Here is a 55,482-nt window from a genome sequence, read left to right on the forward strand (position 1 = left end):
GATTTATCGTGCGGCTGTGGGGGCGGATGCGCGGCAATATGGCTGGTGGGGCGATATGAGCTTTGGCCGCCATTTGCTGGAGACATTGAGCGCACCAAAGCATGGATCGGTCACGATCCGTTATCATGCGCCTGTGCGGGTGGCTGACTTCAAGGACCGGAAGGTTTTGGCGCGGCATCTCGAAGCCGAGGTGCGGCGCGGCTTTGAGGAAGCGGGGCTTTTGGAAGCCGAGTAGAGGCGCGGTTGCGAATTCGCTATGCGGAACGCGCGGCGGGCCGTAAGCTCAGCCGATGACAGGCATCGAACACCAAAAAGGCAGCATCGTACGCGGCGGGATCGCGTCTGCGGTGTTTTTGTTGGGCTTGCCCATCGTATCGGCGCGGGTCGCCTTCGGACGGATGGACAGGGATGCGGCCTGCGCGGCCATTGCCGCACATTTTGGCCGGTTTCTGAAGCTATGCGGGGCGGAAGTTGTCGTTGAAGGCGATCTTCCGCAGGGGAATGGCGGCTATGTGCTGTGTTACAATGAAAGTTCGTTCGTGGATGTCGCCGCGTTTTGCGATGTGATGTGGCCCCATATCGACCGCGCGGCAGCGGCGGACCTTTATGCCTATATCCCGTTTGGCCGCAGAATGGCGCGGAAGGCGGCGATCGAAATGGTGCCGCGCGGCAATCGGGCTGGAACAGAGCGGCTGCTGGCGGAGGTCGTTGCGCGGGTGCGCGCTGGTGAGCGGCAGGCATGGGGTGGCGAGGGAAGGATTGCGGGGATTGACGGGGTTGGTCGGTTCAAGGTCGGGGCGAGCCTGTTGGCCATTCGCGCACAGGTGCCGGTGATTCCCGTGACGTTTTATGGTGGACATCAGATCATGCCGCTGGGCAGCTTGCGCGCGCGGGCGGGGCAAGTGCGTGTGCATTTTGGTGCGCCGATCGCCCCTGAGGGACTGACCGAGGAGGATGCGCGCGCGTTTGCCGACCGGCTACAAGCGGCGATAGCAGCGCGATACGCTGAAATGAAGGCCAGCGCCGCTGTTGTTGCTGTGGACGTTCCTGCGGTTCCGGCCTAGCCCATCGCCGCGACAAGGCGGGAGAGGGCAGCGGCGGGGTTGTCCTGATCCCAGATGCCTTCGCCCAAGCCAAAGAAATCCGTCACCGGAGTGAATTCGGCGATCAGCGCTTCGGTCAGCGGGCCTTCGGCGACGCAGGGCACTTCGATCATCATCGACCACCAGTCGAACAGTTCTTTTTCTGCCACTTCGCCCGTGCCGAGGGCGGTGGCGGCGATGGGGCCGAAGCTGATGTAATCGGCGCCCAATTCGCCTGCTGTCATGCCGTCATGCCGGGAGTTGCCGCAGAAGGCACCGACAATAGCATCCTGACCGAGCGTTTTGCGAGTTTTGCCAACCGAGCGCGAGCCATCGGTGAGGTGCACACCGTCAAGGCCGAGGCGCTCGACGAGCTGCACATGGTTTTCGATCACCAGTGCGACATCGCGGGCATGGGTCACTTCGCGGATCGCGTCGGCGGCTTTGGCGATGCGGTCCTCGTCGCGGGTGGCAAGGCCGAGGCGCACGCAAGCGATCTCGGTCGAATCGAGGCAGGCGGACAGATCGGGAAGGAAATGCGACAGCTCCAGTTCGGGCGGAGAAACCAGATAAATCTGCGGTTTTTCGACACTGTCCTGCGGCATGATCTCGTCTTTCCTTTGGGCCGTTTGAGGCGGCGTATAGCGGGGAATTTCGGGCTTGGCTATGCCTTCGGCGGTAGGCTGCGAGCATAGGCGAGCGCCATGGTCAACCATGCGGCGCGGCGGTCGTCATCGACCAGCGCGTCATCGCTGACATCGATAAAGCCGCCCATGCGCCTGCCGGTAAACATCATCGGGCCTGCCCCCTCGATGGCGAGGGCATCGGCCTCAGCCTCCTTGCCGATGCGGAACATGCCGCCGCCCTGATGCACCCCACAGACCATGTGGCCGTCGAGCATGAAAGCGATACCGCCGAACATCTTCTTCTCGGAAATGCCGGCGACATCTGCGAGATCTTCGCGCATCAGTTCCGCCAGACCGGGATCATAGGCCATATCTGTTGCTCCTTGCCTGTGGTGCTTGTGCAGCGTATCACGCGGCCGGTTTCATGTGAGGAAAAAGATGCCAACCGGACAGCCGCAGCCAGCTTTTGTTTTGATCCGCCCGCAAATGGGTGAGAATATCGGTGCCGCCGCGCGGGGGATGTGGAATTTCGGGTTGGACCGGATGCGGATCACCAGCCCGCGTGACGGTTGGCCGAACCCGAAGGCGGTGGCGATGGCGAGCGGTGCGGGGCGGCTCTTGGACGAGGCGCAGCTGTTCGAAACAACGGCGGATGCGGTGGCGGAGTGCCATTACGTTTATGCAACGACCGCGCGGCCGCGCGGGCTGACCAAGCCGGTAATGAGCCCAGAAGCCGCGATGCGCGATGCCGCCGCGCGGATCGGACGGGGTGAGAAGGTCGCGGTGATGTTTGGGCCGGAGCGCGCAGGCATGGAAAACGACGACATCGCGCGGGCCAATGCGATTATCTCGGTGCCGGTGAACCCTGAGTTTGCCTCGCTCAACCTTGCGCAATGTGTGCTGCTGACGGCCTATGAGTGGCGGCGGGCGAGCGCCGAGATTACGCATGAGCGGGTCGATATGGCGAGCGAATGGGCCGAGCAGATCGAGATCGAGAAACTGGCCGAACATTACGAAGGCACGCTTGAGGCGGCGGGCTTTTTCTTCCCTGAAACAAAAGCCGCCGGAATGAAGCAAAATCTGCGCAACCTGTGGAGCCGGATGCCGCTGACCCGCGCCGATGTGCAGATGCTGCATGGGGTGATGCGTCAGATGGTCCGCTGGAAGGGGCGCGACTGACGCTTGCCGCGACAGGGGGAGCGACATAGGTTCCCGACAAACATAGTTTAGGAGCAGGTTTGATGGCCCAGACACCGCGCAAGCTGTTTGAGGATGTTGGTGACCAACCAAAAGCGCAAGCCGCGCCGGGTGGTATTGACCGTGCGCCGCGTGGCGCGCGCGGAGCGATCCGGCTCTGGCTGATGGGCATTTTCGCACTTGTGGCGGTGATGATCGCTGTGGGCGGCATGACGCGGCTGACCGATTCTGGCCTGTCGATCACCGAATGGGCGCCAGTGACGGGCGCGTTGCCGCCGCTGAGCGAGGCAGCATGGCAGGTCGAGTTCGACAAATACCGGCAGATCCCTGAATACCAGCTTCAGAATAAGGGGATGAGCCTCTCGGAGTTCCAATTCATTTACTGGTGGGAATGGGGCCATCGCCAGTTGGGCCGTGTGATCGGGCTGGTTTGGGGCGCTGGTTTCCTGTTTTTCTGGGCGACGAAGCGCATTCCGGCTGGCTGGACGCCGCGCCTTTTGTTGCTGGGTGGCTTGGGCGGATTGCAAGGCGCTATTGGCTGGTGGATGGTTTCCAGTGGGTTGCGCGAGGGGATGCTTGATGTGGCCTCCTACCGGCTGGCAACGCATTTGGGGCTGGCGTTTGTGATCTTTGGCTTCCTCGCGTGGTACATGTTCCTGCTTGGGCGGAGCGAGGCGGACTTGATGCAGGCGCGGCGAGCGGCAGAACCGAAGCTCTTTGGCATGGGAACGGGGCTGATGCATTTCGCCTTTCTGCAAATCCTGCTGGGTGCTTTGGTGGCAGGGATTGATGCGGGCCGTGCCTTCCCCACATGGCCGTTGATGGGCGATGGGTTCTTACCGCCTGATCCGTTCATGATCACGCCGATCTGGCGCAATTTCTTTGAGGATGCGGGGCTGGTGCAGTTCATCCACCGGATGTCGGGCTATCTCCTGTTTATCTTTGCGATCGTGGTTTGGCTGCGCTCGCGCCGCTCGCCCAATACGCAGACGCGCTTTGCGTTTAACGTGGTGCTGGGGGTGATGTTCCTGCAGATGGTGATCGGCATCATGACGGTGCTCTATTCCGCTCCCGTTCACATCGCGATCGTGCATCAGATTGGCGCGGTGGTGCTGTGGGTGGTGATCCTGCGGGCGCGGTATCTGGCGCGCTATCCGCTGGCGCAATCCATTCGGGGAAGCGCCGCATGAGCAATGTAGCCTATGCCGAACTGATGGCGCATCAGCGTGAAACCGAGGCGCTGGCGCAGGTCGCAGGGCGGCTTGGCTGGGATCAGGAAACGATGATGCCGCGCGGTGCCGCAGACCAGCGGGCAGAGGAAATGGCCGCGATGGAGGGGGTGCTGCATGCGCGGCGCACCGATCCGCGCGTCGGTGACTGGCTTGAGGCGGCGGAGGCTGCCGACGAGACGCAAGAGGCGATGCTGCGGGAGATCCGCCACAGCTATGCCCGCAGTTGCCGTGTGCCCGCTGCGCTGGCGCAGGAGATGGCGCGGGTTACGTCGCGGGCGCAGGGGATCTGGGCAGAGGCGCGGGGCAATGAGGATGTTGCGGCCTTTCTGCCGGTGCTGGACGAGGTGGTTCGGCTGAGCCGTGAAACGGCTGCGGCTTTGGCCGTGGACGGACAATCGCATTACGACGCGCTGTTGGACGATTACGAGCCGGGTGCGAAGGCCGAAACGCTGGACGCGATGTTTGCTGCATTGCGGCCGGAGCTGGTCGCGCTGCGGGGGGAAATTCTTGAAAAACCGGAGCCAGCGGCGCTGACGGGCGCATTTGACCCCGATGTGCAGGTGGCGCTCGCGGAGGAAGTCGCTGTGGCCTTTGGCTATGACATGGCGCGCGGGCGGATCGATAAGGCGGTGCATCCGTTTTGCAGTGGCTCGGGGCAGGATGTGCGGATCACCATGCGCACCGATCCGGCGGACCCGTTCAATTGCCTTTATTCGACGATCCATGAAACGGGCCATGCCTGCTATGAACAAGCGGTGGATGCAGAATACGGGCTGACGCCGCTGGGGCAGGGTGCCTCGATGGGGGTGCATGAGAGCCAGAGCCGCCTGTATGAAAACCAGATTGGCCGCTCGGCGGCGTTTACCGGCTGGCTGCACGGGAAGATGGTGGCGCGGTTTGGTGCTGATGCGCTGCCGGATGCCGAAGGCTTCTACAAGGCGGTGAACCGTGTGCAGCGCGGGTATATCCGTACCGAGGCCGATGAGGTGCAGTATAACATGCATGTGTTGCTGCGCTACGATCTGGAGCGGGCGCTGGTGGCGGGTGATTTGGCGGTGGGTGATTTGGAGGCGGCTTGGAATGATCGCTTTGAGGCGGATTTCGGCTACGCGGTGGACAAGCCCTCAAACGGGGTGTTGCAGGATGTGCATTGGTCGGTGGGGCTGTTTGGCTATTTCCCGACCTATACGCTGGGCAATGTCTATGCGGGCTGCCTTAATGAAGCGTTGCGCACGGCGGTGCCGGATCTCGATGCATCGGTGGCGCAGGGGGATATGTCGCCCGCGACTGACTGGCTGCGCGAAAACTTGCAACGCTATGGCAAGCGCTACCTGCCGCGCGATGTGATAGCGCGGGCAACGGGTGCGGAGCCGAGCGAGGCGCCGCTGGTGGCCTATCTACGCGCTAAGTTTGGCGCGCTTTACGATCTGTAGCGGAGCAGGCAATGGCATTGGCGATGGATAAGGCCGCTTTGATGGCGTTTCTCGAGAGCGACTTCCCGCAGGCCAAGGATGGCTTCGTTGTGGAAGAAGTGGCCGACGGACGGCTGACCATGCGGCTGAAAGTGACCGAGGCGCATTTGCGGCCCGGTGGGACCGTTTCAGGTCCGGCGATGTTTGCGCTGGCTGACGTCGGGGTCTACCTTGCGATCCTCGCGATGATTGGCCCGAAGGCGCTGGCGGTGACGACCAATGCGAGCCTCGATTTCATGCGTAAACCAGCGGCGGGCAAGGATATGCTCTGCGAGGTGCGGGTGCTGAAGCTGGGCCGTGCGCTGGCGGTATGTGACGCCCTCCTCTACAGCGAGGGGCAGGTGGAGCCGGTTGCGCGGGCGAATATGACCTATTCGATCCCGAAAGATATGGGGTAAAATAATACCTATTTTGCAAGATATTGTTTTTACTATATTATTTCAGTAAACATGCGCTTGACTGCGCTTGGAACTCCCGTATAACCCGCCCATCCCAAGACCGGCGGTGCGCCGCCCATAGATAAACATTGGTGAACCATGAAAACCTTTTCTGCTACTCCGGCAGACATCGAGAAAAAATGGATCCTGATCGACGCTGAAGGCGTTGTTCTGGGCCGTCTTGCCTCGATCGTTGCCATGCGGCTGCGTGGCAAGCACAAGCCGTCTTTCACCCCCCATATGGACATGGGTGACAACGTCATCGTGATCAACGCCGACAAAATCCAACTGACCGGCAAGAAGCGCGAGAAGCCGAACTACTGGCACACTGGCCACCCGGGCGGCATCAAATCCCGCACCACCGGCCAGATCCTTGAAGGGGCGCATCCTGAGCGCGTCGTCATGCAGGCCGTCAAGCGCATGCTGCCGGGCAACCGCCTGAGCCGCAAGCAGATGACCAACCTGCGCGTCTTTGCCGGTGCCGAGCACGGCATGGAGGCACAGAAGCCCGAAGTTCTCGACGTTAAGTCGATGAACAAAAAGAACACGCGGAGCGCATAATCATGGCTGATCAGATCAACTCCCTCGAAGAGCTGGGCACTGTCGCCACTGGCGAAGAAGCTGTCGTCGAAGTCGCTGCGCCCCGCGAGCCGGTCCGTGACGAGCTGGGCCGTTCCTACGCCACTGGCAAGCGTAAAGACGCTGTAGCCCGTGTCTGGATCAAGCCGGGTTCTGGCAAAGTTACCGTGAATGGCAAGGACCAAGGCGTTTACTTTGCGCGTCCGGTTTTGCAGATGATCCTGCGCCAGCCGTTTCAGGTTGCTGGTGTCGACGGTCAGTTTGACGTGATGGCAACCGTTAAAGGCGGTGGTCTTTCCGGTCAGGCTGGTGCGGTCAAGCACGGCATCTCCAAGGCGCTCCAGCTTTACGATCCCTCGCTGCGCAACGCTCTGAAAGCCGCTGGCTTCCTGACCCGCGACAGCCGCGTCGTTGAGCGTAAGAAGTACGGTAAGCGCAAAGCACGCCGGAGCTTCCAGTTCTCAAAGCGTTAATTCGCGAGACAGTGGAATTATGGAAAGGGCGCCTTCGGGCGCCCTTTTTTGTGCCTACTGATCCGGCGGGAGGAGGCCTAAGCCTCTGAGATAGACGCCGATGCCGGATTCTAGGAGATCTTCTGGCGGGAAGGGCGATTTGGTGCCGGGGTTGCCGCGGGCGAAGAGCTCGACCACGCCGTGGCTCATGGCCCAGATATGGGCGGAGAACATTTGTGGCGGCGGGCGCTTCTCTGGCGGGATCTGGAGGGAGAGTTGTTCAGCGGCTGTTTCCAGAACGCCCATTGCCTGTGTCGCGGCGGCGTATAGCTCTGGTGTGCGCTGGATCGAAATGCCGCTTTCGAACATCGCGACGTAATGACCGGGATATTTGCGAGCGAAGGCGAGATAGGCGCGGCCTGTGGCCTCGAACGCGGCGAGCGCGGAGGGTGTGCCATCGCCGTAGGCGCGGGACATCAGGCCGCCGAAAATCTCGTAGCCTTGAAGTGCGGCCGCTGCGATGATGTCGTCACGGCCCTCGAAGTGGCGGTAGACGGCGGCAGGGGTAACGCCTGCCTCGCGCGCGGCCTCGGAGAGAGAGAAGCCGGTTGGGCCTTTCTCTTCGATCAGGCGCAGACAGCCCGCAATCAAGGCCTCGCGTAGATTGCCGTGATGATAGCCCTGTTTGGCCATTGGGGACCGCTCCGCTCGCTTTGCTGGTGAATGTTAATACGTTTTATATGGGGTCGGAAAGCGGTTATGGCAAATCCGCGCGGGCGGCTGCGCGGTCGATTGCCGCAATCACCTCATCGGGTGCGGCGTGATGCGGCATATGGCCGACCTCACTGAGGACGGTGAGGTGGGCATTGGGGATCTGTTGGGCCAAGGGGCGGGAATGGATGGTGAGAGGAACGATTGTATCTGCATCTCCGTGCACGATCTCTACGGGCAGATCGAGTGCGGGGTAGTGTTCAACCATTTTGACAACTTCGGGCCGTAACCAATTGACTTGGCGTGCATTTGCGCGAATCGCATCGGTGCGGAGGGCGAGCGCTGCGCCGACGTCATGGCCGTAATTCTGGGGTACCGAATTAGGATCAAAGATCGCGCCGATGGTGCTTTCGACATAGGAGGTCGGGACGAAGGCGGCGATCAGCGGCGCGATAAGGCCGCCGCCCACTGACGAGCCGACGATCTGATAGAGCGGACCAAGTGATCCGGGCCAGGGGTTTGAGACGCCGGAAATATCGACGAGGGCAGAAAGTGTCTCGGGCCGATCGATGGCCCATGCGAGGGCAACAGCAGCGCCATAGGAGTGGCCGAGGACAATGGGGCGCTCTGCGCCGAGTTGTGCGGCAGCGGTTTGCAGGAGGCGGGCCTGTTCCAGAGGCGTTTCTACGGCGGTGGCGAAAGCGCGGGCGTAGGCAGGGGATACTTGGTCGGTGTAGCCGAGGCCGGGGCGGTCGAACATGATGACGCGGTAGCGGGTGGCGAGGCGGTCGCCCAAAGCGAGATCCATATCGCGGGCGTTGCCGTTGGCGCCGTGGATGAGCACGAGATCAGGGCCGCTGCCCTTGATGATGGCGTGGACGGTGCGGCCATCGACCTCGATCATCCGGCCAATTGGGGGGGTGTCGCGAGTTATGGTGGCACTATGATAACGGGCGAAGCCGAGAACCGCCAAAATGGCCGTGGCGAGAAGAACCAGCAGGATTATCAGTGTGTTACCGGCCAATTTCATTGATATCATAAGGGGTGGACTGGTAAATTTCGTTCACCCAGTTGCCATAGAGCAGGTGCGCGTGGCTACGCCAGCGGTTCTGCGGGGGCTGCGATGGGTCGTCATCCGGGTAGTAGTTGACGGGCACATTGATCGGCGTGCCGGCGGCAACGTCGCGATCATATTCTTCCTTCAGCGTGCCACTGTCATATTCGAAATGATTGAAGATGTAGATCGCGCGGTGTGCGGGATCCTGTACAAGGCAGGGGCCGGTTTCAGAACTGTCGATGAGGATGTCGAGCCCGCCTGCGGCTTCGATCTCCGTGCGGCGCATCTCTGTCCAGCGGCTGACAGGAATGACCATATCATCCGAGAACCCCCGCAGAAACGGCGAGGCAGGAGCGCAGTTGCGGTGGCGGATACAGCCGAATGCCTTGTGATCGAGCATATGTTTCTGCACGCCATGGAAATGGTAGATCATCGCCATGCCGCCCCAGCAGACGCCGAAGGTGGATTGGACGTGGCTTTGGGTCCAGTCCATGACGTCGCGCAGCTCGTCCCAATATGTGACCTCCTCAAAGGGGAGGTGCTCAATCGGGGCGCCGGTGATGACGAGACCGTCGAACTTCTCGCCGGAGGCCGCGACATCGGCAAATGGGCGGTAAAACTCCTCCATATGCGCGGCGGCGGTGTTCTTGGTCTGGTGCTCGGTCATGCGGATCAGCGACAGCTCGACCTGTAGCGGCGTCGCGCCGATCAGACGGGCGAACTGGTTCTCCGTCTGGATTTTCTTGGGCATCAAGTTGAGGAGGCCGATGCGCAGCGGGCGAATGTCCTGCCGCGCGGCCCGATCATCGGACATGACCATAACGCCCTCTTTGGAGAGAACGTCATAGGCAGGCAGATTTTCGGGCAGTTTGATCGGCATGGGGTATCCTCTGTTCGAGGCAAACAGATAGGGCTATTGGCCGTGGGCCTCAAGGGTGCGGGCCACCAGTTCCTCGAAATCGGCGGCGCTGGCAACGGCGGCGATTTCCTCTGCCGTTACCGTGATCCCCCAACGCGCGGCCATCTTCTCGTAGCGGGGCTGGCGATGCGCGAGGGCCTTGGCATAAGTCCAGCGGATGAAGCTGTCAGGATTGACCTCGTCTTCGGAGCAGTCGTGTTCGGCCAGATAGGCGGCCCAGCTTTCGGCAAGGAATTGGGGCTGGTAGGCCATCGGCTTCGGCGCGCGGTCGAAGCGGCGGATCAGTTCCTGAGTATGTTCTTCGCTGCCTTTGATCCAAATCATCAAGGTTTCGGCGGCGAGGGCCTCCATGATCGGGTTGTTGGTATCGTCGGGATCAACCCATTCGCAGATTGAGCCGCCCGTATCGCAGACAAAATGTGGATAGTTATAGAGATCTTGCGAACGGCGGATGAAATGGCCGGTATCCATGAGTGCGGCAAGCTCGGCGCGGCGGAACTGGTCCTGCCGGCGGCGGTATTCATCCATTGGCAGGCCGCCCAGCGCGGGATCGCCCGGTTTGCCGAGATAGGCGGAGACGGGGGCAAGATTGTTAAACGTGATATTGGTGCCGATATAGATCGAGTCTGACAACAGGAGGTCGCGCAGGAACGGAACCTGCATCGCCTGTTTCTTGGCGTTATCGGCGATCAGCTCGCCCATGTAGCGGGTGCCTATGCGGTAATCAATTGAGTAGTGGAACCACGCACCGCTGGCGCGAAGCAGGTTGGAAACATGGGTTTTGCCCAGTCCGGACATTGCGAACAGGAGGACACGTTTCTGCGGCGCGGCGCGCCATTCGTCGGCGGAAGCATAGATCATGCACGATGCCTAGCCGCAGGTGGCGCGTTGTTCCAGTGAAAATTGCGGGACGGGGCGGAGAGGAAAGAAAGGCTATTTCGCCAGACGGAGGCGCTTGCGAAGTTTGCGCGCCCGCTTGCGAAGTGTCGCAAGCTCCTGTCGTATTGCCGAAATGATCGGGTTTGGTGGCTTGGCGATGGCTTTACGGTGGGACAGGTCGCGGAGCTTCGCGCCATCGGGTGTGAGGCTCTCTGGCTCTTTGCTTGCGAGCGCTGTGAAAGTGTATGACGCAAGCTCCCGTTCGGCAATCATGTTGCGGTTCGTTTTTACGAAGAGCGATTCCAGCGGGGAAAGGGTGCGGCCGTAGAAGGCATTGGCAAAGAGCGGATCGCCGTCCTCTAATGTCCCCAGATATGGCGGCTCTGCGTTTGTGCCGGAGAAGCGCGTATAGGTTGGCAAGAGCGCAGCGATTTCAAAGCCTCCTTGCAGGAGGAGTTGCGACAGAAGAATTTCATATCGGGAAACAACGTCGTGCTTTCCGAGGTGCTGCGGCTCGCTGAAGAAACCTTTATCGTAAAGGTAACGGGCGCCCTTACCAGACAACGCATAGGCAGTGGTTTGCACATGGGTAAACGGTGGTGTGATGCCGTAGTCCTGCGCGAAAAGTGCTGAATGTGGCGCGTCAGAGGGCAGGTGATTGATTGAACTGCCGACGAGGGCGACTTTATCCGTCAAGCGCGCGGTATAGGGCGCGTACCACCGATCCTGATGGTAGGTCGGCAGGAAGGGGCCGCGCATGCTGCTGTTAACGAAGATATAGGCGTCGTAGCCCTTCGAGCGTGGATCATTGAAGAACGCGACAACACCGCCAAAATCGTTGTTCTTGTTTTCGATCTTTTTATAATGCAGGTTCGGGCGCTTGGGGAGGTTTGCGCTGCATGTGCCTGAAATATATATGAAATAGTGAACATCTTCATGAAGGGCTGCGCTCAGAAAGAAGACAAGGTTATCTTTGTAGATCTCGTCTTTTTCATAGTAGTGATAAATGACGGCGAGCTTCATTGGGTGCAATTGATCCGGACAGTTCTGCCTCAGGCTATATCAGTCTGAAGGTGCGGAATACCTTAAATCCTGTCTTATGGTGCCGTTGCCGCTGCCCAGCGACACCAAAAAGGCGCCGAGGAACCCTCAGCGCCTTTGGTATGAGATCAGATCCTGCGGGACCGAAACCGTGGGATTACTCCCACTCGATGGTTCCCGGGGGTTTGGAGGTCACGTCATAGGTGACGCGGTTGATGCCTTTGACCTCGTTGATGATGCGGGTCGCGGTTTCACCGAGGAATTCATGGCTGAAAGGGTAGTAATCAGCCGTCATGCCATCCACGCTGGTGACCGCGCGAAGGGCGCAGGCGTAATCGTAGGTGCGGCCATCGCCCATGACGCCGACAGTGCGGACGGGCAGGATCGCAACGAAGGCCTGCCAGATTTCATCGTAAAGGCCATGCCTGCGAATTTGGTCGATGTAGACGGCATCTGCCTTGCGCAGGATTTCCAGCTTTTCGCGGGTGATCTCGCCGGGGCAGCGGATGGCGAGGCCCGGGCCGGGGAAGGGATGCCGGCCGATGAAGCTGTCGGGCAGGCCAAGCTCGCGGCCCAGCGCGCGCACTTCGTCCTTGAACAGCTCGCGCAGTGGCTCGACGAGCTTAAGGCCCATCTTTTCAGGGAGGCCACCAACGTTGTGATGGCTTTTGATGGTCACAGATGGGCCGCCGGAGAAGCTGACCGACTCGATTACATCAGGGTAGAGCGTGCCTTGGGCGAGGAATTCGGCGCCTTCGATCTGATTGGCGTATTTCTGGAACACGTCAATGAACAAACGGCCGATGGTTTTGCGCTTGGTTTCGGGGTCACTTTCGCCGTCCAGCTCGCCAAGGAACAATTCCGACTCGTCAGCATGGATCAGCGGGATGTTATAGTTGTCGCGGAACATGGTGAGGACTTCTTCCGCCTCGCCCTGTCGCAGAAGGCCGTGATCGACGAAAACACAGGTGAGCTGATCGCCGATGGCTTCGTGAATCAGAACCGCGGCAACGGAGGAATCGACGCCGCCGGAGAGGCCGCAGATGACCTTTTTGTCACCGACCTGTTCGCGGATTTTGCGGATTGCCTCATCGCGATATGCGCCCATTGTCCAGTCGCCGGTAAACCCTGCGATACGCAGGAAATTTTCCAGCATCGTCTTGCCGTTGGGCGTATGGTGCACCTCGGGGTGGAACTGCACGGCGTAGAAGCGACGGGCCTCATCTGCGATCATTGCGAAGGGGGCGTTGGGGGAGGTGCCGATGACCTTGAACCCTGGTGCGAGGGTGGTGACGCGGTCGCCGTGGCTCATCCAGACCTCTTCGCGGCCAGACGTGAAGAGGCCGGAGAAGATACCGTCGCCACGATGGCCCTCAGCCGGGCTGACATAAGCGCGGCCAAATTCTGCGTGGTGGCCGCTTTCGACAAGGCCGCCAAGCTGGGTCATCATCACTTGCTGGCCGTAGCAGATGCCGAAAACCGGCAGGCCCATTTCGAACAGTTCCTGCGGCGCGCGGGGGCTGTTTTCCTCGGTCACGGAGGCAGGGCCACCGGAGAGGATCACGGCCTTCGGCGCCATCGCGCGGATGCTTTCGGCGCTGACGTTTTGGAAGGGATGGATTTCGCAGTAAACGTTCAGCTCGCGCAGGCGTCGCGCGATGAGCTGGGTGACCTGCGAACCGAAATCGATGATAAGAAGGCGATCATGCTGTGTCATGCAGGCGCAATAGGGCGGGCGGCAACGACTCGCAAGTCTTATGTGGGATTCGCGATCTTCAACGCGCCACGCGACGTGCAATGCGCGGCTGGTGTCGCTTTCGGAAGGAAAGGGGCGCAATTCCGTCACAGGCATTTCAGGTGCGGGGGTATCAGCATGCCAAACACCTAAGGAGGGCTTTGGGCATGTCGGATGTTGCAGCACGGGCAGGACGTCGCGGGCGCGGGGGCGGCGGTGCCGCGCGGAGGGCCGAACGCACGGCCGTAAGCGTGGAAACCGCAAAATTCATCGAACGTAACATACCGAACTTCGAGATCCTCAATGAAGAGGCGCTCGAGATCATCGAGTACAACGCCGAGACAATTCTTGAAGAGGTCGGTGTTAACTTTGTTGATAATCCTGACGCATTGGAGCGCTGGAAGGACGCGGGCGCCACTGTTGAGGGCGAACGGGTACGCATCCCGCGCGGGCTGGCACGCGAGCTGTGCAAGACTGCGCCGAGCGAATTCACGCAATATGCGCGTAATCCGGAGCGCTCTGTGGTTATTGGCGGGCGCAACCTTGTGCTGGCGCCTGTTTATGGCCCGCCCTTTGTCCGCGACGCTGACGGTGGCCGCCGCTATGCGACGATGGAAGATTTCCGCAAATTCGTGAAGCTCGGCTATATGTCGAAGTGGCTGCACCATTCGGGCGGCACGGTTTGCGAACCGACCGATATTCCGGTCAATAAGCGCCATCTTGATATGCTGCTTGCGCATATGACGCTTTCGGACAAGCCCTTCATGGGATCGGTGACAGAGCCAAGCCGTGCGCAGGATTCGGTTGATATGGCGGGCATTCTGTTTGGCGAAGAGTTCGTTCAGCAAAACACGGTCATGACCTCGCTGATCAACATCAACTCGCCGTTGACCTTTGACAGCATCATGATGGGCGCGCTGGAAGTTTATGCGCGGAACAATCAGGCCGCGATCATTTCGCCGTTCATCGTCGGTGGCGCGATGGCGCCGGTTTCGGTGGCGGGTACGTTGACGCAGGTTCTGGCGGAAGTTCTGGCAGGTGTTGCGTATAGCCAAATCATCCGTAAGGGCGCGCCGGTGATTGCGGGAACCTTCGTGACCTCGATCGACATGAACTCTGGCGCGCCGACCTTCGGCACACCTGAAGCGGCGCATATCACCTATGGCTGCGGGCAGCTGTTCCGCCGCCTTGGCCTGCCATATCGCTCGGCCGGTTCGTTCAACGGTTCGAAATTGCCTGACGCACAGGCGGCCTACGAGACGGCAAACAGCCTGAATGCGGGCCTGATGGCCGGCGTGAACTTCATGCTCCACTCCTGTGGCTGGCTGGAAGGTGGCCTTGTTTCGTCCTTCGAGAAGTTCGTGATGGATGCGGATCAGTTGGGCGTTTTGCACCATCTGGCAAAGGGTGTCTCGGTCGATGAGAACGGGCAGGCGATGGATGCGATCCGCGAGGTTGGCCCGGGTGGGCATTACCTTGGATGTGCGCACACGCAGGCGAACTTCAAATCGGCGTTCTGGCGCAGTGATCTTCTCGACTACAAGCCCTTCGAGACTTGGGACGAGGAAGGAGCGCGGGATACGCAGGCGCTGGCCAGCATTCGGGTGCAGAAACTGCTCGACACCTATCAGAAGCCAGCCATGGATCCTGCGATCGAAGAGGCGCTCAACGCCTATGTGATCAACAAGAAAGCAGCGGAGCCGGATAGCTTTATGTAATCTGGCTTCGGGATGCGGGGGCAAGGGCCGCCGCTTCGCCCATAATCGCCGTCAGAAGGCCGATGTGATGTTTAACATCATATTCCGGCGACTTCTGGCGGCGTTTTTGATTCAGGCTGTCCTCAAGATCGAAAAGCTTCGCTAAGGCGTCATCCGCCCGCAAACCGGGGTGGGATAGGATCGTTTGCGCCGCGGCGCCGGTACGGTAACGCGCCAGACCGGCGCGCGCGGTTTCGATCAGCAGGCGTGGGCGGCGCAGGGCGGTGAGTTTGTGGATTGTGTCGCTCATTTGGCGTTCCTCCTTTTGTACAGTGGGAAAGCCTACACCCGGTTACAGGGGCGTTGCGCGGGTCGGGAGGAACCGTGCGATGGGCTTAGAATTGTTTATCTTTTGGAAACAATTCTGAAGAGAGTGACCATGTGCCTTAACGCTTGGGTAAGAAACTCCCTTCAGTTTGGTTAACGGTGAGGCGGGTGCGCGGGCACTGCCGTGGGAAATCGAACCAAAGGAGCTACGATGGCTACCATCCACAGTGATGGGTGCGACATCACTTTTCCTGACTGGGTGCCGGTCGCAGCACAAAATTATATCGCTCATACGGAGCGGGGACTGTCGATCCGTGCGCTGGCGCGGGCGCGTCAATGCCACGCTTCGACCGTCTTGCGACAAGTGCGCCGTTTCGAGAGCCGTCGCGATGATCCGCTGGTGGATGACGCTCTGCGGCAGTTGTCATCGGGGGTTGTTGGGGCTGGAAACAAACAGGAGTACTGCGAGATGAAACATGTGAGTTTTGGTTGTTCTCCTGCGCAGGGTCGCGCCGCGCTGGATGTTTCGGAAAGGGAGGTTCTGCGGCTTGGCGGGGGCGTTTTGGAAGCGCTTGCGGTGCCTTCGGCGGTGCTGGTGGCGGGTCGCCAGCTAGAGACGGCGGTGGTTATTCGTAATGCGCCGGATGGCACCACTGAAACGCTCGAAAGAGTATCGCGTGATATCGTGCAAGCGATGGCGCTGCGGGAATGGATCGTTAGCGCAGGCGGTGACGCGCCTGTGATGCGCTACAAGATCACTAACGCGGGACGGACCGCGCTGAACGGGATCAATGCCGGAAAGCCGAAGAAATCGCTTCGTTATCGTGCTGTCGGATATGATGACGGTCAAGGACTGCGGGAGGCACCGGCTGGATATGCTCTGGATGGGGATTGGGAGCCTGTGGCGCATGAAGCGGTCTGGAAGGATCGGCAGGCGCGGATTGCAGCGGGCGAAACGCCGCTATTGGGTCTGGCGCGGCGGCGCGACAAGGGCGGCCAGCGGTTTCTTACCCGCGAAATGGTCGATGCTGGTGAGCGGTTGCGGCAGGATTACGAGTTGGCGGAGCGGGCAAGCACTGCGGAGATTGACTGGGAAGCTTGTTTGCAAGGAGCGCCATTTGGGGATTGGGTTAGCGGCAGCCAAGCCCGCGCGGCCGGAGAGCGGGTGGCGGCAGGGTTGGCGGATTTGGGCATGGGGTTGGGCGAGGTTGCACTGCGATGTTGCTGTTATCTGGATGGGCTTGAGCAGGCGGAACGGGAATTGGGATGGGCGGCGCGCTCGGGAAAGATCGTTTTGCGCATCGCACTGGACCGGCTTCACCGTCATTATGAGGCGCAGTACGGGCGGTTTGGGCCGTTGATTGGCTAGGACAGGACGCTTGCAAGCGGCGCAATCCTGCCATGCACCGAAGCAACAGCGTTGGACAACTGGCCACCAGAGCGATAGATGAAAGCCAGCCAGCAGGAGGAAAGGCATATCGATGGCGTCGCGCGATCTGAAAATCCCCGAACAGCGTCACCCCGAAAAGGCCCATCGGCCCGACAACGCCCAGCCGCGAAAGCCGGACTGGATACGCGTGAAGGCGCCGACATCCGCCGGATATAAGGCCACGCGGGACATTATGCGGGACAATAAGCTTGTCACCGTGTGCGAGGAAGCGGGCTGCCCGAATGTGGGCGAATGCTGGTCGCAGGGTCATGCCACGATGATGATCATGGGGGAGATCTGCACCCGTGGCTGTACCTTCTGCAATGTGGCGACCGGACGCCCGCAGGCGCTTGATGCGTTCGAGCCGGGGCGGGTCGCCGATGCGGTCAAGAAACTTGGGCTGAAACATGTGGTCATCACATCAGTTGATCGTGACGACGTTGATGACGGCGGGGCGGAACATTTCGCCCAGACGATCCGCGCGGTGCGTCACCAGAGCCCCGAGACGACCATCGAAATCCTGACGCCGGACTTTTTGAAATGTGATCCGTCGGTGCTTGAAACCGTGGTCGCGGCAAAGCCGGACGTATTTAACCACAATCTTGAGACGGTTCCGGGTCTTTACCCAGAAGTACGCCCTGGCGCACGGTATTTCCATTCATTGCGGCTATTGCAGCGGGTCAAGGAGATCGACCCGACGATGTTCACCAAATCCGGCATCATGGTCGGATTGGGTGAGGACAGGCAAGGCGTGACACAGGTGATGGACGACATGCGTGCGGCCGATGTGGATTTTCTGACCATCGGGCAATATTTGCAGCCGACGTCGAAGCATCACAGGGTTGATCGCTTTGTGACGCCAGATGAGTTCAAAGCCTATGAGAAAGCTGCCTATGGTAAAGGTTTCCTCATGGTTTCGGCCACGCCGCTGACGCGCTCCAGCTATCACGCGGGCGATGATTTTGCCCGGTTGCGGGAGGCGCGGCTGGCAAAGATGGCTGCGAATTAATCTTTACTCCACCGGCGGTACGGCTTTGAGGTATCGGGCGATGGCCATGCGGTCATCGTCGCTCAGGCGTGATGTATTGGCGATAACCTCTATCATCTTACCGCCAGCAACATCGAATTCCGGCGTGAAGCCCGATTGCAGATAGGCTGCGATTTCTTCGATGCTCCAGTTCAGGCTGGCGCTGGTGATATTGGGAATGCGCCCTTCGCCGGAGGGATGGGGCGCGCCGCCGAGCCATGCGGTGCGTTTAAGGCCGCCGAGCGCGTTGCGGGGGGTATGGCATTCACCACAATGACCTAGGGCCTCGACCAGATAGCGGCCACGGGCGATGTCATCAGGTAGTGGATCGGGTAAGACGGGCGCGGGGTTGGTGAACAGTGCCTTCCAGAAGGCCAGCGTCCGGCGGATATTGAATGGGAAACCTACCTCATGCGGCGGTGGCGTGGAGGAGACAGCGGGCAGGGTGCGCAGATAGGCGATCAGGTCCGCTATATCGCTCGACGCGGCGCGCTGGAAGCTGGCATAGGGGAAGGCGGGGTAATAATGGCTGCCTTCAGGCGACGCGCCAAGCGTGATGGCGCGGACAATGTCGCGATCGCTCCACGCCCCGATGCCGGCAGTTGTGTCTGTTGAGATGTTGGGTGCGATGAAGGTTCCGAACGGCGAAGGGAAACGCCGCCCGCCCGGCAAGGCGGGGAGGCTGCCAGCGGCCCAATCGGCCTCGGGCGCGAGGTGGCAGGACGCGCAGCCCGCAGCCGCAAAGATATATTCGCCGCGCTTGGCGTCGCCTTGCAAGCCGGCGAGATACCCCGCCGGCAGCTCACGCGCATTTGTCAAAGCAGCGAACCCGCTGACAATCATGAGCGCAAGGACGAAAAACCCTGCAATGAAGGCTCTTTGCGGCGTCATTGCGCTAGTTGGACTGGCGATATGCCCTGTGACATGCGCCGCAAGCACCGCCAACAGCGCCGAGTGCGCTTTGAAGCGAGGCCAGATCGGTGCCCGCATTCGCGGCCAAGCCTTCGGCAGCGGCAGTGAGGGCCTCGGCTTTTTCTATGACATCGGGGATGTTGGCCCAGATCGCAGGCAAGGCGCGGGTGCCTTCGACGGAAGCGTTATCGGAGCCTGGTGCCCAGTAGCTGCCTTGCATCAGCTGGCTAAGTGCCAAGATATTTGATGCGGCGGCGCTGGCGCGTTCTGCGTCATATTCCGCGTTGCCCTGTGCCATTGCGCCGACAATGCCGAGGTTATGCGCGTAGAGACGCATATGGGACTGGCGCGCGGTGATCGCGCCCTGAATCGCGGGATCGATATGGCTTTCCGCCACAGCGACACCGGCAGGAGCAGCAAGCGCGAGCGCCAAACAAAGATTTCTGAGAACTTTGGCCATTGTCATACCTCCTGAATTTCTCATGTGACAAAGGTGAGCTGTGAGCATATTAAAAGGAAGTCACCATTATTGCACGAAGGCTCCTAAATTATGCACAAGCTGAATTGGGATGACTTGCGCTTTGTGCTCGCCGTGGTGGATGCAGGATCGGTCAGCGCGGCAGCAAAACTCATGGGGGTCAACCATGCGACCGTGCTGCGGCGGGTCGGTGCGGTGGAGGAGGCTGCGGGGCAAATCCTCTTTGACCGGACAGCACAGGGTTACAGGATCATCCCTGATCAACTTGCCATTATTGACGCCATGCGTGAGGCCGAGGGCGCCATTGGCGCGGTCAATGCGCTACTGAAGGGGCATGAGGCGCGGCTAACGGGGCGGGTGCGCGTGACCTCGACCGATACGTTCTGCCAATATGTGCTGCCCGAGGTGATCGCGGAGATCACCGCACGGGAACCGGAGTTGAGCGTCGATCTGCAATCCAACAACCTGCATATCGACCTTTCGCGAATGCATGCGGATATCAGTGTGCGCCCGACGATAAAACTAGGAGAGAACCTGATCGGAGAGCCTGCGGGGCAGATGGCTTTTGCAGTTTATGAAGCATGCGAGAGAGCGCGGGAGGTCTGGCTTGCGCCGACGGGGGCGTTGACCCGCTCGGCGGTTTCCGGATGGATCGAAGCGCGCGACGATGGCTTGCCGGTGCGCTCTGGTGCGGACAGTTTTATCGTCATGCGGGAAATGGCGGCGGCAGGGATGGGCCGCGTTGTGCTGCCGGCAATCCTTGGGGAGGGCGATGCGCGATTGCGGCAGATGGATATGGCGGGAGCTGCGTCGTTGCCAAAAGTGCCGATTTGGGTGATCAGTCATCAGGAGCTTGCGCACGCGCCACGACTGCGCCGCTTGCGGCGGCAGATTGCGGAAGGGTTGCTGGCGCGGGCCGAGCTGTTTGATCCACAAATTGGGTGAATGAGGTAAGGTGGTGGTTTTCACCACGCGCACGTCTATGTATAGCCTGCAGCGAAACAGACCAACACCGCTATCATACACCGTGATGAAGAGGGGGGACGCTCCTTTGCCAAGCCAGATTGCTGCCCGCGCCTCTCGCCTATCGGTCGCGCCAATGATGGATTGGACGGATCGCCATTGCCGGTATTTCCATCGTCTGATGAGCGCGAAAGCGTTGCTTTATACCGAGATGGTCACGGCTCCGGCGATTGTGCGGGGCGATCATGCGCGGCTGTTGGCGCATGATGCGCGTGAGCACCCTCTTGCGCTTCAGCTTGGCGGCTCTGACCCCGATGAGCTTGCGGCGGCGGTGCGGATCGCGACGGAATTCGGCTATGATGAGTACAACCTGAATTGCGGCTGCCCATCGGACCGCGTGCAATCGGGGACGTTCGGGGCGGTGCTGATGAAAGACCCCGGACGCGTGGCCGAGTGCGTCGCGGCGATGCGGGATGTGTCTCCGGTGGATGTGACGGTGAAATGCCGCATTGGTGTGGATGAGCAGGAACCGGAAGAAGTTTTGCCGGAGTTTATCGCACGGGTGGTAGCGGCAGGGGTGGAGCGCATCTCGATCCACGCGCGTAAGGCGTGGCTGCAGGGGTTATCACCTAAGGAAAACAGGGACATCCCACCGCTGGATTATCCGCTCGTTTATGAAATGAAAGCGCTGTTTCCGCATTTGCATATCTCGATCAATGGTGGGGTGATGTCGCTCGACGAGGTGACGGCGCATTTGGAGCAGGGGATGGATGGGGTGATGGTGGGCCGTGCGGCCTACCATGCGCCGGCGGATGTGCTATTGGGCGCGGATCAGGCTGTGTATGGCGCAGAAGGAAGCGCCAAGACAGCCGAGGATGTTGTTCTGGAAATGCTGCCTTATATTGAGGCGCATTTGGAGAGCGGTGGGCGCCTGCACCAGATCACACGGCATATGCTTGGCCTGTTCACAGGGCGGCCCGGCGCACGCGGCTGGCGGCGGGTACTGTCCGAGCAGGGCACCCGCGACGGCGCCAGTGTCGCAACCGTGAGGGAAGCGTTGGGGCGGGTCACGGGCTGAATTTGCCGCTTGCGGAAAGTCCCAAATTCCGGTGAGTTGCGGGCGATAGCGGCGCGCGGGCGGGAGAGAGTCATGGAGCCTATGACATTGATCATAACTGCTTTGCTGATCCTTGCACTTGGCGCGGTGGCCGGTGTGCTGGCTGGGATGCTGGGTGTTGGCGGCGGCATCGTACTGGTGCCCGGGTTTGTCTATATCTTCACTTCGCTTGGCTATGATGGCCCGATGTTGATGCAGGTCTGTTTGGCGACTTCGCTTGCGACGATCATCGTGACATCGGCGCGGTCTGTGATGGCGCATCACAAGCGCGGCGCTGTGGAGTGGGGCATTTTGCGCGGCTGGGCTGCGGGGATCGCTTTGGGAGCGGTGCTGGGTGTTGCCGTAGCCGCGTGGCTGAAATCGGATGTTTTGCAGTTGATTTTTGCGGGTTTGGCCTTTTGCGTCGCGCTTTACTTGATTTTCGGTCGGACGCGGTGGCAGTTGGGAACCGAGATGCCGCGTGGGGTTTTGCGGATGATCATTGCGCCTGTGATCGGCTTGTTATCGGTTCTGATGGGGATCGGTGGTGGATCGCTTGGCGTTCCTCTGATGAGCCTGCACGGGGTACCGATGCACCGCGCGGTTGCGACGGCGGCGGGATTTGGCGCGCTGATTGCGGTGCCATCGGTGTTGGCATTCCTTTTCGTTCCGGTCGATGCATCGTCGGCGCCACCGTGGACGGTTGGCGCGGTGAATGTGCCGACGTTCCTGATCGTGATCTCGATGACGCTGATTACCGCCCCCTACGGCGCGACGTTGGCGCATCGGTTGGATGCGAAACGGCTGCGGAGGGCGTTCGGGTTTTTCTTGATCTTTGTCTCGCTTAATATGATGCGGAAGGCCGTTGGATGGTAGAGTGGATTGAAGATGCACTGTCGAGCCAAAGCTTCGCGGTATTGCCACAAGATCAGGGCGTTCTGACGTGGGCGGAGGCCGCAGCGGCAGCCGGAAAGCGGGTTTTGGCCGATCCTGAACAACGGGCGAAGTGGCTGCGGCATGGTGAGACGTGGTTTGTTGGTGTTGACGCGCTGCCCAATGCAGCGGACGGGTCGATTGACGGCGTTCCCTTGAAAGGGCCGTGGGAAGGCCAGATCAGTACATTGCCGTTGCATCCGGCGCAGTTGTCGGTGGTTTATCCCGGGTATCCGAAGCAAGACCCCGACGAGAGCGACGCCGCGCATCGGTTCCGGCGAGAGCGCTGTGCGGCGCATCTGGACGGGCTGTTGCGGGTGGGGCCGGAAAACCGGCGGTACCTAAAAGAGCCGCATGCGTGGGTATTGGGCCTGCCGCTGACCGACGTGCCTAACGCACCGTTGGTGGTGTGGGAAGGCAGCCATGAGATCATACGCGAGGCGTTCATGGTCGCCTTTGCAGGGATGCCACCGGCGATGTGGGGCGACATTGACGTCACCGAGATTTATCAGGAGGCGCGGCGCGAGGTGTTTGACCTTTGCGAACCGCGCGAAGTGCGGATGGTGCCGGGGCAATCAGTGATCTTGCATAGGCTGAGTATCCACGGGGTTGCGCCTTGGGGCGCGGGCGGTGGGAAAACGCCACGCATGGTGGCCTACTTCCGCCCCCTGATCCCAGAAACGCGGGATTGGCTCCGCGCGCCCTGAGCGCTGTTACTGACCTTGAAAGCGTGCGCTGCGGCCGCCGCGGCGCTTTTGCAAGCGCGGTGCGCGGCTTGGAAGTTCGGCCATGATCGCCTGCCGTTCTTCCGTGCTCATCCGCGACCATTGGCTGATCTCGTCAATGGAGCGCAGGCAGCCGGTGCAGAGCCGTTCAGCAGGGTGAATGACGCAGATCTTGACGCAAGGGCTGTCTATTTCCTTGCGTGCCCAGATGCGGTCGGTGTTTTGTGATGTGCTCACTGGTCGGCCCTCAGATGACGAATGCGGTCGAGTGCTCCTTGCAGGATATACGCGGCGGCGACATGGTCGATCACCTCTGCGCGACGTTTCCGTGTCGTATCCGCCTCTAGGAGCGCCCGTTCGGCTGCAACGGTGGAGAGGCGTTCATCCCAATAGGTAATCGGCACTTCGGTGAGCCGCGTCAGGTTGCGGGCGAAGGCGCGGGTGGATTGACAGCGCGCGCCTTCAGTGCCGTCCATATTGCGCGGCAGCCCGAGGACGATGCCGCCAATGTTACGCGCGGTAAGGATGGCGAGGAGCTTCTCCGCGTCGAGCGTGAATTTCTTGCGTTTGATGGTTTCGAGCGGGGTCGCCACGGAAAGAAATAAATCGGATACCGCGACGCCGATGGTCACTGTACCGAGGTCCAGGCCAGCCAGCGCGCGGTGGCTTGGCAGCGCGTCGAGGAAATCGGTGATCTCCTCATGGATCATTCGACTGCCACTCCGGCAGATTGGGCAGCGGCGCGGAGTGTTTCCATAGCGGCTTCGGAGGTGCCAAATACTCCGCGGGCCTCGAGCCAGATCGCCTCGGCCTGTTCGGTATCGCCCAAAACGCCATAAGCGTTGATCAGGCGCGCCCAATCGCTGGCGGGTCCACCCTCGTTGGCGAGCCTGTCAGAGAGCTGCGCGACCATGCCACGGATCATCGCGTCGCGGTCTTCGGCGTTCATGTCGGAAGCGGCGGCGATATCAGCGGCGGAGGGGCCACGCTCGGGAGGCAGGGTGTATTCGAGGCCTGCCTTGAAGGCGGCTTCTTCGATCTGACCCCGCGCGAGGCGCACATGGAGGCTCTCTGCGTCGCCCTTTTCGACCACATCACGCCAGAGACGGAAGGCGATATCGGGACGGTCGGTTTGGGAGTAGAGCTGGCCCATGTAGTATGCAGCAACGATGCTGTCGCTTTCGCGGGAGACGATCTCGTTCAACACGGCTTGTGCTTCGAGCGAGACGACCCCGTTGGCGGCGGCAACCATCATATCCACGAGATAGGCCAATTCTTCCGTGGTGGTGGCGTTGCCTTTGATGCGGATCACCTCGTTCTGGGCGCGTGCTGCGGCGGCGAAATCACCCAATCGGCGCTCGATCGATGAAAGATAATGCCAACCTTGAAGTTCGTCAGGATTATCGGCCACGATCTGGCGCAGACGGGTCACGATTTCTGTTTGGTCATCGGGCAACTCGATAGCGGGCCGGGCGGCATCGGGGACGGCGGCCTCTGCTTCGGCTTGGGTGGGGCGGTCGCGGAGCATCTCGGCTGCATTCGCGAGCCTGTCAGCGCGCGGAATATCGGGATAGCCGGGTGCCCCGAGTTGCCAGTAGAGCGCGCCGCCACCTGCAAGGGTGCAGAGGAGGGCGAGGACGACTATTCCGCGCGACAATCCTTGCGGCGCCGTGCCTTGAGGAGCAGGGACAGCTTGGTCTGCGGCCAAGAGCCTGCGGGCAATTTCTGTGCGGGTGCGCTCGGCTTCTTCGGGTGCCAGAACACCGCGTGCAAGATCGCGTTCAACCTCGGCAAGCTGATCTTTGTAAAGGAGCACGTCAGCGTTGGCGTTTGGCGCCGTATCGGCCTGTGGCCGGCGCAGCAATGGTAACGCGATGTAGAGCGTCGTGAGCAGCGCAAGCGCGATGACCGTGGCCCAGAAAATCATATTGTCTCCGTCGAATATTTCACCCTACCTAGCGGGCGTTGCGATGCTTTGAAAGCCCTGCTGCGGTCACTTTGACGACATGTCGCATTCTCACGGAATTGTGGCGTTGACAGTCGTTACGAAAAAGGGCCGAAGGTCCAGTTAGAACACGCAGTCGCCCCGGGCCAGAAAGAGGGATTCGGCAGTCATGAAAAAGTACTCCGTATTTGCCGTCGCGCGTGAAGCGCTCAGATATCACAGCGGATGGGAACGCGCTTGGGCGAGCCCTGAACCAAAGAAGAAATATGACGTCATCATCATTGGTGCGGGCGGGCATGGTTTGGCTACGGCCTATTACCTTGGCAAGAATTTCGGGATCACCAACGTGGCGATCATCGAAAAGGGCTGGCTGGGTGGCGGCAACACGGGCCGGAATACCACGATCATCCGTTCGAACTATTTGCAGGATCCGTCAGCCGCGATCTATGAAAAGGCGCGTTCGCTCTACGAGACGATGAGCCAAGACCTGAACTACAACGTGATGTATAGCCCGCGCGGCGTCATGATGCTGGCGCAAACCCAGCACGAGATCCGTGGCTACCAGCGGACCGCTCACGCGAATGCGTTGCAAGGCGTGAAAACCGAGTTCATCAGCCCGCAGCGGGTGAAGGAACTGGTGCCGATCATCAACATTGACGGGCCGCGCTATCCTGTTCTGGGTGCGCTGTGGCAGGACCGTGCGGGAACGGCGCGGCACGATGCGGTTGCGTGGGGCTATGCGCGGGCATGTTCTGATATGGGCATGGACGTGATCCAGAAATGCGAAGTCACTGCCGTGCGCCGCGAAGGTGGCAAGGTTGTGGGCGTTACCACCAACCGCGGGGACATTGACTGCGACAAGCTCGGTGTCGTTGTTGCGGGGCATACGGGGGTGCTGGCCGATATGGCGGGCTTCCGCTTGCCGATCGAATCCGTGGCGCTGCAGGCGCTGGTGAGCGAGCCGATCAAGCCGTGCATGGATGTGGTTGTGATGGCCAACACGGTTCACGGCTACATGTCGCAATCCGATAAGGGCGAGATGGTCATTGGTGGCGGTGCTGACGGGTATAATAACTACACCCAGCGCGGATCGTTCCATCATATCGAGGAAACGGTGCGCGCACTGGTCGAAACCTTCCCGATGATCAGCCGGTTGAAGATGCTGCGCCAATGGGGCGGGATCGTCGACATGACCGGCGACCGTTCGCCGATCATCTCCAAAACACCGGTTGAGAACGTATTCATCAACTGCGGCTGGGGAACAGGCGGCTTCAAGGCCATTCCGGGATCGGGCTGGGCGATGGCCGAACTGATCGCCAAGGGCGAACCGGGGCCGCTGGCCGAGGAATTTTCGATGTGGCGTTTCCGTGAAGGGAAATTCATCGATGAAAGCGTCGCCGCTGGCGTTGCGCACTAAGGAGGCACGGATATGCTGACACTCAAATGCCCCTATTGCGGCGTTCTTGCCGACGAGACAGAGCTGCACCCGGGCAGCGAGGCGCACCTGAAGCGCTATGGACCGGGCAGCTCGGACGACGAGTTCGAGGGATACCTCTTCATGCGAGAGAACCCCAAGGGCGTTCACTTCGAACGCTGGCGCCATGTGTACGGCTGCGGAAAGTGGTTCCTCGCTGCGCGGGATACCAACACGCTTGAGGTCTTTGGCACTTACAGCGCGCAGAGCACCGAACCGCCACAAGAGATCAAGGATGCCATCACGGCCAAACGGCCCGGTTGGAGCTGGAGGGAATTTCAATGAGCACGCGTCTTTCGAGCGGGGGCCGTCTCGTCAATAAGGACAAGCCGGTCGAGTTCCAGTTCAATGGCAAACGGATGAAGGGCTACGAGGGCGACACGTTGGCCTCGGCGCTGCTGGCCAATGACCAGATGCTTGTGGGACGGTCGTTCAAATACCATCGTCCGCGCGGCATCGTTGCGTCGGGTGCGGAAGAGCCGAACGCCTTGGTGAACCTCGGGCAGGGCGGCAAGTTCGAGCCGAACCAGCGGGTCACGACTACTGAGCTGTTTGATGGGCTTTATGCTACCAGCCAGAACCACTGGCCGACGCTGGAGTTCGATATCGGTGCGATCAACACCTATCTGGCGCGTTTTCTGCCGGCGGGCTTCTACTACAAGATGTTCATGTTTCCGCGTCCGTTCTGGAAGCATGTTTATGAGCCGTTCATCCGCCAGTCTGCGGGCCTTGGTAAAGCACCGAAGGACCGTGATGCGGATACCTATGAGCATTTCTATGCTTTCTACGATGTTGTCGTCATTGGTGGTGGCATTGCGGGCCTGACGGCTGCGCTTGAAGCCGGCAAATCCGGCGCGCGTGTCCTCGTTATGGAGCAGACCGCTGCTTGGGGTGGCCGTGCAGTTGTCGATGGTGTGGAAATCGATGGGCAATCTGCCGAGGATTGGGTGGCTGCTACCGTCGAAGCATTGCAAGGCATGGAGAACGTGGAAATCCGCACCCGTTTGATGGGTGCTGGTGTTTATGATCACGGCTATCTGCTCGCCTATGAGCGGCTGCGCGATCACCTGCCGAATGAAAAAGGCCCACGGCATCGCCTGTGGCGCATTCGCACGAAGCAGATCGTTACCGCCACTGGTGCGATTGAGCGTCCGCTTTCCTTCGCTGGGAACGACTTGCCGGGCGTGATGCTGGCGAGTGCGGTGCGCGACTATGTGGTCAACTGGGGTGTTTCGATTGGCGACCGGACGGTCGTTGTCACCAATAACGACGATGCCTACCGCACCGCAATCGTGCTGAAGATGGCAGGGCTTGATGTGCCTGCGATAATTGATGCGCGCCAAGGTGGCGGAGGTGCATTGATGGATGAAGCACGCGGTTTGGGCATTCGTGTCGAAACCGGCAAGGCGGTTGCCAAGGTGAAGGGCAAGGGCCGCGTGACTGGCGTTGCCATTTGTGCGCAGGCTGGTGAGGGCGGTGTGCTCGACGAGATCGCCTGTGATTGTGTTGCGATGTCTGGTGGCTGGTCGCCAGTGGTGCATCTGTGGTCCCATTGCGGTGGCAAGCTGATCTGGGACGATGCACAGGCCATGTTCCGCCCTGATCCGGCGAAGCCACCTACAGGTGCGGCAGGCGAGGCATTTGTCATTACCGCAGGGATCGCCAACGGTCACCTACGCAGTACAGAGGCCGTAGCCGACGCGTTTGAAGCGGGTCGTGCAGCGGCGAAAGCTGTTGGCGGTAAGGTTAAAGCGGGTAAAGCGCCTGTGGCGGCTGATAACGATGAGGCTGCACTGGAAGCCATTTGGCTGATGCCGCAGGGGGCTTCGATCAAGCTGCGTATGAAGGCTTGGCTCGATTTCCAGAACGACGTGAAAGTCTCGGATGTGCAGCTTGCGGCGCGTGAAGGCTTCGAAAGCGTTGAACACGCGAAGCGCTATACCACCTTAGGCATGGCGACCGATCAGGGTAAACTGAGCAACATCAATGGCTTGGCGATCCTTTCTGATGCACTGGATCAACCAATCCCGCAGACAGGGACGACCACGTTCCGCCCACCTTACACGCCGATCTCCATGGGTGCGATTGCCGGTGAAGCGCGCGACGAGTTGTTCCAGCCGATCCGCCGGACGCCGATGCATGAGTGGCATGAAGCCAACGGTGCGGATTTCGAGCCGGTGGGCCATTGGCGGCGTCCTTATGCTTTCGTCCGGTCGGGCGAGAGCGTGCATGACGCGGTGAACCGTGAGGTGATCAACACCCGCGAGAAACTCGGGCTTTTGGATGCATCGACGCTTGGTAAGCTGATCGTCAAAGGGCCGGATGCCGGCAAGTTCCTCGATATGATGTACACCAACATGATGAGCACTTTGCCGGTGGGCAAATGCCGTTATGGCCTCATGTGCAACGAGAACGGCTTCCTCTCTGACGATGGCGTCGTTGCGCGGATCGACGAAGATACTTGGCTCTGCCACACCACGACTGGTGGCGCGGATCGTATCCATGCGTGGATGGAAGACTGGCTGCAATGCGAGTGGTGGGATTGGAAGGTCTACGTTGCCAATGTCACCGAGCAGTATGCGCAGGTGGCGGTTGTTGGTCCGAACGCCCGCAAGGTGCTGGAAAAGATAGGTGACATGGATGTCTCGAAAGAGGCGATCCCGTTCATGCAATGGGCCGATGGCGAGCTGGGTGGCATCAAGGCACGGGTTTACCGGATTTCGTTCTCTGGTGAGCTGAGCTACGAGATTGCAGTGCCTGCGAGCCAAGGCCGCGCGTTCTGGGACATGTTGCTTGAGGCGGGTGCAGAGTATGGCGTGATGCCTTATGGAACTGAATGCCTACATATCATGCGGGCCGAGAAGGGCTTTATCATGATCGGTGACGAAACCGACGGTACGGTGATCCCGCAAGACCTCAATCTGAACTGGGCGATTTCCAAGAAGAAAGAGGATTTCCTTGGCAAACGGGCGCAAGAGCGGAGCCACATGGCCGATCCGAACCGTTGGAAGCTTGTGGGCCTTGAAACTCTTGACGGCTCGGTTTTGCCGGATGGCGCCTATGCCGTGGCACCGGGGCTGAATGCCAACGGGCAGCGCAATGTGATCGGGCGGGTGACATCGACCTATCATTCGCCAACGCTGAACAAAGGCATCGCGATGGGGCTTGTGCTCCACGGTCCTAACCGGATGGGCGATGTCATCGAGTTTAGCAAGGTTGATGGATCGACCATCAAGGCGCGGATCGTTGATCAGGTCTTCTACGACAAGGACGGGGAGAAGCAAAATGTCTGAGGCGGTAAGCGTGATGAATGGCGCCGAGCGCGGCACCTCGATCCGTGTGCGTGATGCGGGCCTTCAGGGGATGATCACCCTGCGGGGCGATCTTTCCGCAGCCAAGCTGAAAAGTGCGGTGAAGGCCGCGACCGGCCAAGCAGTGCCAAAGGCGCGTGGTATCGCCTATGCGGACGGCAAGGGCGTGGCGTGGATGTCGCCGGATGAGTTGTTGCTGCTGGTGCCTTACAGTGAGGCGGATGCCGCTGTTGCGGCGCTTGAAAATGCGCTTGCGGGAACGCATTCCCTTGCGGTGAATGTATCTGATGCGCGCGCGTTCTTCGCTGTCGAAGGCGCTGGCGCACGGGAGGTGATCGCCAAGATCGCCCCTGTGGACATGCATCGCGACAGCTTCGGCCCTGGTGAGCTGCGGCGCACTCGTATGGCGCAGGCAGCGGCTGCATTCTGGATGAGCAGTGAAGAAACGATACATGTGATCTGCTTCCGCTCCGTCGGGCAGTATATGTTTGACCTACTGTCCACGAGTGCCGAAGACGGGCTTGTCGGCGCGCTTTAAGGTCGCGTGACTGTATACAACTACTACGGCCTGCCATCCACATGGTGGGCCGTTTTCTTTAGCTGTGGCGGTTCTTATGAGCGCGACGCGGCCTTGCTCTGAAATCGAGTTACCTCCATAGTTGTAAAAAAGCTGTGTGAAACACGGCGGCAGGGGGCAAGATGGACAGAGCAGATATCGACTACATCAAACCTGTGCGGACGTTTCTGCTGCATTGGCTGAACGAAACCCGCGAGGGCGACGTGAAGGTGGTGCAGGTCGGCGCGAATGATGGATCAATGGCCGATCCCCTGGCGCCGGTTCTGGGGCGGTTTGGCTGGCAGGCGGTTTTGATCGAGCCGGTGCCGCGTTACTTCAAGGCTCTTTCGGCAAAATATGCGTCGAACGATAATGTTCGCCCGCGCAATTTTGCCATTTCGAAAGAGGCCGGCAAAGCGACGATCTATCATCTCGACGAGGCGCATGAAGAAGACTACCCCGGATGGGCGCGGGGGTTGGCATCCTTCGATCAAAAACACCTGCAACGCGCGATCAAGCCGGAACATCTGACCTCGGTGACAGTACCATGCTATCCTTTGGCGGACATCCTGACTGAAGAGGGGTTCGAGGAAGCGCATGTTCTGGTGGTGGATGTAGAAGGGGCGGAAAAACTGGTGTTCTCGTCGTTTCGTTGGGCGCAATTCCGGCCATTGATGATCGAGGTTGAAACGCGCCATTTGCCAGCGGGTGAAAAGAACTGGCTTTTCAAGCGATTCCACAAGGGTGGCTTCGATGTTTACGACTTTGGTTTTGATACAATTGCGATAAGACGCGGTTGGCTTCCGGCGAGTATGCGGCATCTGTTCCAATTGACCCGCTTGAGCGATTTCAAGGTAGAGCCGGAGGCGCTGGTGTGACGGCGGCTGTCTCTTCAATCCTGTTTGAGGGGACGCATTACGCGGTGCGGCGGGTGCTTTCGAGTGCTGAAACGCGCGGGCCTGTTGTTGTGGCCTTTCCCCACGCGGGTGGGCCTACTTGGAATGCGAGCGTTGCATTCGGGGAGATGTTCCTGAAATCGCGCGGCATTGATGGGTATTTTATACTTAACAGAGAGGTCGACTGGTTTCAGAAACGCGAGTTTTTCGATGCAATGGCGGCGATCCGCGCGGATGTGCCTGCCGCACGACCTATCGTGGCCTACGGGGCCAGTATGGGGGGATATGGCGCGCTTTTGGCGTCGCGGTCGTTAGAAGCTGCACGGGTGCTATCGGTAGTGCCGCAATTCTCGATCGACCGCAGTGTCGTGCCTTGGGAACGGCGGTGGGCGGCTCAGGCGGGGCAGATCGGCGGGTTCATCCATGATGTCGAGGCCGAGATTTATGATGGCGCGGAGATTTATTCGCTGCATGATCCGCGGAATGTTGATGCCCAGCAGATGGCGTTGTTCTCTGAGCGTCCGAATTGGACACAGCTGAGGGTTCCGTATTGCGGACATACGCCACTTGTGGTTCTGGCGCAGGCTGGTCTTCTTTCGGGCTTCGTTCTGGCTGCGATCAATGGCGATTTTGATGCGCAAGGATGGGCGCGACGGTTCTTGGCGGCGCGGCGGGAGACAATCGCCTACTGGCGGATATTGGCCACACATGCGGCACGAAGGAATAGGTTCGAGATAGCGCAGCACGCGGTGGAGCGGATGAAACTGATCGGAGCGAAACCGCAGGAGATCGAGATTGCCATGCAAATGGTGCAGCGGCGTCAGCAGAGCGTGATTGCGCAAACCGAGCGGTTAGCGACAATCGCGAAAGAGAAGGAAGCAGCGCGGCAGGCGCGGCTCCAGCGGGCAGGGGGTGCCAGATGAGCGGCGCACGGACTGTCATCGTCACCACCAAGAACGAGGGGCCGTTCCTTCTTGAGTGGGTGCTTTATCACCGTTTGATTGGCTTTGATAACATCGTTGTTTTTGCCAATGATTGTGAGGATGGCAGCGACAAGCTCCTGAAACTATTGGATAAGGAAGGGGTCATCCGCTTTTTTGATAATTCGGAACTGTCGGATGATCTGCCCGCAGACCCTCAGAACCGCGCCTATCGCCGCGCCTTCGAGATGGACCATGTGCAGGAATCCGAATGGGTGCTGGTGATCGACGCTGATGAATTTTTCAACATTCATGCGGGTGAAGGGCGGCTGGACGATCTTTTTGCGGCGGTGGGCGAAGCGGATGTGATTTCGGGTACTTGGCGGGTTTTTGGCAATGCAGGGCTTGTTGAATATCGCGATGACCTGGTGACGCAGACGTTTACCCGCTGCGCGCCGGTCGACCGGCAGGTAAGCTTTCGTCATTTCGGGATGAAATCAATGTTCCGGCCTGAACCAGTGCATCGGTTGGGTATCCATCGCCCGTTTCTCAAGGGACGGTACAAGAAACCTGAAGGCGGGTTGCGCTGGGTGAACGGCTCTGGCGTCGATGTGACACGATACTATCTCACGAAGGGCTGGTCTTCCTCACCTGCGACGGTTGGTTACGCGCTGTGTCAGGTTAATCACTACATGATCAAGAGCAATGAGTTGTTCCTGATGAAGCGGTATCGCGGCACGGCGAACAGTCAGGATCAGGACCGGATCAACTTCGATTATTATGATGCGTTCAACTCGAACCATGTCGAGGATCGCAGCATCACACGATGGTCTGATGCGATCCGAGAAGCGAAAGAGGCGCTGATCGTTGACCACCCGGAGATCGGCAAAGCACATGACAAATGCGTAACTTTCTTCGAGAAAAAGATCGGCGCGCTCATCAAGAGCCTGAAGAAAGACGATCCTGAAGTGTGGGAGAAGTTGATCGAGCCAAAGTCTTTGCGGGCGAGCATAGATGCCGATGTTGCATGGCTCAAAGCGACCCCGCCGCTGCGCCAGAAAGTGCAGGAAAGGGCTGGGCCAAAGGCTGCTGAAACATTGACCGATGAGGATGATGCCCCACGGTGGTTGGCCGATTTGCGGCGGTCGGACTATCGGCGGGGGTTTTATCATTCGGACGATAAGTTTGCGGCACATTTTGCAGAGCGCGAGCGCGACGTTTTGATGATCTCGTTCGACAACTTATCGAACGTCAATGACAAGGCGCTGTCGCGCGAGGGTTGGGGATACAGCTTTTATCGGGATCATAAATGGTCACATCTGGGGATCATGAGCTTCGAGGCGAATTGGTATCGCGACCCGCGCTTGTTTGACTGGTTCGAGGCGCGCGTCGCAGACGGCGCGTTTAATGGCTTTGGCAAGGTTGTGCTGACCGGCACCTCGATGGGTGCCTATGGCGCGATGGCTTTTGCGCGGCTGTTCAAAAAGGCGGATGTGCTGGCGTTTTCGCCTCAAACCAGCCTCGATGGCAAGCTGGTACCGTGGGAAACCCGGTTCGCCTCGGGGCGCAAGCAGGACTGGAGTGGGCGCTACCGCGATGCCACGCAGAAGCTCAAGGGCTGTGGCAATGTATTTGTCCTTTATGATCCGGGCTTCGAGCTGGACCGCAAGCATGCGGAGCGCGTGAAAGGGGCGAATGTCCATCACCTGAAAACTTGGTTTTCGAGTCATAAATCGGCACTGTTTCTGCGGCGGGCGAACCTATTGAAACCGCTCGTCGAGGCGGCGGTCGCCGGACAGCTGGATGAGCAAACCTTTTACAAGCTTTACCGGCAGCGACGGTCTTTGCCTTGGTATGTGAACGGCCTAACCGATGCTGCACTTGGCCGCGGGCATCATGGTTTGGTTGGAAATGTCGCAAATGTGCTGGAACGTGAAGGGCGCGTGCATCTGGCAAAATCGGTGCGGCAGAGGCTGACGGAGGCGGATTAAATCAGGTTGCAGCGGACCTTTGCGCCTGAAATGCTGTAGATGGACCAAGAGAGCAGATCGACCTGTAATATGGACAATGACAGGCATATCGAAAGGGTTGACGCGGCGGTTGCGTTTGCGCGCGCGAAGCAGAATACAGACCGTAAATATCCGTCACCTGACCATCACGGAAACCGGCTGTATCCGTTGGCGAGCCCACGAACGCGGCCGAGTTTTCAGATTGAAGAGCATGAAACGGTTTTCGCGATCGGCTCTTGTTTCGCCCGCAACATAGAGAATGCGCTGGAAAGCCACGGGCGGGAGGTTTTAAGCCGGAAATTCGATCTTGGCCCGATCGGTGAAAGCCTGACTGACGCGGCGAATTTCTTTAACAAGTATTCCATCCATTCTGTCACCAACGAGGTCATATGGGCGCTGGAGCGGGAGACGTTTCCCGGGGGTGATCTGATCTACAGGCTGGGTGGCGGTAGGTATTGTGATTGCCAGCTCGGCATGGCGAAAATGCAATACTCGAAGGATGAAATCCTCGCATTCCGCGAACGCTATCTTGATGCAATGGCACAGGTCGTCGAGGCGGATGTGGTGATCCTGACGCTTGGTTACGTCGAGACGTGGTATGATCGGAAGCTGGGGCTTTATCTCAACGTTTCTCCCCCCAAGCCGCTGATCAAGAAGGAACCTGAGCGTTTCGAGTTCAGGGTTTTGTCCTATCAGGATGTGCTGGATGGGCTCGAAGCGCTTTACGCCGCTTTACAGAGGCATCGGACGAAGCCGTTAAAAATGTTAGTGACGGTATCTCCGGTGCCGTTATTGGCAACCTTCCGCGATATGGATGTGCTGGTGGCAAATGCTTACTCGAAATCGGTTCAACGCGCAGCGATTGAAGAATTCGTTCAGGGGAAGGCGTGGGTAGATTATTTTCCTTCCTATGAATTTGTGACGCTTTCCAATCCGGCAATCGCTTGGTCGCGCGACGATTACCGGCATGTTTCACCCGATGTGGTGAACCGGATCATGGCATCGGTTCTTGCTTCCTATGTGCCCGGAGGGGAGGCCAGCGACCTGATCACGCGGGAGGGATTGTTGGCCACCGTGAAGCAACTCCACCAGCTTGAAGAACAGGAGGCGATTGTATCGGTCTTGGACGAGTATGACGCCTTGGTGGCCGGTGACGGACAACTCCTCATGGCGCGGGCCGCCGCGATGCGGCGCCTTGGGAGGCTGGAAGAGGCATGGGAGGCGCTATCGGTTGCAATCGAGGTCGCGCCGAGGCGGCCGTTTGCTCTCGAACGGCTGATATCGCTTGCGCGGCCCCTGAAGCGCCATATCGAGGCGCGGGCATTGCTGGAGTTGCACCGGCAGCGCTTCCCCAAGCGAAATCAGTTCCGCAAGCGGCTGGATTGGCTCTAGCCTGTCCTTTCCGGTGAAATTTGGCGGCTTTGCTCCCTTGACCCGCCTGCCTCTGGGGATCATGTAACGTGCAGACGCAACAGAAGAGGTGCTGCTATGGCTTTTGAACTTCCCGATCTTCCGTATGCCCACGATGCGCTTGCCGCTAAGGGTATGTCGGCTGAGACACTCGAATATCACCATGACCTCCATCACAAGGCCTATGTCGACAACGGCAACAAGCTGATCGCCGGAACCGAATGGGACGGCAAGTCGATGGAAGAAATCATCGTCGGCACCTATGACAAGAGTGCTGTCGCGCAGAACGGCATTTTCAACAACATCAGCCAGCTCTGGAACCATAACCAGTTCTGGGAAATGATGGGCCCAGGCAAAAGCAAGATGCCGGGTGAGCTTGAAAAGGCTCTGGTTGAGAGCTTTGGTTCTGTCGATGACTTCAAGGCGCAGTTCTCCGCCGCAGGTGCAGGCCAGTTCGGCTCTGGCTGGGCATGGCTCGTAAAGAACGCTGACGGCTCGCTGGCTGTCACCAAGACCGAAAACGGCGTGAACCCGCTCTGCTTTGGTCAGACCGCGCTGCTTGGATGTGATGTGTGGGAGCATTCCTACTACATCGATTTCCGCAACAAGCGCCCTGCCTATCTGACGAACTTCCTCGACAATCTCGTCAACTGGGAAAACGTCGCTTCGCGCATGTAACTTGGAGCGCACCTGCGATTTCAGAGGCCCGGCCGCGGAGACGCGCCGGGCCTTTTTGATTGAAAAATGCCGGCGACCAAGAGCCGCCGGCAGGAACGTGTGCGCCGAGCGGCTTCGTAAGCAAGCCGCAAGATGGCGTTCACACGGGGAGTTCAATCTGGATGGATGTCGCGCGGCGTACAGCCTGCCTCGAGGATGACCGCCATCCAATTGATCCGATCCGGGAGGCCACGCTCTGCCAGCCATTGAGATTGCAGCTCATAGGCGGATTTTTCCTGTGCGCCGGCACAATACCAATGTGCGGCGCCATGTTGGCGATGGTGGACCAGCTCGTGAAGGACCACTGAGAGGTCATACGGGTCATGCGGGTCAAACGGGGAAATGAGAGCGATTACCGACTTCGCCGGATCGTAAAAAGCGCGTGGTGTGACGCCGAACCGTCCTGCGCGACCTGTTAAGGCGTTGGCCTGGTCCTGAGAAACCAGTCTGATTTGTGGTCGCGCTTGTTTGCGCGGCCACGGGCTATTCAGGTCGAGCCAATCTTCCAAAGCCGCGATCTGATACGCTGGAACGACAGGCTGTGGTTGCGAAGCCTCCGCGAGATGAGGATTGATGAGCGCCATCAGGAGCGCCAACGCAAGCGTTGCGGGTGCTGGCAGAGGCATGTCGACCTCCTTTGCTGATTTTGAAATGAACTCAAAAAATGGTAAAATGGACGGTGAATTCGCGCAAAAGGAGTATTTTCATCCATTGTTGAAAGGAGTTCATCCGAAATGAGCCGCCGCCTTCCACCATTCGCTGCCGTCCGTGCCTTTGAAGCCGCAGCGCGGGCCATGAGCTTTAAAGCGGCTGCCACAGAACTGTGCCTTAGCCCATCAGCGGTCAGCCACCAGATTAGGGGTTTGGAGGATTATCTAGATACAAAGCTTTTTGAACGTGACGGAAACCGACTGCGACTTACACTGACCGGCGAGGGCTATGCATCGCGGCTCACGTTTTTGCTCGATGATCTGGATCAATCCACAGCAATCGCGCGTGGCCGGTATCAAGAGGCTCCTTTGAGAGTGCTTTGCACGCCGGGCTTCGCGGCACGGTTCATGGTGCCGCGACTGGGAAACTTGCCTTTTTCCGAGGAGATACGGCTGCGGGTTTCGGAGGGAGCGCCTTTGTGCGACTTCTCCAAGAATGACGCAGATGTTGTTATCCATTGGGGCGCAAGCGCGGTGCCCGGCGCGATAGTAGAGCCTTTGATGGAGTCATTACGGTATCCCGTGGCTGCACCGGAATTTATCGCCCGTCATGGCATTTCGGCGCCTTCTGATCTGTTAAAAGTGCCGCTGATGTATGACGAGGTCATGGATGCATGGGGTGAATGGTTCGGGCTTGCAGGCGTCAAGATCACAGAGATGCCGCATGGGCCGGTGTTTCCGAACTGCGAACTTGCAACAACGGCGGCAGAGCAAGGGCAAGGTGTCGCGCTGGCGTATGATGCGATGGTTCGCGACACGGTGAAATCAGGCCGTTTGGTGAGGCTCTTTGATACAGTCACAATGCCAATCGTAATCTATTCTGTCGCCTATCACGAGGCGCGGGTCGATGAACCGCGCATCCGTCAGTTCCGCGATTGGATTTTCACCGAAACCTTTGCAAGCGGACGCGGCGCGCGGAGTGGGACCGTGGCAGCCGAATAGCCTGAGGACAGCTCCGGTGTCTGCGGGGTTGCCATCGGCGGAACCGCATGCGGTAGTGCCGTGAACCTCCGGGAGATCGGTATGAGTGAGTCGCTCAAAGGCGTATTGGCGATGGTGCTGGCCTGCATCATCTGGGGATTGTCATCGATCTTTTATGCACAACTGCGCCATGTGCCGCCGCTGGAGATCTTGAGCTACCGTACCGTTTGTTCGCTTGCCTTCTTCCTGATCGTTTTGCTTGCCCAACGGCGTATCCGGACACTGATCGATGCCGTATCCGACCGGAAGCAAGTGCTGACAATATTCGGAGCCGCGCTCTTCATCTCTGGGAATTGGTTCGGCTTTATCACGGCGATCAGCCTTGGTTATGCGTTGGAAGCATCTTTGGGGTATTTCATCTTCCCGCTCGTTGCGGTGCTGATCGGGCGCGTCTTTTTTGCCGAAGCGCTGGGGCGTGTGCAATGGGTGGCTGTGGCTTTGGCGGGCGCAGGTGTAACAGTACTGACGGTTGGACTTGGGGCGGCGCCGTGGATCGCCTTCTGGCTGGCAGCGACTTTTGGTCTTTATGGTGCGGTCAAGAAAGGGCTGGCATTGGGGCCTGTTGTTTCGGTCACGGCGGAGGTTTTGCTGCTCGCGCCGGTGGCGCTTGCCTGGATCTACTTCAAAGGTAGTGGCGCGATGGGGAGCGATTGGTGGACCTCATCGTTGCTGGCGCTGTCGGGACCGCTCACGGCAATACCGTTGATATTATTTTCTTTTGCTGCACGGCGTGTACGGCTCGCGACTGTTGGTCTGGTGCAATATCTCAACCCCTCGATCCAGTTCGTCGTGGCGGGGCTTGTCTTGCTGGAGCCGGTGACGCTGTGGCACTCCATAGCGTTCCCGATCATCTGGCTGGCGCTTGGTCTTTATTCGTTCTCCGCGCTCCGTCAGGAGAGAGCATCGCGCAAGGCGGCCTCCAGTGCGGCGACATCGGAAATGATTGAAATATAACCGAGCAGCGATGGGTCGGCGAAACCTTCGTTGACAACGTGGTCCATCAGCGACAGGAGCGGTTGCCAGTAACCGTCTGTATCAAGCAAGTAGATGGGTTTCTGGTGCAGGCCCAGTTGGCGCCATGTGAGCACTTCGAAAAACTCGTCGAGCGAACCCGCGCCGCCGGGGAGAACGACGACAGCATCAGAATTCATGAACATCACCTTTTTGCGCTCGTGCATCGTCTCGGTAATGATGAAATTGTCGAGATCCCGTTTGCCGACCTCCCATTTGAGCAGGTGGGTGGGAATGACACCGAATGTTGCGCCCTTTTGTGCTTGGGTCGAGGCGGCGACCAAGCCCATCAAGCCAACATCACCCGCGCCATAGACAAGTCGCCAGCCGTTATCGGCGATCATTTTGCCGGTCGCGGTGGCGGCTTCTCCGTAGGCCGCACGGCTGCCCGCGCGGGAGCCGCAATAAACGCAAACGGACTTTTGGGCAACTTTCATCAGGCTTCCCTTCAATGATGGTTCAGATCGCTTTGACCACCCATATCGCCGTTGCTATGGTCGCTCAACCGTCCTGCTTCGGGAGGGGTGAGGACGTGATCCAAGAAAGGGAATGAACGGTGGCAAAAGGCGGCGGTTCGAATGCGGGTCGGCTTGCGGTAGCGGGTGGCGCGATAGTGGTTCTGGTAGGGGCATTCTGGTTCTTTGGTGCGGATTTCGGGGACGAAGGCGAGGTGCTCGTTGAAGCGCCTGAGGTAACGGCAAGCGCAGCCGAGACAGACGCGGGATCTTCCAACGCTGGCGCGGTCACCGAAGAAACCGAACCAAGTACCGCAGAGCGCGTCGCTTCCGAAGCGACTGCTGTTGAATTACCTGTCTTTGATACGGTTCGTGTCGAAGCGGATGGCATGATGGTGGTGGCCGGACGCTGGATCATCGGCGAAGAGGTCGAGGTCGTGCTCGATATCACGCCGGTGGTGCGGGCGGAGGTTGATGGAACAGGGCAGTTCGTGGCGATTACGATGATCGAACCCTCGGCACAGCCGCGCATGTTGTCGCTGGTGGGTGATCCTGATGGCGCGCGTGTGCAATCGGCCGAGACGATCCTGATCGCGCCGTTTACGACGCCCGCGCCGTTGGAGCCGGTTGCGGAGGCAGAGGGCGTCACAGAGAGCGAAATGGCGGAGCAGGCGGGAACTGATCGGGAGGGCGAGCCACTTGGGGTTGGTGAACCCGTATCTGAAACTGGTGAAACCGACGCGGAAAGCGATGATACTCAGCAGGATGAGCAGGTCATCGTCGCTGAAGCCGTGCCCGCCGCCGAAGAGAATGTCTCACAGGAGGAATCCATAGAGGCAGAGCAGCAACCTGTCGCGGGAGCAGACGATACAGTTAGTGGCGCGGTCGAGCAGACTACTGAAGACACGGTCGCAGCGGTAGAATCGCCTGCCCCCGCTGAAACGGCTGAGGCTGAAGTGGCTGACGCTATCGCCCCCGGAACGGCTTCGGAACCTAATGTGCCGGAGGTGGAACCAGTCGCTGAAAGCGAGAGTGCAGATGAAGCTGCTCCGCCGGTCATGACAGGGGGTGCGGAAGATAGCACGGCTGCGGAAGAAACGATTGCAGAGGCTTCCGAACCTGTTGCTGATGTAGTGGGCCAAGAGGCACCTAGCGCGGCGAACGAGAGCGCGGAAAGTGCCGAGGAAAAAGAACCCGTTATCGAAGAGGAGACGGTAGCGGAGAGTACGGCACCCACAGCGCCTGCACTGATCGTTGCGGACGAAGAGGGTGTACGGGTCATGACCGACGAAATCCCAAGCTCTGGGATCTCGGTGGATACGATCAGCTATGATCTGGAGGGCCGTGTCGTTGTCTCCGGTCGTGGGCTGCCGATTCATGCTGTTCGGATCTACCTCGATAATGCTCCGATTGCAGAAATGAACACCGGCGAGAGCGGGCGTTGGGAAGTGCGGCTCGATGCAGTTGATCCGGGAGTTTATACGATGCGGGTCGATCTTGTGGCTGAGGACGGTAGCGTCGAGGCGCGGATTGAATTGCCGTTCAAACGTGAAGAGCCACTAGCGGTGGCCGCAGTCATGGCGCGGGATACGCAAGCGCCGGAGTTTTCGGGCGTGGCGGTCAGAACGGTACAGCCGGGCAATACGCTATGGGCGATCTCGCAGGAACGCTATGGGCGCGGTATTCTCTATGTGCACATCTTCGATGCCAACCGGAACCAGATCCGAAACCCTGACCTGATCTACCCGGGGCAGCTTTTCTTGTTGCCGGAACTGACGGATGAGCAACTGACCGAGCAATATTAAAAGGGCGCGTGGGCTGGTGCCCATGCGCTTGCGTGCCTAGATAAGTGGGCCAGCCAGAACGGAGAGCCCGATGCGAGGATTAACCAAAACCAGCCGGAACCTGAACAATGAACAGGTTCAGGGGATGCAGGTGATCCGGCGGGTGGTGCCGTATCTGTGGCCGGAAGGGCAAACTTGGGTCAAGCAGCGGGTCGTCTTGGCGATGCTGACGCTGTTTGTTGCTAAGCTGATCGCCGTAGGTACGCCAGTCCTTTACAAACAAGCGGTAGACACGCTCTCGCCTGATCAAAGTGCAGAAACATTTCTCGCGCTTGGGGCGGTCGGACTGACGCTGGCCTATGGCATGGCGCGGTTGATGAATGTGGGGTTTCAACAGCTCCGCGACGTGATCTTCGCCCGCGTAGGGCAGCGCGCGTTGCGGCAACTGGCGCTCGAAACGTTTACCCATATTCACCGCCTCTCGCTGCGCTATCACATCACGCGCAAGACAGGCGGGTTGAGCCGTATAATCGAGCGCGGGGTGAAGGGCGTCGAATTCCTCTTGCGGTTCATGCTCTTCTCGATGGGGCCGTTGGTGCTCGAGTTACTGATGATCGCGGCGGTGCTCTTTGTCCTTTTCGATGTGTGGTATTTGGCTGTCGTCGCTGCTGTGATCGCGGGATATGTGTGGTTTACGTTCAAGGTCACGGAATGGCGGGTGAAAATCCGCAAGGTGATGAACGAGCAGGACACGGATGCCAATCAGAAGGCGATCGATAGCCTACTTAACTTTGAAACCGTCAAGTATTTCGGCGCGGAGCGGATGGAGGCCGAGCGCTATGACGGGGCGATGGCTTTGTATGAGAACGCGGCACTACGGACCTCATACTCTCTCGCCTTCCTGAATTTTGGGCAATCCGTTCTCATCACTGGCGGTTTGGTCGCGGTGATGGTGATGGCGGCTGTCGGGGTGCAGAACGGCGATCTGACAGTTGGCGATTTCGTGATGGTGAACGCCTATATGATCCAGATCACCATGCCGCTCAACTTCCTTGGTACGGTGTATCGTGAGATCCGTCAGGCGTTGATTGATATGGGCGATATGTTCGATCTGCTCGAGCAGCCGGCCGAAGTGAAGGACAAGGCCGATGCGCCTAAGCTGGTGGTTTCGGGAGGCGAGGTTGCGTTTAACGATGTTGCCTTCCACTACGATGCCGACAGGGTAATCCTGAAGGGGATCAGTTTCACCGCGAAACCGGGTGAGACGATTGCGATTGTTGGATCTTCGGGATCGGGGAAATCGACGATCGGGCGGCTCTTGTTCCGTTTTTATGACGTGACGCGCGGAGCGATCCGCATTGACGGGCAAGACCTACGCGACATCACGCAAGAAAGCCTGCACAAAGAGATCGGCGTCGTGCCGCAGGACACGGTGCTGTTCAATGACACAATCCGCTATAACATTGCCTACGGGCGGCCTGATGCGACCGAGGAAGAGATCGTTGCAGTGGCGAAGGCAGCGAAAATCCACGATTTCATTCGAGGGTTGCCGCAAGGTTACGAGACGACCGTTGGCGAGCGGGGGCTGAAGCTGTCTGGTGGTGAAAAGCAGCGCGTGGGGATAGCACGGACCTTGCTGAAAAATCCGCCAATCCTTTTGCTGGATGAGGCAACCTCAGCGCTCGATACGGATACCGAGCGCGAAATTCAGGCGGAACTGAAGGCTATGGGCGAGGGTCGAACAGTGCTAACGATTGCGCACAGGCTTTCGACCATTGCGGAGGCGGACCGGATTATCGTGCTGGAGACGGGCGAGATCGTCGAGACGGGTACCCATGAAGAGCTTGTGGCGCGCAGCGGGCGTTATGCGCAACTGTGGCATCGCCAGCAAGCCGAAGAGGAGACGAACGCGGCATGATCGCCATGACCGCCGCTGAAGCCGCGAAGCATTTGCGGTCACTTGGTTATGCGAGCGAGTTCATGGTGTTGGGCGCGCGGAGCGTTGCGGAAGTCCATGCCGACAGGATCGTCTTGCGCACACCTGAACAGCCGGATTTCTGGTTCGGGAATATGGTTATCTTCCGTGGTGAGCCATCAGACCCCAGTGCGGTAATTGCCCAGTTCCAGCGCGATCATTCGGAAGCGGAACATGTGACGCTTGGCTGGGATGATACTGATATGGCGCGTTGGAAAGAAATCGCTGTGCTGGAAGCGATGGGCTTTACCATTGATGAAACCGAGGTGTTGGCGCTTGAAGGCCGGGAAACACATTTCGACCTACCAGATGGCCTGACAGCGGGCGCAATATCGGGTGACAGCGATTGGGCGCAAGTGACTGGGCTGCAAACGGATACAGGTGTTGAGTTGGGGTATTTGCGCGAAAAGCACGCGCCCTTCATTGCCCAAAGGGTAGGGGAATGGCGCCGCGCAACGGAAGAGGGTCGCGGCGCATGGTTCGGTGCCTTTGATGGCGCGCAACTGGTTGCTGATCTGGGCATATTTACAGATGGCAGGGTCGCGCGGTTCCAATCGGTGGAGACAAGGCAAAGCCATAGGGGGCGGGGAATTTGCCCCGCTTTAATCACCCGCGCGTTAGCTTGGGTGCAGAGCGTTGCGCCGGATGCAATTCCGGTCATCCTTGCCGATCAAAACGAGGTCGCAGGCCGGATATATCGGCGGTGCGGATTTACGCCGAAGGAAGGGCTTATAGCGGCTTACCGCGCACCAGAGGGGTATCGCGCGGGTCAATGACCGCGCGCGTGGAAGATGAAGCCTAACGTGTTGAGCAGGATTTGCGCTGCGAGAATGGCGGTGCCGCCGGTCTGATCATAGTCGGGGGCGACCTCAACGAGATCAACGCCAACAATCTCATGGCGCTTGGCGACCGCTTGGAGGAGTTCCAGCACTTCGTAGTAAAGAAAACCGCCGTGGCTGGGGGTTCCGGTACCCGGGGCGATGGACGGGCAAAAGCCGTCAATGTCGATGGTGATGTAGATGCGCGCACCTTCGGGGATGCGGGCGGTGAGGGCTTCGGCCCCCAGTTTCCGGGCTTGGCGAACCGAAAGGATATCAGATCCCATCTCGCGGGCGGCATCGTAACCTTCCTTCGCGGTGGAGGAGACGTTACGAATTCCAACCTGCGTAAGGCCCGTGACATAAGGCTTTTCAGCGGCGCGGCGCATGGGATTGCCGTGGCCGAAGCGGACGCCGTGGCGCTCGTCAACAAAATCGAGATGGGCGTCGATTTGGAGGATGTGAATATCGCCTTGATCGTCGAAGGCGTTGATGCATGGAATGTTGACGGAATGATCACCGCCCAAAGTGACAGGAAGTGCGCCTGCTTGAAGGATCGCGTGAACGCCAGCCTCTATATTGGCGTGGCTCTTCAGTGTGTCAGTGTGGACGATATCGGCGTCTCCTATATCCACGATCCGAACTGAGGCCGGCAGGTAGGTTGCGTCATCCTCATGATCATAGGCACCGGCATGACCAAAGCTGAACAATGTCGAGGCCTCGCGGATGCCGCGCGGCCCGAAGCGTGCGCCAGAGCGCCATTGGGTGCCGAAATCAAAGGGCGCCCCGAGGACAGCGACATCCGCGTCGATCTGCGACCAGTCGCTCACATAGGGCCGTTTGCCGAATGTGGAGATTCCGACAAATGGCAGATCGAGACGACCGCCTTCATATCCGTGCGCTGACATGTGCTCTCTTCCCTTCTGCAAGACTTTGGTTCAGTTTGACGCCAAGCCTCCAAGAAGGGCAAGAGCGAAAGCAAGGGGCAAGAGCATGGCAGAGCTGAACGAGGGTAAAGCGCCCTGGGGGACAGTCGTTCCGCCGACGATATTCCCGCCGGTATTGGGTTTGTTCGCGCTGGCGAACGGCTGGCGCGTTGCTATGGGTGGTGCGGGAGCAACGCCGTGGCTTGGCTACTTCATTACAGTGCTGGCGGTGATAATGTTGCTGGTTGGCGCAATAGCATTTGGCAGGAAGATTTCGCGGCGACCCGGCGTGATTTGGGATGATCTGAAAGGTATTCCGGGAAGGGCTGGGATCGCTGCGCTGATTTTGAGTTGTTATCTCTTTGCAGGCGTATTGGTGCTGATAGCGCCAGTTCTGGCTGAAGTTATTTTGTGGAGCGCGTTTGTAGCGCATGGTGGTTTGGTGGTGATGATGATCACTATTTTACGTTCCGCGCCGCCGGATATGCGCAAGGTGACGCCGGTTTTCCACCTGCATTTTGTGGGCTTCATCGTGATGCCACAGGCAGCGGTGCCGCTTGGCTATACAGGTTTTGCCTTTGTTGTTTTTTGTCTGTCTCTCGTTCTGGCTGCGATCATTTGGCTGGCGAGTTTGCAGCAGGGGCTGCGGGCATCATTGGCACCACCGATGCGGCCGTTATTGGCGATTCATTTGGCGCCCATTGCGTTGCTAGGCTCGGTCGCACTTCTGTTAGGCTATGACGCTATTGCGCTTGGCTTCGGGTTTGCCGCGCTTGCCGTGTTGGCGGTGATTTTTGCGCGGGGGCGCTATCTGCTCGCGGCTGGCTTTACGCCGATGTGGGGCGCACTGACCTTCCCGTTGGCAAGTAGTGCCACACTTTTGCTCGCCCTTGCGCAAGCGGATAGTTCGTTGCCGTTCATGATCGCGGGGATGGTCACGCTGTTGGTAGCATCGGTAGTGAACCCCTATGTTGCGATGCGTGTCTGGAAAAGCTGGGCCGCGGGTGCGCTTGCAAGCCAGACGGGCGCTGCGCGGGCCTGAGACAATATTGCACATGGGCGTTTCCGCTCTTTTCTTTTTGCCCCAGAGGTGAAATAGGGAAGCGCCAAACGAAGCAATCCATGGAGCTCCCCGATGGAGATTCGCGAGGCACTCACTTTCGACGACGTTCTGCTGGTTCCGGCTGCCTCAAATGTGCTGCCGTCTACCGCCGATACGCGCACTTTTGTTACCAAGAGCATCGGCTTGAACATCCCGCTTATGTCGAGTGCGATGGACACCGTGACCGAAGCCCGTATGGCGATCACGATGGCACAATCGGGCGGTATGGGCGTCATTCACCGCAACCTCACAGTCGATGAACAAGCGCAGGAAGTGCGGCGCGTGAAGCGCTTTGTGTCCGGAATTGTTTATAATCCGATCACCCTGACACCTGATCAGACAATGGCAGATGCGCAGGCTTTGATGGAGCGCTACAGGGTGACGGGATTTCCTGTTGTCAGGCCAGACGGCCGCGTCGTAGGGATCGTGACCAATCGCGACATGCGCTTTGCGAGCGATGAGACAACACCTGTCAGCGCCGTGATGACCACGGATAATCTGGCTATTTTGCAGGAACCGGCGGACCGTGAAGAAGCGCGGAACCTGATGAGAGCGCGCCGGATCGAGAAGCTTTTGATCACAGACAAAGACGGAAAATTGACTGGCCTGCTGACCCTTAAAGACAGCGAGCAGGCCGTGCTCAACCCCTCGGCCTGTAAGGACGATCTGGGACGGCTGCGCGTAGCCGCTGCATCGACCGTGGGAGATGCGGGTTTCGAGCGTTCGCAAGCTCTAATTGATGCAGGTGTCGATATCGTTGTGATCGACACTGCGCATGGCCACTCGGAGGGTGTGGGGAAGGCTGTGGAGCGGGTGAAGAAGCTGTCGTCACATGTGCAGGTCATTGCGGGCAACGTGGCCACGGGTGCCGCGACCAAAGCGCTGATCGACGCAGGCGCGGATGCGGTGAAGGTGGGGATCGGTCCTGGCTCGATCTGTACGACGCGGATGGTTGCAGGTGTCGGGGTGCCGCAACTCACCGCCGTGATGGACTGCGCGGCGGCGGCTGGCGAAACACCTGTCATCGCCGATGGCGGTATCAAGTTCTCGGGCGATTTTGCGAAGGCGATTGCGGCCGGAGCATCCTGCGCGATGGTTGGCAGCATGATTGCCGGTACGGACGAAAGCCCGGGTGAGGTGATCCTCTATCAGGGCCGTTCATTCAAAGCCTATCGCGGTATGGGAAGCCTTGGCGCGATGGCGCGCGGGTCGGCGGACCGGTACTTCCAGAAAGACGCCGCAAGCGACAAACTGGTGCCGGAAGGGATCGAGGGGCAGGTGCCCTACAAAGGACCAGCGGGCGCTGTTTTGCACCAGTTGGTTGGCGGGCTGCGTGCGGCGATGGGCTACACTGGCTGCGCAACTGTCGAGGAGATGCGGAAGAACAGTTCTTTCGTGAAAATCACAGGTGCGGGCCTGAAAGAGAGCCATGTCCATGATGTGCAAATCACCCGCGAAAGCCCCAACTACCGTATTGGATAAGTTGCTGGGTTGAACCCGACGCGGCGCGATGAAACAACGCGCCGCACCGAAGCTATGCGATAAGGAGAGCAGTTTATGCTCGATCTGACTTTCATCCGCTCGGAACTGGCGGCGCATTATGATCTTGCGCCCGATCCGGACTTGGCCGCGAAAATGAGCCCAATCTATGCAAAGATCGACAAGGTCGTGACGCCATTCGACTTTGCGACTTTTGCACCTTATATCGCCGCGATCAACGCGCTTAAGGCTGAGCGAAACGCCGCAATACTGGCGCATAATTATATGACGCCGGAGATTTATCACGGCGTTGCGGATGTGGTTGGCGACAGCCTGCAACTCGCGATCGAGGCGACAAAGGTGCAGGCCGATGTGATCGTGCAATGTGGCGTTCATTTCATGGCGGAGACATCCAAAGTTCTGAACCCGTCCAAAATAGTTTTGATACCGGATATGGATGCTGGTTGCTCGCTGGCCGAAAGCATCACACAAGCCGGCATTGCCGAGATGCGCGCGCGGTATCCGGGAGCGCCTGTTGTCAGCTATGTTAACACCACAGCCGAGGTCAAAGCGGCGTCGGATATTTGCTGCACCTCATCGAATGCCGCTCAGATCGTCGCCGGTTTGCCGGATGAGACGGTCATCATGACGCCGGACAAATATCTTGCGCAGAACGTGGCAAAGCTGGTGCCGCACAAGAACATCGTTTGGTGGGATGGCTCTTGCATTGTGCATGAGCAATATACGGCGGAAGACCTGCGGGAGTTTCGCAGTTGGAACCCCGGCACGCGGATCATCGCGCATCCGGAATGCCCACCTGATGTCGTCGCGGAGTCGGACTTTAGCGGCTCGACTGCCGGAATTATCGCCTATGTGGAAAAAGAGCAGCCCGAAAAGGCGATGCTGGTGACAGAATGCTCGATGGCGTCCAACATCGCTGAGGCCAATCCTGCTGTCGATTTCGTCGGTCCCTGCAATATGTGCCCCTACATGAAAAAGATCACGCTGGAGAAAATTCTCTGGTCGCTGCACAGCATGGAAACACCTGTGGAGGTTGATGCCGCTGTGGCTGAGGGTGCGCGCCAAGCCGTGCAGCGGATGATTGATCTAAGCCAGAAACTGGCTGCCTAAGGGATCATCGGCATGACTGCCCAAATACATACGGATCGGGTGGTCATTGTTGGCGCAGGGCTGGGGGCGCTTTATGCGGCTCTCTCCTTCGCACCGTATCCTGTGCTGGTTATTTCGCCGGAAGCCTTGGGCGCGGGCGCGAGTTCGACCTGGGCGCAGGGTGGTGTTGCGGCGGCGATGGCCAAAACCGATAGTCCCGAGGCGCATGCGAACGATACCATCGCGGCAGGTGCAGGGGCCGTTGATCCGGTGATCGCAGCGCTGGTTACCGCAGAGGCCCGCCAGCATGTGCTCGCCCTGACTGAGCTGGGTACGCCATTCGATCGCGACGCGCAGGGCAATTACCTCCTCAACCATGAAGCAGCGCATTCCGAGGCGCGGGTGGTGCGGGCGCGCGGTGATCAATCCGGCGCCAAAATCATGGAGCGGTTGGTCGCAGCTGTTGAAAACACGCCGTCTGTTCAGGTCTTGGAAGGTTTCGTTGTGACAGGGCTGATCAAGACCAATTCGCAAGTGCGCGGGGTTGAGATCATACCAGTTGCTGGTGGTGCAGCGGCGTGCCGGATCATCGCACCGGCAGTGCTGTTGGCGGCAGGCGGGGTAGGCGGGCTCTACGCAAAAACCACAAATCCGCCGCAGATCCGTGGTGAAGCACTGGGGTTGGCAATTCGTGCGGGCGCGAAGGTTCGGGATCTGGAATTTGTGCAGTTTCATCCCACAGCGATTGATATCGGGCTTGACCCATGCCCGCTGGCGACTGAGGCCTTGCGTGGCGAAGGTGGACTTCTGCTCAACAATGAGGGGGTGCGCTTTGCGCTTGCGCATGATCCACGCGGAGAGCTTGCACCCCGAGACGTCGTTGCAAGGGCGATATTTTCGGAGGAGCGCGCGGGGCGGCGACCTGTTCTGGATGTGCGAGAGGCTGTGGGACAAGCAATGGCGGAGCGCTTTCCAACCGTAACATGCGCTTGCTTGCGCGGAGGGGTCGACCCGTCGCGAGAGCCGATCCCTGTTACCGTCGCCGCGCATTTTCATATGGGTGGCGTGGCAACGGATGAGAATGGGCGGACCAGCCTTGAGGGGCTGTGGGCCTGCGGAGAGGTGGCCTGTACGGGGCTGCACGGTGCAAACAGGCTCGCATCGAACGGGCTATTGGAGGCGCTGGTTTTTGCACAACGCGCGGCGGCTGATATCAGGCAAGGGCTTTGCGGCAATCCTGATCTGACTATGGCGATCGTTCCCCAAGCGAGCGCGGGAAGCGGCGCAAAGATTGATCTGGGTTCCGTGGCGCTTGTGCGCAGAACGATGAGCCGAGATGTTGGCGTCGTGCGTCGGGCTAAGGGGTTACGCTACGCGATTACGGTTATCGGAGAGCTTTTGGCCGCACACGCGGATGACATCCGTTTTATCAATATGTGCACAGCCGCGCTGGCGATTGCCGAGGCGGCACTGGCACGGCCTGACCCATGCGGAAGCCATTTCCGAGATGATCTGTCTAAACTCGTCGATGGCGCGAAACATGAACAATTGAAGGAGCCGCTATGAACGCGCATCTGCCCGACATCATCCTCGAACCGCTCGTCCGCGCCGCGTTGATGGAGGATTTGGGCCAGTTCGGTGACGTTACGACCCGCGCGGTTGTACCTGCTGGAACGCGATATCGCGCACGCATTGTTGCGCGCGAGGAGGGTGTTGTCTCAGGCATGCAAATGGCGCGACTTGCTTTTAAGCTTGTTGATCCGCAGCTGGAGATCTCGGTGCTTTGCGAAGATGGCATGACCTGCAACCGCGGGGATGTGCTGATGACCATCGCTGGAGATGCTGCATCGATCCTGTCTGGTGAGCGCGTGGCGCTTAATTTCGCCGGTAGGATGGCGGGTATTGCAACGATGACGGCGGCCTTCGTTTCGAAGGCAGTCGGAACACAGGCAAAGATTACCTGTACTCGCAAAACAACGCCCGGCCTGAGGGTCGTTGAAAAACAAGCTGTGCTGCATGGCGGAGGCAGTAGTCACCGGTTCAGCCTGTCTGATGCGATCCTCATCAAAGACAACCACATCGCCGCGGCAGGTGGCATTGGCCCGGTGTTGACCGCTGTTAGGCAAAACGCCTCTCATATGGTGCGCGTCGAGATAGAAGTTGACCGGATTGATCAGCTGCAAGAGGTTTTGAACGTTGGCGGGGCGGATGTGGTGTTGCTGGACAATATGACAACCGAAACGCTTGCGGAAGCCGTGCGGCTCGTCGGCGGGCGTTTGGTGACAGAAGCTTCCGGAAACATGAACCTTGGAAGGATCGCAGAGGTCGCAGCAACCGGAGTGGATTTTATTTCGGTTGGCGCTTTAACACATTCTAGTAAGGTATTGGATTTCGGACTAGATTTCTAAATGAAAGTACAAAGGCCTTGGTGGAAAGTTGGAACAAATGACTACCATTTATTGATGAAAAGCTCGAAGACTCGCGGATCCCGCAGGCAAATACCAATCCACATCGCGACACCTAAATAAACGCCGAATAGCGTATGACTGAAGAGTGGTGCGTTGATCCGGAGCTGCGCCGCGATCGCGCCTCCCAAAAGGCCCATCATCAAAATGCCGGAGATCGGGGCTGTGTGTGGAACGAGCACCCCTAACGCGAGGAGCACCTCTAGGATGCCAATTGGTACGACCCACCTCCGGTCAAATCCGAGGGCATCCATCGGTTTGTTTGCAACATCCAGTCTTAATAATTTGGGCGTGGCAGATGCGCCTATTAGAAACAGGGCAAGCAAACTCAGGATTAGCCAGCCAGCAATGACCATTCTTGTCTCCAATCCGGGGAGTGAAACGGGCGAAGTGGTGCGCGCGCTTTATGTCATCAAAACAAACATGCGATTTTGAGAAATGTCGAGGCTTATAGTCGCCAGAGATGTGGGGGTGATAACAACAAAGGGCGCCGATGGATTAACCCATTGACGCCCTTGGTTTTTTGGCTCCGGCGGTAGGGATCGAACCTACGACCAATTGATTAACAGTCAACTGCTCTACCGCTGAGCTACGCCGGAACACGAGGGCGATATAGCAATGTGATTTTCCGGCGTCCAGAGGCATTTGGTAGAAAATTCAAAGAAGTTTTCCAACGCCTGAGAGGGAGAAGATGCCTTGCGCATTGACGGGACCATTGGTGCCGACGCGGCCTTGTTCGTAAAGCGCGATCAGATGGGCAAGCACATTGCGCTCTGCCGCAGGAAGCAAGGCGGATGGAATGTCGCTGTAAATTTTTTCAGCCAGTTGCCGCGGTGTTGCGCGGGTCGTTTCTAACACTCGGAGGATGGCATCGGTTCGCGTTTCGCGGTGCGCGATCAGTTCTCTCACACGATCGTGCGGTTCGGCAATCGGAGCACCATGACCGGGGAGGTAAGTTTCAGACGGAACGGTCAACAGCTTGTGGCAAGCCGCAAGAAAATCATTCAAATCGCCGTCTGGTGGCGAAATGAGGGAACTGGCCCAACCCATGACATGATCGCCACTGAACAGAGCGCCGCGCCAATCGAAGCACATGTGGTTGCCCATGTGGCCTGGAGAGTGAATGGCGCGAATCGGATCTCCTTCTAGATCCATGTCATCACCATCCATCAACGTTTCATCAGGCTGGAAGGCACGATCCACGCCTTCTCCGCCTTCGGCGTTCAGTTGGGGGCGCAGCTCATTCATGATGGCGCTACGGCCGGTATCGGAGTCGCCAAAGGCCAATACCGGAGCGGCGAGGCTGTCTGCGAGGTGGCGCGCGAGCGCCGAGTGATCACGATGGCTGTGGGTGACAAGTATTCTGGTGACTCTTCTTCCATCAACCTCTTGCAAAATTGAATCATGATGTGATGCAAGGTCGGGGCCGGGGTCAATAATCACGAGATCTTGCCGGCCGAGAATGTAGGTATTGGTTCCGCCATAGGTCATCGGAGACGGATTGGCCGCACGGATTCTTACGATATCTTGCGGGAAGCGGCGGAGAGAATCTGCGTCGGTATCTGACACTCTTGGCGCTTTCATATGCTGTGACCATTGGCTAGCGTGCGTTTATGGCCCGATTTACAATCAAAGACTATTTGCCGCGCAGCCTTTACGGGCGGGTTTTCGCTATTTTGATCTTGCCTGTCTTACTGTTGCAAGTGCTTCTCACTGTGGTGCTGTTCCAGCGGCATTTCGAGCAGGTCAGTGCGCAGTTGAGCGAGATCGCGGCTCGGGAGATTGCTTACGCGATTGACGCCTGGCGGGCGGATGACATCAAGCCGCACTTTGATATCGCCCTGACACCGCGTGAGGACCCTGTGCCAGAGGATTCGTGGCCGGTTTATGATTTTACTGGCGCGACAGTGGCAAGAACGCTGAAATCGCGCATCCCGGAAATGAAAGCGTTGGTGATGGAGAACAGCCCCGACGCGTCGCTCTGGCTGGAGGTGGACGGGCGATATCTGGTCGCCTCTATTGCGCGTGAGCGACTTGCGGCGCGAAACCCCCACCAATTATTAGTGATTCTGCTGTTCTCGGGGATCGTTTTCCTATTGATTGCGGTCGTTTTCCTACGCAACCAATTGCGACCTATCCGGCGCTTAGCCCATGCAGCGACAGAGTTCGGGCGCGGTCGGGTCTTGCCTTTGACACCTGCTGGCGCGCTTGAGGTGCGGGCTGCTGCGACCGCGTTCTTGGACATGCGTGCACGGATCGAGCGGCAGCGGCAAACGCGAACACTCATGCTATCAGGTGTGAGCCATGATTTACGCACGCCTCTGACGCGCTTAAGGCTTGGGCTGTCTCTTATCGACGAACCCGAAGCCGAAGATTTGCGCGCCGATGTCGATGATATGGAACGGCTGGTGAACGGGTTTCTTGATTATGCGCGGGATGCAAGCCTTGAACCCGCCACACCCGTAGATTTGACGCGCCTCATCGAAAACTGCGTTGAGTCAGTCGCAAGCGCGCATGTAGGAGTACCGTTTGAGATTATCGGTACGCTCCCAGCGCATGTTTCGGTGCGGCCGCTGGCACTGCAACGCGCGGTCGTTAACCTGCTGGAAAATGCAATGCGATACGGCACGAATATGCGGCTGAGTTTAAAAGTATTGGAGCGATCATTCGCGATCATCGTCGAAGATGATGGCCCCGGTATCCCGCCCGATCAACGGGAAGAAGCGTTGAAACCCTTCGCCCGACTGGACCCCGCACGCAACCAGAGTAAGGCAGTGGGCGTCGGGCTCGGTCTGGCAATTGTGGCGGACGTTGCGCGTATGCATGGCGGAGCCGTGCGGCTTGGGGAAAGTACACTTGGTGGGCTGAAGGCGGAGTTGATCATCCCGTTCTAGGGATGTGGTAGGCCCGGAGGGACTCGAACCCCCAACCAAAGCGTTATGAGCGCTCTGCTCTAACCAATTGAGCTACAGGCCCGCCTGAATGCGTCCTAGCAGAGCGCCGCGCGGCGTCAAGTTGTGACTGGCTCTTTTTGAGAGCATGCGGTAGGGGGAGGCAATCTCAGATAGCGGGGCGCCATGACCGATAAATCCCAACTCACTTATGCCGATGCTGGCGTTGATATCGATGCTGGAAACACTCTCGTAGAGCGGATCAAGCCTGCCGCGAAGGCAACAACGCGCTCTGGTGTGATGGCCGGATTGGGCGGTTTTGGTGCGCTGTTCGACCTGAAGAACGCGGGCTACAACGATCCTATTCTTGTGGCGGCAACGGATGGCGTGGGAACGAAACTGCGCATTGCGATCGATACCGGCAAGGTGGATACCATCGGTATTGATCTGGTGGCAATGTGCGTCAACGATCTTGTGTGCCAAGGTGCGGAGCCGCTGTTCTTCCTGGATTACTTCGCCACAGGGAAGCTTGATGTCGACTCTGCGACCCAGATTATCAATGGTATTGCGAAGGGATGTCAGGACTCGGGCTGTGCGCTGATCGGTGGAGAAACCGCCGAAATGCCGGGCATGTATGAAGCGGGCGATTTCGATCTGGCCGGCTTTGCCGTGGGAGCGATGGAACGGGGTGCTGACTTGCCGCGCGATGTATCCGAGGGGGATATTCTGTTAGGGCTGGCGTCCAACGGTGTGCACTCCAACGGCTATTCCTTGGTCCGCCGCGTGGTTGAACGGGCAGGGCTCTCTTGGGAGGATGATGCGCCCTTTGCGGAGGGCACTGTTGGTGATGCTCTGCTGGTGCCAACACGGCTTTATGTCACCTCCGCTTTGGCGGCATTGCGTACGGGCGGTGTCCATGCGCTGGCCCATATCACCGGCGGTGGCTTGACGGAAAACCTGCCGCGCGTCTTGCCGGAGGGGATTGGCGCAGAGATCAACCTTGATGCGTGGGAATTGCCGTCGGTTTTCAAGTGGTTGGCTGAAGGTGCCGCGCTTGAGGAAGCCGAACTACTCAAGACGTTCAATTCAGGCATTGGGATGATTGTTGTAGCCGCGCCTGAGGACGCTGACAAAGTGCGCACAGCGCTCCAAGATGCGGGTGAAACTGTGTATGAAATGGGCCAGATCGTCTCGGGTGAGGGTGTGCGCTACGCGGGCGCGCTGCTGTGAGAAAACGGGTAGCGATCCTGATTTCGGGCGGTGGTTCGAATATGGTGTCGCTGGTCGAGTCCATGACAGGCGATCATCCTGCGCGTCCGGTTTTGGTGCTTTCTAACATCGCGGGAGCGGGGGGACTGGCTCGCGCCGCTGAACGCGGGATTCCAACCGCAACAGTGCAGCATACAGATTTTGGCGGTGATCGTGGGGCGTTTGAGGCCGCACTTGATGAAGTGCTCGCGGAAGCCGCGCCGGATATCATTTGTCTGGCAGGGTTCATGCGTGTTTTGACTGCCGGATTTACTGGTAAATG

Annotated in this window: 56 protein-coding genes and 2 tRNA genes (2 of these 58 cut by a window edge); 37 read left to right on the plus strand and 21 right to left on the minus strand. The window is 59.0% G+C overall.

What is annotated here, in order from left to right:
• Together AB1E42_RS07800 and AB1E42_RS07805 are read left to right on the plus strand one after the other, a co-directional pair.
• Positions 1 to 235, plus strand: the final stretch of a protein-coding gene (locus AB1E42_RS07800) for a lysophospholipid acyltransferase family protein (protein WP_368343687.1). The gene continues 605 nt to the left of window position 1, outside the view; 235 of the gene's 840 nt are visible here — the last part of the coding sequence; its start codon lies beyond the left edge, outside the window; its stop codon occupies positions 233 to 235.
• A gap of 55 nt (positions 236 to 290) precedes the next feature.
• Positions 291 to 1,064 (plus strand): lysophospholipid acyltransferase family protein, encoded by a 774-nt coding sequence (locus AB1E42_RS07805; RefSeq protein WP_368343688.1) that lies wholly within the window; start codon positions 291 to 293, stop codon positions 1,062 to 1,064.
• Here AB1E42_RS07805 and AB1E42_RS07810 read toward each other — a convergent pair.
• Together AB1E42_RS07810 and AB1E42_RS07815 are read right to left on the minus strand one after the other, a co-directional pair.
• A complete protein-coding gene (locus AB1E42_RS07810) occupies positions 1,061 to 1,687 on the minus strand; it encodes a thiamine phosphate synthase (RefSeq protein ID WP_368343689.1) in 627 nt (208 codons plus the stop codon). The two genes, AB1E42_RS07805 and AB1E42_RS07810, sit on opposite strands and share 4 nt — an antisense overlap.
• Positions 1,688 to 1,746: 59 nt before the next feature.
• On the minus strand, positions 1,747 to 2,079 hold the full coding sequence (locus tag AB1E42_RS07815; RefSeq protein ID WP_368343690.1) for a TfoX/Sxy family protein: 333 nt from the start codon (positions 2,077 to 2,079) through the stop codon (positions 1,747 to 1,749).
• A 67-nt stretch (positions 2,080 to 2,146) separates the two neighbouring features.
• On the opposite strand from AB1E42_RS07815, the gene AB1E42_RS07820 reads away from it, so the two are divergent.
• From AB1E42_RS07820 to rpsI, 6 genes are all read left to right on the plus strand, one after another.
• Positions 2,147 to 2,887, plus strand: coding sequence for an RNA methyltransferase (locus AB1E42_RS07820; protein WP_368343691.1), 741 nt, complete (start codon positions 2,147 to 2,149; stop codon positions 2,885 to 2,887).
• A gap of 62 nt (positions 2,888 to 2,949) precedes the next feature.
• Positions 2,950 to 4,095 (plus strand): heme A synthase, encoded by a 1,146-nt coding sequence (gene ctaA, locus AB1E42_RS07825; protein WP_368343692.1) that lies wholly within the window; start codon positions 2,950 to 2,952, stop codon positions 4,093 to 4,095.
• On the plus strand, positions 4,092 to 5,570 hold the full coding sequence (locus AB1E42_RS07830; protein ID WP_368343693.1) for a carboxypeptidase M32: 1,479 nt from the start codon (positions 4,092 to 4,094) through the stop codon (positions 5,568 to 5,570). The genes ctaA and AB1E42_RS07830 overlap by 4 nt, the downstream gene beginning before the upstream one ends.
• Positions 5,571 to 5,581: 11 nt before the next feature.
• The gene (locus tag AB1E42_RS07835) at positions 5,582 to 6,007 is read left to right on the plus strand and encodes a PaaI family thioesterase (protein ID WP_368343694.1); all 426 of its coding nucleotides are present in this window, start codon (positions 5,582 to 5,584) and stop codon (positions 6,005 to 6,007) included.
• 138 nt (positions 6,008 to 6,145) lie between these two features.
• Positions 6,146 to 6,607 (plus strand): 50S ribosomal protein L13, encoded by a 462-nt coding sequence (gene rplM / locus AB1E42_RS07840; RefSeq protein WP_368343695.1) that lies wholly within the window; start codon positions 6,146 to 6,148, stop codon positions 6,605 to 6,607.
• Positions 6,608 to 6,609: 2 nt separating this feature from the next.
• On the plus strand, positions 6,610 to 7,098 hold the full coding sequence (rpsI, locus tag AB1E42_RS07845; RefSeq protein ID WP_368343696.1) for a 30S ribosomal protein S9: 489 nt from the start codon (positions 6,610 to 6,612) through the stop codon (positions 7,096 to 7,098).
• Positions 7,099 to 7,152: 54 nt separating this feature from the next.
• Here rpsI and AB1E42_RS07850 read toward each other — a convergent pair whose 3' ends face one another.
• From AB1E42_RS07850 to guaA, 6 genes are all read right to left on the minus strand, one after another.
• Positions 7,153 to 7,770, minus strand: a complete 618-nt coding sequence (locus tag AB1E42_RS07850) for a TetR/AcrR family transcriptional regulator (RefSeq protein WP_368343697.1) — start codon at positions 7,768 to 7,770, stop codon at positions 7,153 to 7,155.
• 64 nt (positions 7,771 to 7,834) lie between these two features.
• The gene (locus tag AB1E42_RS07855) at positions 7,835 to 8,818 is read right to left on the minus strand and encodes an alpha/beta fold hydrolase (RefSeq protein ID WP_368343698.1); all 984 of its coding nucleotides are present in this window, start codon (positions 8,816 to 8,818) and stop codon (positions 7,835 to 7,837) included.
• On the minus strand, positions 8,802 to 9,725 hold the full coding sequence (metA, locus tag AB1E42_RS07860) for a homoserine O-succinyltransferase (protein WP_368343699.1): 924 nt from the start codon (positions 9,723 to 9,725) through the stop codon (positions 8,802 to 8,804). The genes AB1E42_RS07855 and metA overlap by 17 nt, the downstream gene beginning before the upstream one ends.
• A gap of 33 nt (positions 9,726 to 9,758) precedes the next feature.
• On the minus strand, positions 9,759 to 10,625 hold the full coding sequence (locus tag AB1E42_RS07865) for an ATPase (protein WP_368343700.1): 867 nt from the start codon (positions 10,623 to 10,625) through the stop codon (positions 9,759 to 9,761).
• Between the two features lie 72 nt (positions 10,626 to 10,697).
• The gene (locus AB1E42_RS07870) at positions 10,698 to 11,666 is read right to left on the minus strand and encodes a hypothetical protein (protein ID WP_368343701.1); all 969 of its coding nucleotides are present in this window, start codon (positions 11,664 to 11,666) and stop codon (positions 10,698 to 10,700) included.
• Between the two features lie 175 nt (positions 11,667 to 11,841).
• Positions 11,842 to 13,401 (minus strand): glutamine-hydrolyzing GMP synthase, encoded by a 1,560-nt coding sequence (gene guaA / locus AB1E42_RS07875; protein WP_368343702.1) that lies wholly within the window; start codon positions 13,399 to 13,401, stop codon positions 11,842 to 11,844.
• 185 nt (positions 13,402 to 13,586) lie between these two features.
• Between guaA and AB1E42_RS07880 the strand changes: the two genes are divergently transcribed.
• Positions 13,587 to 15,137, plus strand: a complete 1,551-nt coding sequence (locus AB1E42_RS07880; RefSeq protein WP_368343703.1) for a trimethylamine methyltransferase family protein — start codon at positions 13,587 to 13,589, stop codon at positions 15,135 to 15,137.
• Here AB1E42_RS07880 and AB1E42_RS07885 read toward each other — a convergent pair.
• Complete coding sequence (locus AB1E42_RS07885) at positions 15,130 to 15,426, minus strand: DUF6477 family protein (RefSeq protein ID WP_368343704.1); 297 nt, start codon at positions 15,424 to 15,426, stop codon at positions 15,130 to 15,132. The two genes, AB1E42_RS07880 and AB1E42_RS07885, sit on opposite strands and share 8 nt — an antisense overlap.
• A gap of 228 nt (positions 15,427 to 15,654) precedes the next feature.
• On the opposite strand from AB1E42_RS07885, the gene AB1E42_RS07890 reads away from it, so the two are divergent.
• Together AB1E42_RS07890 and lipA are read left to right on the plus strand one after the other, a co-directional pair.
• A complete protein-coding gene (locus tag AB1E42_RS07890) occupies positions 15,655 to 16,812 on the plus strand; it encodes a DUF6456 domain-containing protein (protein WP_368343705.1) in 1,158 nt (385 codons plus the stop codon).
• Between the two features lie 112 nt (positions 16,813 to 16,924).
• Positions 16,925 to 17,881, plus strand: coding sequence for a lipoyl synthase (gene lipA, locus AB1E42_RS07895; RefSeq protein WP_368343706.1), 957 nt, complete (start codon positions 16,925 to 16,927; stop codon positions 17,879 to 17,881).
• 3 nt (positions 17,882 to 17,884) lie between these two features.
• On the opposite strand, the gene AB1E42_RS07900 is transcribed toward lipA, so the two are convergent.
• Positions 17,885 to 18,718 (minus strand): cytochrome c family protein, encoded by an 834-nt coding sequence (locus AB1E42_RS07900; protein WP_368343707.1) that lies wholly within the window; start codon positions 18,716 to 18,718, stop codon positions 17,885 to 17,887.
• A 76-nt stretch (positions 18,719 to 18,794) separates the two neighbouring features.
• On the minus strand, positions 18,795 to 19,271 hold the full coding sequence (locus AB1E42_RS07905; protein WP_368343708.1) for a cytochrome c: 477 nt from the start codon (positions 19,269 to 19,271) through the stop codon (positions 18,795 to 18,797).
• 90 nt (positions 19,272 to 19,361) lie between these two features.
• Between AB1E42_RS07905 and AB1E42_RS07910 the strand changes: the two genes are divergently transcribed.
• The 4 genes from AB1E42_RS07910 (at position 19,362) to AB1E42_RS07925 (ending at position 22,988) form a co-directional block, all read left to right on the plus strand.
• Positions 19,362 to 20,234 (plus strand): LysR family transcriptional regulator, encoded by an 873-nt coding sequence (locus tag AB1E42_RS07910; protein WP_368343709.1) that lies wholly within the window; start codon positions 19,362 to 19,364, stop codon positions 20,232 to 20,234.
• 154 nt (positions 20,235 to 20,388) lie between these two features.
• Positions 20,389 to 21,330 (plus strand): tRNA dihydrouridine(20/20a) synthase DusA, encoded by a 942-nt coding sequence (gene dusA / locus AB1E42_RS07915; protein WP_368343710.1) that lies wholly within the window; start codon positions 20,389 to 20,391, stop codon positions 21,328 to 21,330.
• Between the two features lie 72 nt (positions 21,331 to 21,402).
• Entirely contained in the window at positions 21,403 to 22,224 is an 822-nt protein-coding gene (locus AB1E42_RS07920; RefSeq protein ID WP_368343711.1) for a sulfite exporter TauE/SafE family protein, read from the plus strand.
• Positions 22,218 to 22,988 (plus strand): hypothetical protein, encoded by a 771-nt coding sequence (locus tag AB1E42_RS07925; protein ID WP_368343712.1) that lies wholly within the window; start codon positions 22,218 to 22,220, stop codon positions 22,986 to 22,988. The genes AB1E42_RS07920 and AB1E42_RS07925 overlap by 7 nt, the downstream gene beginning before the upstream one ends.
• Positions 22,989 to 22,994: 6 nt before the next feature.
• On the opposite strand, the gene AB1E42_RS07930 is transcribed toward AB1E42_RS07925, so the two are convergent.
• From AB1E42_RS07930 to ccmI, 3 genes are read right to left on the minus strand one after another with little or no spacing between them, the layout of a single operon-like run.
• Positions 22,995 to 23,243 (minus strand): DUF1289 domain-containing protein, encoded by a 249-nt coding sequence (locus AB1E42_RS07930; protein WP_368343713.1) that lies wholly within the window; start codon positions 23,241 to 23,243, stop codon positions 22,995 to 22,997.
• The gene (gene ruvX, locus AB1E42_RS07935; protein ID WP_368343714.1) at positions 23,240 to 23,716 is read right to left on the minus strand and encodes a Holliday junction resolvase RuvX; all 477 of its coding nucleotides are present in this window, start codon (positions 23,714 to 23,716) and stop codon (positions 23,240 to 23,242) included. Before ruvX ends, AB1E42_RS07930 begins: the two co-directional genes overlap by 4 nt.
• Positions 23,713 to 24,933 carry a c-type cytochrome biogenesis protein CcmI gene (gene ccmI, locus AB1E42_RS07940; protein WP_368343715.1) on the minus strand — a complete coding sequence of 407 codons (1,221 nt, stop codon included), beginning with the start codon at positions 24,931 to 24,933 and terminating at the stop codon, positions 23,713 to 23,715. Before ccmI ends, ruvX begins: the two co-directional genes overlap by 4 nt.
• A 187-nt stretch (positions 24,934 to 25,120) precedes the next feature.
• Here ccmI and AB1E42_RS07945 point away from each other — a divergent pair, with 187 nt between their 5' ends.
• The 9 genes from AB1E42_RS07945 (at position 25,121) to AB1E42_RS07985 (ending at position 36,205) form a co-directional block, all read left to right on the plus strand.
• Entirely contained in the window at positions 25,121 to 26,368 is a 1,248-nt protein-coding gene (locus tag AB1E42_RS07945; RefSeq protein ID WP_368343716.1) for a sarcosine oxidase subunit beta family protein, read from the plus strand.
• Positions 26,369 to 26,380: 12 nt separating this feature from the next.
• Positions 26,381 to 26,710 (plus strand): sarcosine oxidase subunit delta, encoded by a 330-nt coding sequence (locus AB1E42_RS07950; protein WP_368343717.1) that lies wholly within the window; start codon positions 26,381 to 26,383, stop codon positions 26,708 to 26,710.
• Positions 26,707 to 29,718, plus strand: a complete 3,012-nt coding sequence (locus AB1E42_RS07955; protein ID WP_368343718.1) for a sarcosine oxidase subunit alpha family protein — start codon at positions 26,707 to 26,709, stop codon at positions 29,716 to 29,718. Before AB1E42_RS07950 ends, AB1E42_RS07955 begins: the two co-directional genes overlap by 4 nt.
• A complete protein-coding gene (locus AB1E42_RS07960) occupies positions 29,711 to 30,274 on the plus strand; it encodes a sarcosine oxidase subunit gamma (protein WP_368343719.1) in 564 nt (187 codons plus the stop codon). The genes AB1E42_RS07955 and AB1E42_RS07960 overlap by 8 nt, the downstream gene beginning before the upstream one ends.
• A 161-nt stretch (positions 30,275 to 30,435) precedes the next feature.
• The gene (locus AB1E42_RS07965; RefSeq protein ID WP_368343720.1) at positions 30,436 to 31,170 is read left to right on the plus strand and encodes an FkbM family methyltransferase; all 735 of its coding nucleotides are present in this window, start codon (positions 30,436 to 30,438) and stop codon (positions 31,168 to 31,170) included.
• Positions 31,167 to 32,111 carry a hypothetical protein gene (locus AB1E42_RS07970; protein WP_368343721.1) on the plus strand — a complete coding sequence of 315 codons (945 nt, stop codon included), beginning with the start codon at positions 31,167 to 31,169 and terminating at the stop codon, positions 32,109 to 32,111. The genes AB1E42_RS07965 and AB1E42_RS07970 overlap by 4 nt, the downstream gene beginning before the upstream one ends.
• The gene (locus AB1E42_RS07975) at positions 32,108 to 34,099 is read left to right on the plus strand and encodes a glycosyltransferase family 2 protein (protein WP_368343722.1); all 1,992 of its coding nucleotides are present in this window, start codon (positions 32,108 to 32,110) and stop codon (positions 34,097 to 34,099) included. The genes AB1E42_RS07970 and AB1E42_RS07975 overlap by 4 nt, the downstream gene beginning before the upstream one ends.
• Positions 34,100 to 34,138: 39 nt before the next feature.
• Positions 34,139 to 35,509 (plus strand): GSCFA domain-containing protein, encoded by a 1,371-nt coding sequence (locus AB1E42_RS07980; protein WP_368343723.1) that lies wholly within the window; start codon positions 34,139 to 34,141, stop codon positions 35,507 to 35,509.
• Between the two features lie 96 nt (positions 35,510 to 35,605).
• Positions 35,606 to 36,205: a superoxide dismutase gene (locus tag AB1E42_RS07985; protein ID WP_368343724.1), complete on the plus strand. Its 600-nt coding sequence runs from the start codon at positions 35,606 to 35,608 to the stop codon at positions 36,203 to 36,205.
• Between the two features lie 152 nt (positions 36,206 to 36,357).
• On the opposite strand, the gene AB1E42_RS07990 is transcribed toward AB1E42_RS07985, so the two are convergent.
• A complete protein-coding gene (locus AB1E42_RS07990) occupies positions 36,358 to 36,870 on the minus strand; it encodes a DUF6647 family protein (RefSeq protein ID WP_368343725.1) in 513 nt (170 codons plus the stop codon).
• A gap of 108 nt (positions 36,871 to 36,978) precedes the next feature.
• Between AB1E42_RS07990 and AB1E42_RS07995 the strand changes: the two genes are divergently transcribed.
• Both AB1E42_RS07995 and rarD read left to right on the plus strand, forming a co-directional pair.
• Positions 36,979 to 37,896 carry a LysR substrate-binding domain-containing protein gene (locus AB1E42_RS07995; RefSeq protein WP_368343726.1) on the plus strand — a complete coding sequence of 306 codons (918 nt, stop codon included), beginning with the start codon at positions 36,979 to 36,981 and terminating at the stop codon, positions 37,894 to 37,896.
• 81 nt (positions 37,897 to 37,977) lie between these two features.
• Positions 37,978 to 38,889: an EamA family transporter RarD gene (gene rarD, locus AB1E42_RS08000; protein ID WP_368343727.1), complete on the plus strand. Its 912-nt coding sequence runs from the start codon at positions 37,978 to 37,980 to the stop codon at positions 38,887 to 38,889.
• On the opposite strand, the gene AB1E42_RS08005 is transcribed toward rarD, so the two are convergent.
• Positions 38,826 to 39,383 carry a TIGR00730 family Rossman fold protein gene (locus AB1E42_RS08005; protein ID WP_368343728.1) on the minus strand — a complete coding sequence of 186 codons (558 nt, stop codon included), beginning with the start codon at positions 39,381 to 39,383 and terminating at the stop codon, positions 38,826 to 38,828. The two genes, rarD and AB1E42_RS08005, sit on opposite strands and share 64 nt — an antisense overlap.
• Positions 39,384 to 39,502: 119 nt before the next feature.
• Between AB1E42_RS08005 and AB1E42_RS08010 the strand changes: the two genes are divergently transcribed.
• From AB1E42_RS08010 to AB1E42_RS08020, 3 genes are all read left to right on the plus strand, one after another.
• Complete coding sequence (locus tag AB1E42_RS08010; RefSeq protein WP_368343729.1) at positions 39,503 to 41,206, plus strand: LysM peptidoglycan-binding domain-containing protein; 1,704 nt, start codon at positions 39,503 to 39,505, stop codon at positions 41,204 to 41,206.
• Between the two features lie 70 nt (positions 41,207 to 41,276).
• A complete protein-coding gene (locus AB1E42_RS08015; RefSeq protein ID WP_368343730.1) occupies positions 41,277 to 43,103 on the plus strand; it encodes an ABC transporter ATP-binding protein/permease in 1,827 nt (608 codons plus the stop codon).
• A complete protein-coding gene (locus AB1E42_RS08020) occupies positions 43,100 to 43,936 on the plus strand; it encodes a GNAT family N-acetyltransferase (RefSeq protein ID WP_368343731.1) in 837 nt (278 codons plus the stop codon). Before AB1E42_RS08015 ends, AB1E42_RS08020 begins: the two co-directional genes overlap by 4 nt.
• On the opposite strand, the gene speB is transcribed toward AB1E42_RS08020, so the two are convergent.
• Positions 43,930 to 44,886, minus strand: coding sequence for an agmatinase (gene speB / locus AB1E42_RS08025; protein WP_368343732.1), 957 nt, complete (start codon positions 44,884 to 44,886; stop codon positions 43,930 to 43,932). The genes AB1E42_RS08020 and speB overlap by 7 nt on opposite strands.
• An 85-nt stretch (positions 44,887 to 44,971) precedes the next feature.
• Between speB and AB1E42_RS08030 the strand changes: the two genes are divergently transcribed.
• The 5 genes from AB1E42_RS08030 to nadC all read left to right on the plus strand — a co-directional run bounded on the left by AB1E42_RS08030 (position 44,972) and on the right by nadC (position 51,003).
• Entirely contained in the window at positions 44,972 to 45,946 is a 975-nt protein-coding gene (locus AB1E42_RS08030) for a tellurium resistance protein (RefSeq protein WP_368343733.1), read from the plus strand.
• 93 nt (positions 45,947 to 46,039) lie between these two features.
• Positions 46,040 to 47,488: an IMP dehydrogenase gene (gene guaB / locus AB1E42_RS08035; RefSeq protein WP_368343734.1), complete on the plus strand. Its 1,449-nt coding sequence runs from the start codon at positions 46,040 to 46,042 to the stop codon at positions 47,486 to 47,488.
• A 75-nt stretch (positions 47,489 to 47,563) separates the two neighbouring features.
• On the plus strand, positions 47,564 to 48,616 hold the full coding sequence (nadA, locus tag AB1E42_RS08040; RefSeq protein WP_368343735.1) for a quinolinate synthase NadA: 1,053 nt from the start codon (positions 47,564 to 47,566) through the stop codon (positions 48,614 to 48,616).
• A gap of 12 nt (positions 48,617 to 48,628) precedes the next feature.
• On the plus strand, positions 48,629 to 50,161 hold the full coding sequence (locus AB1E42_RS08045; protein WP_368343736.1) for an L-aspartate oxidase: 1,533 nt from the start codon (positions 48,629 to 48,631) through the stop codon (positions 50,159 to 50,161).
• Positions 50,158 to 51,003, plus strand: a complete 846-nt coding sequence (gene nadC / locus AB1E42_RS08050; RefSeq protein WP_368343737.1) for a carboxylating nicotinate-nucleotide diphosphorylase — start codon at positions 50,158 to 50,160, stop codon at positions 51,001 to 51,003. The genes AB1E42_RS08045 and nadC overlap by 4 nt, the downstream gene beginning before the upstream one ends.
• 41 nt (positions 51,004 to 51,044) lie before the next feature.
• On the opposite strand, the gene AB1E42_RS08055 is transcribed toward nadC, so the two are convergent.
• From AB1E42_RS08055 to AB1E42_RS08065, 3 genes are all read right to left on the minus strand, one after another.
• The gene (locus AB1E42_RS08055) at positions 51,045 to 51,416 is read right to left on the minus strand and encodes a DoxX family protein (protein WP_368343738.1); all 372 of its coding nucleotides are present in this window, start codon (positions 51,414 to 51,416) and stop codon (positions 51,045 to 51,047) included.
• 168 nt (positions 51,417 to 51,584) lie between these two features.
• A tRNA-Asn gene (locus AB1E42_RS08060) sits at positions 51,585 to 51,659 on the minus strand.
• Between the two features lie 58 nt (positions 51,660 to 51,717).
• Positions 51,718 to 52,629, minus strand: a complete 912-nt coding sequence (locus AB1E42_RS08065) for an MBL fold metallo-hydrolase (RefSeq protein WP_368343739.1) — start codon at positions 52,627 to 52,629, stop codon at positions 51,718 to 51,720.
• A 44-nt stretch (positions 52,630 to 52,673) separates the two neighbouring features.
• On the opposite strand from AB1E42_RS08065, the gene AB1E42_RS08070 reads away from it, so the two are divergent.
• Positions 52,674 to 53,954, plus strand: coding sequence for an ATP-binding protein (locus AB1E42_RS08070; protein ID WP_368343740.1), 1,281 nt, complete (start codon positions 52,674 to 52,676; stop codon positions 53,952 to 53,954).
• A gap of 5 nt (positions 53,955 to 53,959) precedes the next feature.
• Here the strand turns inward: AB1E42_RS08070 and AB1E42_RS08075 are convergent.
• Positions 53,960 to 54,036: transfer RNA gene (locus AB1E42_RS08075), tRNA-Ile, on the minus strand.
• A gap of 101 nt (positions 54,037 to 54,137) precedes the next feature.
• Between AB1E42_RS08075 and purM the strand changes: the two genes are divergently transcribed.
• Together purM and purN are read left to right on the plus strand one after the other, a co-directional pair.
• Positions 54,138 to 55,181, plus strand: coding sequence for a phosphoribosylformylglycinamidine cyclo-ligase (purM, locus tag AB1E42_RS08080; protein WP_368343741.1), 1,044 nt, complete (start codon positions 54,138 to 54,140; stop codon positions 55,179 to 55,181).
• Positions 55,182 to 55,222: 41 nt separating this feature from the next.
• Positions 55,223 to 55,482, plus strand: the beginning of a protein-coding gene (purN, locus tag AB1E42_RS08085; protein ID WP_368346391.1) for a phosphoribosylglycinamide formyltransferase. It continues 298 nt past the right edge of the window; only the first 260 of its 558 coding nucleotides appear in the window; its start codon is at positions 55,223 to 55,225; its stop codon lies off the right edge, out of view.

It is taken from the genome of Pelagovum sp. HNIBRBA483 (genome assembly GCF_040931995.1).
In the GTDB taxonomy this organism is placed as follows: Bacteria; Pseudomonadota; Alphaproteobacteria; order Rhodobacterales; family Rhodobacteraceae; genus JAEPMR01.

Bases quoted from the DNA above. Each gene is read 5' to 3' on its own strand.
- AB1E42_RS07805 (WP_368343688.1), top strand. From the start codon at position 291: ATGACAGGCATCGAACACCAAAAAGGCAGCATCGTACGCGGCGGGATC.
- AB1E42_RS07810 (WP_368343689.1), bottom strand. From the start codon at position 1,687: ATGCCGCAGGACAGTGTCGAAAAACCGCAGATTTATCTGGTTTCTCCG.
- AB1E42_RS07815 (WP_368343690.1), bottom strand. From the start codon at position 2,079: ATGGCCTATGATCCCGGTCTGGCGGAACTGATGCGCGAAGATCTCGCA.
- AB1E42_RS07820 (WP_368343691.1), top strand. From the start codon at position 2,147: ATGCCAACCGGACAGCCGCAGCCAGCTTTTGTTTTGATCCGCCCGCAA.
- ctaA (WP_368343692.1), top strand. From the start codon at position 2,950: ATGGCCCAGACACCGCGCAAGCTGTTTGAGGATGTTGGTGACCAACCA.
- AB1E42_RS07830 (WP_368343693.1), top strand. From the start codon at position 4,092: ATGAGCAATGTAGCCTATGCCGAACTGATGGCGCATCAGCGTGAAACC.
- AB1E42_RS07835 (WP_368343694.1), top strand. From the start codon at position 5,582: ATGGCATTGGCGATGGATAAGGCCGCTTTGATGGCGTTTCTCGAGAGC.
- rplM (WP_368343695.1), top strand. From the start codon at position 6,146: ATGAAAACCTTTTCTGCTACTCCGGCAGACATCGAGAAAAAATGGATC.
- rpsI (WP_368343696.1), top strand. From the start codon at position 6,610: ATGGCTGATCAGATCAACTCCCTCGAAGAGCTGGGCACTGTCGCCACT.
- AB1E42_RS07850 (WP_368343697.1), bottom strand. From the start codon at position 7,770: ATGGCCAAACAGGGCTATCATCACGGCAATCTACGCGAGGCCTTGATT.
- AB1E42_RS07855 (WP_368343698.1), bottom strand. From the start codon at position 8,818: ATGAAATTGGCCGGTAACACACTGATAATCCTGCTGGTTCTTCTCGCC.
- metA (WP_368343699.1), bottom strand. From the start codon at position 9,725: ATGCCGATCAAACTGCCCGAAAATCTGCCTGCCTATGACGTTCTCTCC.
- AB1E42_RS07865 (WP_368343700.1), bottom strand. From the start codon at position 10,625: ATGATCTATGCTTCCGCCGACGAATGGCGCGCCGCGCCGCAGAAACGT.
- AB1E42_RS07870 (WP_368343701.1), bottom strand. From the start codon at position 11,666: ATGAAGCTCGCCGTCATTTATCACTACTATGAAAAAGACGAGATCTAC.
- guaA (WP_368343702.1), bottom strand. From the start codon at position 13,401: ATGACACAGCATGATCGCCTTCTTATCATCGATTTCGGTTCGCAGGTC.
- AB1E42_RS07880 (WP_368343703.1), top strand. From the start codon at position 13,587: ATGTCGGATGTTGCAGCACGGGCAGGACGTCGCGGGCGCGGGGGCGGC.
- AB1E42_RS07885 (WP_368343704.1), bottom strand. From the start codon at position 15,426: ATGAGCGACACAATCCACAAACTCACCGCCCTGCGCCGCCCACGCCTG.
- AB1E42_RS07890 (WP_368343705.1), top strand. From the start codon at position 15,655: ATGGCTACCATCCACAGTGATGGGTGCGACATCACTTTTCCTGACTGG.
- lipA (WP_368343706.1), top strand. From the start codon at position 16,925: ATGGCGTCGCGCGATCTGAAAATCCCCGAACAGCGTCACCCCGAAAAG.
- AB1E42_RS07905 (WP_368343708.1), bottom strand. From the start codon at position 19,271: ATGGCCAAAGTTCTCAGAAATCTTTGTTTGGCGCTCGCGCTTGCTGCT.
- AB1E42_RS07910 (WP_368343709.1), top strand. From the start codon at position 19,362: ATGCACAAGCTGAATTGGGATGACTTGCGCTTTGTGCTCGCCGTGGTG.
- dusA (WP_368343710.1), top strand. From the start codon at position 20,389: ATGATGGATTGGACGGATCGCCATTGCCGGTATTTCCATCGTCTGATG.
- AB1E42_RS07920 (WP_368343711.1), top strand. From the start codon at position 21,403: ATGGAGCCTATGACATTGATCATAACTGCTTTGCTGATCCTTGCACTT.
- AB1E42_RS07925 (WP_368343712.1), top strand. From the start codon at position 22,218: ATGGTAGAGTGGATTGAAGATGCACTGTCGAGCCAAAGCTTCGCGGTA.
- ruvX (WP_368343714.1), bottom strand. From the start codon at position 23,716: ATGATCCATGAGGAGATCACCGATTTCCTCGACGCGCTGCCAAGCCAC.
- ccmI (WP_368343715.1), bottom strand. From the start codon at position 24,933: ATGATTTTCTGGGCCACGGTCATCGCGCTTGCGCTGCTCACGACGCTC.
- AB1E42_RS07945 (WP_368343716.1), top strand. From the start codon at position 25,121: ATGAAAAAGTACTCCGTATTTGCCGTCGCGCGTGAAGCGCTCAGATAT.
- AB1E42_RS07950 (WP_368343717.1), top strand. From the start codon at position 26,381: ATGCTGACACTCAAATGCCCCTATTGCGGCGTTCTTGCCGACGAGACA.
- AB1E42_RS07955 (WP_368343718.1), top strand. From the start codon at position 26,707: ATGAGCACGCGTCTTTCGAGCGGGGGCCGTCTCGTCAATAAGGACAAG.
- AB1E42_RS07960 (WP_368343719.1), top strand. From the start codon at position 29,711: ATGTCTGAGGCGGTAAGCGTGATGAATGGCGCCGAGCGCGGCACCTCG.
- AB1E42_RS07965 (WP_368343720.1), top strand. From the start codon at position 30,436: ATGGACAGAGCAGATATCGACTACATCAAACCTGTGCGGACGTTTCTG.
- AB1E42_RS07975 (WP_368343722.1), top strand. From the start codon at position 32,108: ATGAGCGGCGCACGGACTGTCATCGTCACCACCAAGAACGAGGGGCCG.
- AB1E42_RS07980 (WP_368343723.1), top strand. From the start codon at position 34,139: ATGGACCAAGAGAGCAGATCGACCTGTAATATGGACAATGACAGGCAT.
- AB1E42_RS07985 (WP_368343724.1), top strand. From the start codon at position 35,606: ATGGCTTTTGAACTTCCCGATCTTCCGTATGCCCACGATGCGCTTGCC.
- AB1E42_RS07990 (WP_368343725.1), bottom strand. From the start codon at position 36,870: ATGCCTCTGCCAGCACCCGCAACGCTTGCGTTGGCGCTCCTGATGGCG.
- AB1E42_RS07995 (WP_368343726.1), top strand. From the start codon at position 36,979: ATGAGCCGCCGCCTTCCACCATTCGCTGCCGTCCGTGCCTTTGAAGCC.
- rarD (WP_368343727.1), top strand. From the start codon at position 37,978: ATGAGTGAGTCGCTCAAAGGCGTATTGGCGATGGTGCTGGCCTGCATC.
- AB1E42_RS08005 (WP_368343728.1), bottom strand. From the start codon at position 39,383: ATGAAAGTTGCCCAAAAGTCCGTTTGCGTTTATTGCGGCTCCCGCGCG.
- AB1E42_RS08015 (WP_368343730.1), top strand. From the start codon at position 41,277: ATGCGAGGATTAACCAAAACCAGCCGGAACCTGAACAATGAACAGGTT.
- AB1E42_RS08020 (WP_368343731.1), top strand. From the start codon at position 43,100: ATGATCGCCATGACCGCCGCTGAAGCCGCGAAGCATTTGCGGTCACTT.
- speB (WP_368343732.1), bottom strand. From the start codon at position 44,886: ATGTCAGCGCACGGATATGAAGGCGGTCGTCTCGATCTGCCATTTGTC.
- AB1E42_RS08030 (WP_368343733.1), top strand. From the start codon at position 44,972: ATGGCAGAGCTGAACGAGGGTAAAGCGCCCTGGGGGACAGTCGTTCCG.
- guaB (WP_368343734.1), top strand. From the start codon at position 46,040: ATGGAGATTCGCGAGGCACTCACTTTCGACGACGTTCTGCTGGTTCCG.
- nadA (WP_368343735.1), top strand. From the start codon at position 47,564: ATGCTCGATCTGACTTTCATCCGCTCGGAACTGGCGGCGCATTATGAT.
- AB1E42_RS08045 (WP_368343736.1), top strand. From the start codon at position 48,629: ATGACTGCCCAAATACATACGGATCGGGTGGTCATTGTTGGCGCAGGG.
- nadC (WP_368343737.1), top strand. From the start codon at position 50,158: ATGAACGCGCATCTGCCCGACATCATCCTCGAACCGCTCGTCCGCGCC.
- AB1E42_RS08055 (WP_368343738.1), bottom strand. From the start codon at position 51,416: ATGGTCATTGCTGGCTGGCTAATCCTGAGTTTGCTTGCCCTGTTTCTA.
- AB1E42_RS08070 (WP_368343740.1), top strand. From the start codon at position 52,674: ATGGCCCGATTTACAATCAAAGACTATTTGCCGCGCAGCCTTTACGGG.
- purM (WP_368343741.1), top strand. From the start codon at position 54,138: ATGACCGATAAATCCCAACTCACTTATGCCGATGCTGGCGTTGATATC.